This window comes from Rhodanobacter sp. Root179, from assembly GCF_001428465.1.
GTDB lineage: Bacteria > Pseudomonadota > Gammaproteobacteria > Xanthomonadales > Rhodanobacteraceae > Rhodanobacter.
In genome coordinates, this window is record NZ_LMHR01000054.1 from 1 (window position 1) to 41,727 (window position 41,727).

Genomic DNA, 41,727 nt, shown 5'->3' on the forward strand with positions numbered 1-41,727 from the left:
CCCTCGTGAAAGCTTTTTTCGAGGTCCCGGCGGTCCGTCTTGCGACGTTGGGCGACTGCGGGCTGCGAATAATACGATGTGTTTTCGGTTTGGCAAGCGCTTCTTCAGAGAAACCTTGCGGATGTTGCGCAAACCGCTGAGCTGACGCGAAATTTTATTTTCGCGCCCACCGAACGCAGCGCTGGAACGGCGTCCCGGTCAGCCCTGGACCAACCTCACGCGGGCGAAATTGCGCTTGCCAACCTGCAGTACGCCTTCGAAGCCTGCATGGAAGACCCGCTGCGCATCCTCGACCACCTCGGCATCGATGCGCACCGCACGCTCTTTCAGTTTCCGGTTCGCTTCGGAGTTGCTCGCCGTCAATCCGGCCGCAGTGAGCAAAGCCCCGAGGCGCAGGCCCTCGCCGGACACCGCGAGATCTGTCTGCGGCAACAGCGAGGTGTCGCCCTCGCCACGCACCACCGCATGCCACCCGGCGATCGCGAGTTCGGCGGTCGCCGCATCGTGGAAGCGCGTGGCCAGCTCGCGGGCCAGACGCAGCTTGGCGTCGCGTGGATTCAGTGCACCGCTGGCGATGTCCCGCTTCATCTGGGAAAGCTCGTCCAGCGACACCTCGAAGCTGAGCAACTCGAACCAGCGCCACATCAACTCGTCGCCGATCTTCATCGTCTTGGTGACGATGTCGATGGCCGGCTCGTTGATGCCGATGTAGTTGCCCAGCGACTTGGACATCTTGTTGACGCCGTCCAGCCCTTCCAGCAATGGCATGGTCAGCACGACCTGCGGCGGCTGGCCGTGGTGCTCCTGCAGCGCACGGCCCATCAGCAGATTGAACTTCTGGTCGGTGCCGCCGAGCTCGACGTCGCACTTCAGGGCCACCGAGTCGTAGCCCTGCACCAGCGGATACAGGAACTCGTGGATCGCGATCGGCTGCTGCGCCGCGTAGCGCTTGGTGAAGTCGTCGCGCTCGAGCATGCGCGCCACGGTGTGCTGCGCCGCGAGCCTGATCATGTCGGCCGCGCTCATCTTGCCGAACCACTCGGAGTTGAAACGCAACTCGGTCTTCTCGCGGTCCAGTACCTTGTAGACCTGTTCCGCGTAGGTCTCGGCGTTTGCCAGCACGTCTTCCCGGGTCAACGGCTTGCGGGTGACGTTCTTGCCGGTCGGATCGCCAATCATGCCGGTGAAGTCACCGATCAGGAAAATCACCTGGTGCCCCAGGTCCTGGAACTGGCGCATCTTGTTCAGCAATACGGTGTGCCCGAGATGCAGATCGGGCGCCGTCGGATCGAAACCCGCCTTGATCCGCAGTGGACGGCCGATCTTCAGGCGCTCGGCCAGGTCTTCCCGCTTGATGATTTCGTCGGCGCCACGGGCAATGGTGGCCAGCGCCTGCTCAAGCTCGCTCATGTGTTTTCTTTCTCTTCTGGTGAAAAGTGGGCCGCGGCAGACAATGTGACCGTGCCGTCAACGTTAATTGTGTGTTAACAAGGAATGTGTTGCAAACCCTTGATGGGAAAGGCATTGACGCCCTTTACACATGACCGTTATGGTACGCGCAGTTTGTACTTTGTAACGCGGGCGATACAGCATGGCAGAAGAAAAGCAGGGGGCGCGGCAAAACCGCAAGCAGGCGATCTGCCGCAAGGCACAGCGCCGACACTCCAACTTTTACGAACGCTGTGCACATTGGTCGTTCAATCGCTCCGGCGAAATCGAACCGATCCGCTGGCATCGCGAACGTTTGGTGTTGGCTGGTACCGCCCTGCTGATTACCGCCCTGTCCGGCTTCATCATGCCCGCATGGGCCAGCGCCATGCGGCCGGCGCCGACACCGGAAGTCCACGCCTTGCTTCCGCTCGCGCTGCCCAAGGCGGTGCCATCCAGCATCACCAGCCCGACCGTGGACGACTGGCAGGTAGTGCGGGTGCAGCCCGGCCAGACGCTCTCCGACATTTTCAACGCACGCGGCCTTGGCATGACGGACCTGCAACGCGTCATGGACGCTGCCGGTTCGGCGAAGTCCGCATTGCACAGCATCCGTCCGGGGCAGGAGTTCGACTTCCTGCTCGGCAGCGACGGCAGCCTGAAGGGTTTTCGTTTCGACCAGGACCAGGCCAGCCGCGCGATCGTTCGACTCGATGGCGCACAACCGACGCTGGCGATCCAGCAGCGTGACATGGACCTGCGCGAACAGGTCGCCCATGGCGTCATCCGCAGCAGCCTCTATGCCGCCGGCGACCAGGCGGGCATGGACGCGGCGATGGTGGGCAAGCTTGCCGACCTGTTCAAGTACGACATCGACTTCGTGCAGGACATCCGCGTCGGCGACAGCTTCACGGTGATCTACGACGACATCTACCGCGATGGCGTACGTTACGGCCAGGGCAACATCATCGCCGCCGAGTTCATCAACCAGGACAAGCGCTATACCGCGTACCGCTTCAAGAAGGCCGACGGCAGCTACGGCTGGTACAGCGAGGACGGCCGGCCGATCCAGAAGTCGTTCCTGCGCATTCCGGTCGACTTCACCCGGATCTCCTCGAAATTCACCACGGCGCGACTGCATCCGATCCTCGGTCGCATGCGCGCGCACAAGGGCGTCGATTACGCCGCTCCAAGCGGCACACCGATCCACGCAGCCGGCGATGGCGTCATCAAATATCACGGCTGGGAGCGCGGCTACGGCAACTTCGTGGTGATCCAGCACGACAAGACCATCAGCACTGCGTACGGCCACATGTCGCGTTTCGTGAAGGGCCAGCATGTGGGTGAACGCGTGCGTCAGGGCGAAGTGATCGGCTATGTGGGCATGACAGGGTTGGCCACCGGCCCGCACCTGCACTACGAGTTCCGCGTCAACGGCCAGCAGCGCAATCCGCAGACGGTCACCCTGCCGAAGCCCGAGCCGTTGCCCGCAGCGCAAATGGCGCGCTTCAAGGCTGACGTGGTCAAGCCGCAGCTGGCGCGCCTCACCGAACTGGACTCGCGCATCAAGCTGGCTCGCGCCAGCACCCCTGCCAACCACGACAACTGAGCATCCCCATCCGTGGATGACGATGCGTCGGCGACTTATCTCGGGCTGATTTCCGGCACCAGCGCAGACAGCATCGACAGCGTGCTGGTCAGCTTCCACCGCGGCATGCCGCAGTTGTTGGCCAGTCACTCGCACCCCTGGCCCGGCGCGTTGCGCGAGCGGATGCTCGCCCTGGCGCAAGGCGAGAGCGCGCCGGATCTGGACGCGCTGGGACGACTGGACGTGGAGATCGCCCACGGCTTCGCCGAAGCGGCGCTGGAGCTGCTCAAGCGCAGCGGCACGCCGGCGTCGGCTGTCCGCGCGATCGGCTCCCACGGCCAGACCTTGCGTCATCGGCCCGGCGGCGATTATCCGTTCACCCTGCAGCTGGGCGACCCCAGCGTCATCGCCGAGCGCTGCGGGATCGATGTGGTGGCGGATTTTCGTCGCGCCGACATCGCCGCCGGCGGGCAGGGCGCACCGCTGCTGCCTGCCGTGCACGCGATGCTGCTGGCCCGACCGGGATACGCGCGGGTCGTGCTGAATCTTGGCGGCATCGCCAACATCACCGTGCTCGGCGCCGATGGCAGCGTGCTCGGCTTCGACACCGGCCCGGCCAATGGCCTGCTCGACGCGTGGTGCCTGCGCCAGCGCGGCGAGTCGTTCGATCGGGATGGCAGGTATGCGGCCAGCGGCCAAGCCGACGAGGCCCTGCTCGCACAGCTGCTGGACGACCCCTACTTTGCGCTGGCGCCACCCAAGAGCACCGGCCGCGAATACTTCCACCTGGACTGGCTCGCAACCCATTTGCGGCTGGCGGCGCTGCAACCGGCCGACGTGCAGGCGACCTTGCTGGAGCTGACCGCGCGCAGTGTCGCCGCGGCGATCACGCAACACGCGTCGGATGCCCGCGAAGTCCTGGCCTGCGGCGGCGGCGTCCACAACGGCGCGCTGATGCGGCGGCTGACGGAGCTGCTGGCGCCCCGGGCGCTTCTCAGCACCTCGCGTTACGGCGTCGACCCCGACTTCCTGGAAGCGACCGCCTTCGCCTGGCTGGCGCGCCAGCGGCTGCTGGGATTGCCGGGCAACCTTCCGTCGGTCACCGGCGCACGCGGCCCTCGCGTGCTGGGCGCCATCTATTCCGCGCCAGCGGCCGGTTCGTCGTAACGAATCCGCTCCGGGGCCAACTGGGTCGGCCGGGTATGCGCCAGCGCGCGCAGGGCTTCCTGGAACACGCCCTGCTCGGCATCTTCCCAGTGCCCGTCGAGACTGCCGAAGGCGTCGGGATCGCGCTGGCTTTCGCTGAAGTGATGGGCCACCGAGATGCCCAGTCCGCTGCGCAATGCCTGCAGCATCACGTCGTTGATGGAGCAGTGGCGATGTTTGGCCAACGCCCTGATGCGCTCGGTGAGCAGGCTGTCGACGTGCTGCAAGATCATGTCCGGCACAAGCGTCACTCCATGTTACACATGCCCTGTACCACCGATGTTTGCATAGCCATCAGCGGGCAGGGCGCCGGAAGCAGGAATCCGTGGACTGCTTCGCAGTCCGCTTGTGCGCGTTGTCGCGTCCGGGCCCGTGGAACAGGCCTTGTCTTCAGTTGCCCGATTCGTTCGCCAGCCGTTCGCGCTCGGCGTCGCGGAAATACCGCCACAGCCACGCGAACAGCATCATCGACGGCAGCACGGCCAGCACGGTGATCACGAAGTAGCCGCCGTATCCGGTGGCGGTGGCGATGCCGCCGGCGAAGAATCCGAGCAGTTTGCCGGGCAGGTTCACCAACGAACTGAGCAGCGCGTACTGGGTCGCCGTGTGTTGCCGGTTGACCAGGGAGGAGAGGAACGCCACGGTCGGCGGACCCAGCATGCCCAGGGCGAGGTTCTCGCCGGAAATCACCAGGGTCAGCACCAGCAGGTTGCCGGGATGGGCGATCAACAGCAGGTACAACAGGTTGCTGCAGCCGCACAGCACGATGGTGACGCCCAAGGGACGCCAGGCGCCCCAGCGGGCTACCGCGGCGCCGCCGAGGAACACGCCGACAATGCCGATCCAGATGCCGTAGATCTTCGTGATCGTGCCGATCTCGGTCTTGGAGAAACCCATGTCGCGGTAGAACGGACTCATGATGCCGCCGATGGTCGCCTGCTCCGGCATCTTGAACAGCAGCAGGAACAGCAGCGTCACCAGGGCAAGCACCCAGCCGTAGCGGCGGAAGAAATCGGCGAACGGATCGATCACGCTTTCGCGCATGGCATCGCGCCAGCGCGCGGCACGCACCCGCAGCACCTCGGGTTCGCGCGCCATCAAGGTTGTCGCCACGGGCACCGCCATCGCCAGCGCCATCAGCGCATAGACCGTCCGCCATGGCAGATGGTCGGCCAGGATCAGCGCCACCGCACCGGCCAGCAGCAGACCGATCCGGTAACCCAGCGAGTAAGTCGCCACCAGCGCGCCCTGCGCCTCGATCGGAGCGATCTCGATCCGGTAGGCATCCACCGCGATGTCCTGGGTGGCGCCGAAGAAGGCCACCACCAGCGTGGCCACCACGAACAGGGGCAGTTGCGCCGGCGTCAACAGCGCCATGGCGAGCAGCCCGATCACCACGCCCAACTGCGCAAACAGCAACCAGCCGCGGCGCTGCCCGAGCCGGGCGAAACCGGGAATCCGGCCATGGTCGAGCAGGGGTGCCCAGACAAACTTGAACGCATAGGTCATGCCGGCGCTGGCGATCATCGTGATGTCCGCCAGCTTGATCCCGTTTTCCTTCAGCCAGTACGCCAGCGTGCCGGCCACCAGCAGGAAGGGCAGTCCCGAGGAGAAGCCGAGCAGGAACATCGTCCACGCCGCCGGCTGGGCGAACGCCCGCCAGACCGACGGCTTCGCCGGCTTGGGCGCGCCCGACTCAGTCGGCATAGTCGACGATGTAAGGCGCGTGATCGGAGAAGCGCTGGTCGCGGTAGATCGAGCACGCCTGCATGCGCTCGCGCAGCGACGGCGTGCAGACCTGGTAGTCGATCCGCCAGCCCACGTTGTTGGCGCGCGCCTGGCCACGGTTCGACCACCAGGTGTATTCGACCGCCTCGGGCTTGAGCGCGCGGAAACTGTCGACCCAGCCGCGCTGCTGGAACAGCAGGTCCAGCCACGCGCGCTCTTGCGGCAGGCAGCCGGAGTTCTTCTGGTTCGATGCCCAGTTCTTGATGTCGTTCTTCGTGTGCACGATGTTCCAGTCGCCGCAGATCACGTAGTCGCGGCCACTCTTCAGCCACTGGTCGAAGATCGGCGTGATCCACTCCATCGCCTTGAACTTGAACTGCTGGCGCTCGTCACCGGAGGAACCGGACGGGAAATACAGCGAGACCACGCTGAGGTTGCCGAAGCGCGCCTCGATGTAGCGACCCTCGTTGTCGAATTCGTCCCAGCCCAGTTCGGTCAGCACCTGGTCGGGCTCGCGCCTGGCGTAGATCGCCACGCCGCTGTAACCCTTCTTGCTGCTGGCGTCGCGGTAGAAGCAGTGATGGCCGTCGGGACGGAACATCGGGTCGCTCAGCTGGTTTTCCTGCGCCTTGGTTTCCTGCAGGCAGACCACGTCCGCGTCCTGCGTGCGCAGCCAGTCGAACACGCCCTTGGTGGCGGCCGAGCGGATGCCGTTGGCATTGAGGCTGATGATGCGCATGGATGCTCCCGAAGCGGATGGGCCATCATAACAAGCCTGTCTTCCGGGCTCGCCATCGGCATCACCGGGACACCGGCTGTACCATGGCGCCCGCCACGCGTTCCGCGGCCTGTGGAACGCGCCGCATCGAAACCGACCTGCGCGAGACGACCATGCACGATTACCAACGCGACTTCATCGAACTGGCCTTGCAGCGCGAAGTGCTGCGCTTTGGCGAGTTCACCCTGAAGTCCGGACGCCAGAGCCCGTACTTCTTCAACATGGGCCGGATCGATTCCGGGGCCGCGCTGGCCCAGCTCGGCCGCGCCTACGCTGCCACGCTGGTGAATGCCGACCTGCCGGTGGACATGCTGTTCGGCCCGGCCTACAAGGGCATCGCGCTGGCCGCCGCCACCGCCATCGCGCTGGCCGAGCAGCATCGGCGCGACCTGCCCTGGGCGTACAACCGCAAGGAGGTCAAGGAGCACGGCGAGGGCGGCGTGCTGGTTGGCGCCCCGCTCCAGGGTCGTGTGCTGATCGTCGATGACGTGATGACCGCCGGCACCGCGGTGCGCGAATCGCTGGCGCTGATCCGCGCCCACGGCGCCACGCCCGCCGGCGTGCTGATCGCGCTGGACCGGCAGGAACGCGGCCTGGGCCAGCGCTCGGCCGCCCAGGAAGTGGCTGCCGATCACGGCATTCCGGTCATCGCGATCACCAGCCTCGACGACGTGCTGGCCTACGCCGGCGAGCACCCGCAACTGACCGCCGAACACGCCCGACTGCTGGCCTATCGGCAGCAGTACGGGGTTCAGCCTTGAGTTCAGCCCTGGCCCATAGACTGCAACGACACCGGTCACAGTAGTCGCGATTGCCCGTGCATCCCGCCGGGCAGCAGCTAGCCAGTGTGACCGGCGCGGCTATACTGGCCGGCAAGAGGGAAATCCATGCGTAGACCATTGCTCATCATTGCTGCCATCGTGCTGTGCGCGAGCGCTTCGGCGCACGCGCAGAACACCGGCCTTCGCTACAAATGGCACGATGGCCAGGGCCTGGTGCATTTCAGCGACAGCCTCACCACCGAGGCGATGAAGTACGGCTACGAACTGGTCAACGATCGTGGCCTGGTGGTGCAACGGGTGTCGCGCCAGCTGAACGCGCAGGAGCGGGCGGCCGCCAACAAGCTGGCCGCCGAACAGGCAGCGAAGGACCGCGCCATCCAGGAGCGCGCGAACGCCGACGCGCAGATGCTGTCGGCTTATCCCGATGAAGAGTCCTATCAGATCTCGCTGCAGCAGGCGCTGGACACCTACGACCAGCAGATCAATACGTCGCGGATCAACCTGCGCAGCCAGGAGAAGGCGCTGACCGACCTGCTCGGCCGCGCCGCCGACATCGAGAACGGCAAGGAAACCGTGCCAAAAGCCCTGGTCGACAACATCGCCAGGCAGCGCAACGTGGTGGCCTCGCTGCGCGATACCCTGCAGCGCCAGCAGACGGCGCGTGCGCAGTCCGTACGGCAGCAGACCCAGCTGATGGCGCATTACCGCGAGGTCAAGGCCGCCCAGGACAAGGAGCGCTCGGGCGAATAGGAAGCTCCGGGCCACACGTTCCACTTCACGGCATTGCAGTGACCCGCCCTACGGGAAGGGCAGCTTCAACCCGGGGTCCACCGCGAGCAATTGCTTGCGGAACACCTGCTCGATGCGAGTCAACGCGGCTGCGTTGTCCGCCTCGAAGCGCAACACCAGCGCCGGCGTGGTGTTCGATGCACGCACCAGACCCCAGCCGTCGGGCCAATCGGCGCGCACGCCGTCGATCGTGATCAAGGTGGCGTCCTCGAACGTCGCCTGCTGGCGCAGCTTGTCCATGAACCGGTAGTGCTCGCCTTCGGCCAGCTCGACCTTCAGCTCCGGCGTGGAGACGCTCTTGGGCAAGGTCGCGAAGACCTCTGCGGGGCTGCGCCCCTGCAGGTCGCCGGCAAGGATCTCCAGCAGTCGCGCGGCGGCGTAGATGCCGTCGTCGAAGCCGTACCAGCGCTCCTTGAAGAAGAAGTGCCCGCTCATCTCGCCGGCCAGCTCCGCCCCGGTCTCGCGCATCTTTGCCTTGATCAGCGAATGACCGGTGCGCCACATCAGCGGACTGCCGCCGGCGTCGAGCACCTGGCCCTTCAGGTGGCTGGTGCATTTCACGTCGTAGATGACGGTGGCGCCGGGCTGACGCGACAGCACATCGCGCGCGAACAGCATCAACAGGCGATCCGGATAGATGATCTCGCCGGACTGGGAGACCACGCCGAGGCGGTCGCCGTCACCGTCGAACGCCACGCCAAGATCGGCGCCGGTCTGCCTGACGGCGAGTATGAGATCTTCCAGGTTGGCCGGGTCGGACGGGTCCGGATGATGGTTCGGGAAGCTGCCGTCGACATCGCAGTACAGCGGCACCACCTCGCAGCCGATACCTTCCAGCACCTGCGGCGCGATCGCCCCCGGAATGCCGTTGCCGCAATCGACGACGATCTTCAGACGGCGCTCGGCCAGCACGTCGGAGACGATCTTCTCGATGTAATCCGGCGCCACGTCGACCTGGCGCAGCCCGCCGGAGCCGCCACTGGCCAGCGCGCCGCTGGCGATGCGCTGGTACAGGTCCTGGATCGCACCCTCGGACAGGGTCTCGCCACCGACCACGATCTTGAAACCGTTGTAGTCCGGCGGGTTGTGGCTGCCGGTGACGGCTACGCCGCAGCCGGTATTGAAGCGATAGGCCGCGTAATACACCACCGGCGTGGGCACCGCGCCGATGTCGATCACGTCGATGCCGGCGTCGCGCAGGCCGTCAGCCAGCGCAGCGGCGAGCTGCGGACCGGACAGCCGGCCATCGCGGCCAACCACGATTTCGCGCAAGCCCTTCTCGCCCATCAGCGTGCCGATCGACTGGCCGAGCAGGCGCGCCACGTCCGCGTTCAAGGTCTTGCCGACCACGCCACGGATGTCATAGGCACGGAAGATGGCGGGGTCCACGCTGGTCGCCGCAGGCACCGGGGCGGCCGCTGGCGGCGACGGAGCTGCCGGCGAAGTGCGGGGCCGCCTCGCCGTTTCCGGGACGGCAGGCACGGGTGTCGCCAGCGGCAGCTCGTCCTCCTCCGGCTCTGCCAGCACCTGCTGGCGACGCAGACGCAGCCAGCTCAGGTAGCCGCCACCGCCAAGCCCGAGCAGGGCCAGCAGCGCGCTCAGGATCACCGAGCGTGGCAATACGATGAACGCCCGGGGAAGACCGACGCCCACGCTGAAGGCACTGCCGGCGACCGGCTTGCCGGTGGCCTCGATTTCGGCCGAGTTCGAACCGTTGGAAAACAGCTGGATGTAGCCACTGTCGTCGCCCTGGCGCAGCTCCAGCCGGCCACCCTCCGGCGAGATGGCGTCGAAGCGCTGCTTCATCGGCGCGAACGGCAGTTCGACCCAGGCCCACGCCTGGGTCTGTTGCGGCAGACCCAGCGGAATCACCAGGCTCAGCCGGCGATCCCCGCTGCCGTAGGAAACACTCTGTGCCGGCGGCACCCCGTCGGCACTCTGCGCCGCCATCAACTGGGCGGCCTTGGCATAACCGAATTCGCGGTAGTTCGCGCGCAACACCTCGGCCAGGTCACCGCTGTACAACTCGAGCTTCCTGGCTTGGGGCAACTGCTGGCGCAGCGCGGCGGCGGATTGCGCCGGATCGCTCATCAGCGTGGCCGGATCCACCCCGGCCAGTACCTTCTCGATCGAACGGCGCTGGTTGACGATCTCCTCGGACATCGCCCTGACCGCCTGGTCCTGGGCCTGGTGAACCCGATTGATCGCACCACCCTCGTCGGCGATCAGCCAGGTCTGCCAGGCGCAGAACAGGCCCACCAGCAGCAGCACGGTGGCGCCGACGAGCGGCAACAGTGTCGACCAGTCGACCCTGAGGTTGCTCAAGCGCTCTTTTGCGATGTTCAACGCCATTTCCGCCCCCGCGGCTGAAGCTGCAAGTCGGTTCGGTCCATCCCGAACCGACTCGTCGATCTATCGGATACCGGTCGAACCGAAACCGCCCTCGCCACGCTGGCTGGCTGCGAACTCGGTGACCACATGCAGTCGCGCCTGCGCCACCGGCACCAGCAGCAATTGCGCGATGCGATCGCCCACGGCGATGGTGTAGGACTCGCGCCCGCGATTCCAGCAGGAAATCATCAACGGCCCCTGGTAGTCGGCGTCGATCACCCCGACCAGGTTGCCCATCACCAGGCCATGCTTGTGACCCAGCCCCGAGCGCGGCACGATCAGCGCGCACCAGCCGGGGTCATCGATATGGATCGCGATGCCGCTGGGCACCAACGCGCTTTCGCCCGGCGCCAGGGTCAGAGGCTGTTCCAGCGCGGCGCGCAGGTCCATGCCCGCGCTGCCCGCGGTCGCCGCCTGCGGCAGCGGAATGCTGTCGCCCAGGCGCGGATCGAGGATCTTCATCGCCACATCGATGTTCATGCACGGGTGGCCCGGTAACGCTCCGCCACCCGGGCGACCAACTGGCGCGCCAGCTCCGTCTTCGCCGCTCGCGGCAGCTCGATCGAGCCGTCGGCCCAGTAGAGCGTCAACGCATTGTCGGCCGCCTCGAAACCGAGGCCACCGCCCACCTGATTCGCCGCAATCATGTCCAGCCCCTTGTGGCGCAGCTTGCCCTGCGCATACGTGGCCACATCATGCGTCTCCGCGGCAAATCCGACCAGGAACGGGTGCGCGGTTTGCGCCGAAAGGCTGGCCAGGATGTCCGGATTCTCATCGAGATGCAGGACCAGCTCGCCGCCGTCGCGCTTCTTGAGCTTCTGCGCCGACACTTCCTGCGGGCGGTAATCGCCCACCGCGGCCGCACCGATATAGATATCCGCACGGGTCGCCGCCTCGAGCACCGCCGCATGCATCTGCGTCGCGCTGCGCACATCCACTCGCCGATGCACGCCCGCCGGCGTGGCCAGGCTGACCGGCCCGGCCACCAGGGTCACCTCGGCGCCGGCCGCGACCGCGGCGGCAGCCACGGCGAAGCCCATCTGGCCCGAACTGCGATTGCCGATGAAACGCACCGGATCGATGTCTTCATAGGTCGGCCCGGCGCTCACCACCACCTTGAGGCCGGCCAGACAGCGATCGCCGAACGAGGCCAGCAGGGCATCGCGCAGCTCGTGCGGTTCCAGCATGCGCCCGCTGCCGACGTCGCCGCAGGCCTGGTCGCCCACCGCCGGCCCCAGCACGTGGGCGCCGTGCTGGCGCAAGGTCGCCATGTTCGCCTGCACCGCCGGGTGCGCCCACATCTGCTGGTTCATCGCCGGCGCCAGGTACAGCGGCGCGGCGCTGGCCAGGCACAGCGTGGTCAGCAGGTCGTCGGCCATGCCGTGGGCCAGACGGGCCAGCAGATCGGCGCTGGCCGGCGCCACCAGGATGCGTTCGGCCCAGCGCGCCAGCTCGATGTGGCCCATCGCGGCCTCGGCCTGGGCGTCCCACAGGCTCACCCGCACCGGCTGTCCGGACAGCGCCTGGAAGGTGGTCGGACTGACGAAATGCGTGGCGCCCTCGGTCATCACCACGCGCACCTCGGCGTCGAGGTCGCGCAGCCGGCGAACCAGCTCGCAGGACTTGTAGGCGGCGATGCCGCCGGACACTCCCAGCAGGATGCGGCGTTGGGCAAGACTCATATGTAAGGCGGGCCTGACAGTCGGGCAGTGGCCTAGCTTACCGGATTCATCCCCGCCCACCGCTGCCTGCTGCAGGCCGGCTCCGGCAACGTTTGTGCATGAGCATTCGCGACTGGCCCGAGGGCGAACGTCCCCGTGAAAAACTGCTGGCGCGCGGCAGCTCCGCGCTGTCCGATGCCGAGCTGCTGGCGGTGCTGCTGGGCAGCGGCAGTCGCGGCAAGGATGCGCTGGCGCTGGGCCGCGAGCTGCTTGCCAACGCGGGCAGCCTGGGCGCGCTGCTGGCACGCCCGGAACAGCAGATCCGGGTCGGCGGACTGGGCCCGGCCAAGCGTTCGCGCATCGCCGCGGCGCTGGAACTGGCCCGGCGCAGCCTGGCCGAACAACTGCAGGACAAGCCCAGCCTGGGCAACCCGCGCGACAGCGGCGACTTCCTGCGCGCGCGCCTGCGCCACCTGCCTTATGAGGTGTTCGGCTGCCTCTATCTGGACAACCGCCACCGCGTACTCGCTTTCGAGGAGTTGTTCCGGGGCACGGTCGACGGCGCCAGCGTGCACCCGCGCGAGGTCGTGCGCGCCTGCCTGCAGCACAATGCCTGCGCCGTGATCTTTGCGCACAACCATCCTTCCGGAGTGGCCGAACCCAGCGCCGCCGATCGGGCCATCACCCATGAATTGCGCAACGCGCTGCAACTCGTCGGCGTGCGGGTGCTCGATCACCTGGTCATCGGCAGCGGCGAACCGGTATCGATGGCCGCCCGCGGCCTGATCTGAACGGGCGCGTTTGCCGGGCATCGGTCCACAAAAAGACGGCGTGGCAAGAGCCACGCCGTGAGGCCGATTGGGGAGTGAGGAGAGAGCGGCATCTCCGTTTGCCAGGATCTGGAGGGGAGGTCATCTCATGGCCTGGCCAGTGTCGCAGCGCCGCATGACAGGTCGATGACGATTCCCCGCCGCAAAGATGCGGCCAAGTTGCCGAAACTTATGCACAAAACGGTGATACCAACCCTTGCCGGGCAAGCTCGCCGATTCACCTGAGTTTTATTCATCAAGCCAATGAAATAATTGAATAATTTCTTGCGACAGCGGAACCGGATGGCGTCAGGGGTCGGCCGCCGTTTGCGGGACGCAGCTTTCCCCACAGACTTATCCACAAGCCGGTTCGCGGCGCCGCAGCAAGACGGGATCAGCAGCCACCGGCTGTCATCGGTGCCCATACGGGCGCGTTTCGCCGCCGTGGCGGTCTGTTAGGATTGGCGGTTCCATCACGAAACCGACCCCACCCGTGAAAGAACAGCTGCGCGAACTGGTGCTGCAGGCGATCACGTCCCTGCAAGCCGATGCCATCCTGCCCAACGATCTCGAATTGCCGGGCTTCGTGATCGAACGTGCACGCAGTCGCGAACATGGCGATTTCGCCTGCAATGTGGCGATGCTGCTGGCCAGGGCCGCGCGCGCCAAGCCGCGCGAACTGGCCGAGAAACTCGTGGCCGCACTGCCGGCCAACACGCTGGTGGCGAAAGTCGAGATCGCCGGCCCGGGCTTCATCAATTTCTTCGTGGCTGCCGGCGCCTACCACGCCGAAGTGCGTCGGATCATGACCGAAGGCGACGCCTACGGCCGCAATACCAGCGGTGCCGGCAAGACCGTGGGCGTGGAGTTCGTCTCGGCCAACCCGACCGGCCCGCTGCACGTGGGCCACGGCCGCAATGCCGCGATCGGCGATTGCCTGAGCCGCCTGCTCGACGCCAGCGGCTGGGACGTGAAGCGCGAGTTCTACTACAACGACGCGGGCGTGCAGATCGCCAACCTGGCGATCTCGGTGCAGGCGCGCGCGCGCGGCATCACGCCGGAAGACAGCAACTGGCCCGAGAACGGCTATCGCGGCGACTACATCGCCGAGGTGGCGCGCGCCTATCTCGATCGCGAATCGGTGGTGGCCGACGGCGAAACCGTGGTCGGCGCGGGTGACGTGGACGACCTCGACGCGATCCGCCGCTTCGCGGTGGCCAGCCTGCGTCACGAGCAGGACCTGGACCTGCAGGCGTTCGCCGTGGGCTTCGATACGTACTACCTGGAGTCGTCGCTGTACAGCGACGGCAAGGTCGAGGAGACCGTGCGCGAACTGGTCGCCCACGGCCATACCTACGAGGAAGGTGGCGCATTGTGGCTGCGCACCACCGAGTTCGGTGACGACAAGGACCGCGTGATGCGCAAGTCCGACGGCACCTATACCTATTTCCTGCCCGACGTGGCCTACCACCTGTCGAAGTGGCAGCGCGGCTACGGCAAGGCCATCACCGTGCTGGGCGCGGACCACCACGGTTCGCTGGCGCGGGTGAAGGCCGGCCTGCAGGCGCTCGATTGCGGCATCCCGAAGGGCTACCCCGACTACATGCTGTACCAGATGGTGACGGTGATGAAGGGCGGCGAGGAGGTGAAGATCTCCAAGCGCGCCGGCAGCTACGTCACCCTGCGCGACCTGATCGACGAAGTCGGCCGCGACGCCACGCGCTATTTCCTGATCTCGCGCAAGGGCGACTCGCAGCTGGTGTTCGACGTCGACCTGGCCCGCTCGCAGTCCAACGACAATCCGGTGTACTACATCCAGTACGCGCACGCCCGCGTCTGCAGCGTGCTGCGCCAGGCACCGGAAAAGGGCTTCACGGTGGACGTCGCCGACGGCTTGGCACACCTCGACCGACTGGACAACGAACACGAACAGATCCTGCTGACCGAGCTGTCGAAGTATCCGGAAGTGGTCGAGGCCGCTGCGGCGAGCCTGGAGCCGCATCTGGTCGCCGCGTGGTTGCGTGAACTGGCCAACGCGTTCCACACCTACTACAACTCGTATCAGTTCCTGGTCGAGGACGCGGACCTGCGCAACGCGCGCCTGGCGCTGGTGGTGGCGACTCGGCAAGTGTTGAAGAATGGTCTGGATTTGCTGGGCCTCGGTGCCCCGGAGAAGATGTAATGGCAGCACGCAAGGGCAAGGGCCGACAGGCCGTGCGCAATGGCAGCAGTGGCTTCCCGGGATGGGGCTACGCCGTCATCGGCCTGCTGGCCGGGGTGATCCTGATGGCGGTGATGATGCGCGGCAGCCTGCTGACCAGCCTGCGCAAGGCCGACGGTCCGCAGGCGAACCCGCAGGCCACCGCCGAGCGCGGCAGCGCGCCGGGCTTGCTCGAATCCGGCGCCAGCGACACCGCGCCGAAGAAGCCGCAGTTCGACTTCTACTCGGTGCTGTCGGAAAAGGAAGTGCGCATCCCCGACGCCGAGATCAGCGCGCAGGCGCGCGTCGAGCAGCAGCAGAAGCAGGCGGCTCAGCTGCAGGCGCAACAGGCGGCGCAGGCCGCGGCGCAGGCAAATGCACCCCAGGCGGTCACCCAGAACGTCACCGCGGCGCCGGCCAGCGCCGTGGCGCAGCCCGGTGCCGGCAGCGGTTACCTGCTGCAGGTGGGCGCCTTCCCGAACGCCTCCGATGCGGAAACGCTGAAGGCGAAGCTGGCCTTGCAGGGCTTCGTGGCCAACGTGCAGTCGGTCAGCATCGGCGGGCAGACCTATCACCGGGTTCGGCTGGGGCCGTTCCGTTCGGCCACCGACCTGGAATCGACCAAGCAGCGCCTGGCCGGCGCCGGCATCAACGCGATCGCGCTGAAAGAAGGTCGCTGAGCACTCCCTGGAAACACTGCGCATGACAAGCAAGACCGCATGGATCACCGGCGCCAGCTCCGGCTTTGGCGCCGCCGCCGTGGAACGCTTCGTGGCCGGCGGCTGGCGGGTGATCGCCAGCGGCCGCCGCGCCGAGCGCCTGCAGCAGCTGGTGGATCGGCACGGCGCCGACAAGGTGCACGCGGCGGCCTTCGACATGCGCGACGAGAACGCCATGCGCGCGGCACATGCGGCGCTGCCGCCGGCCTTCGCGGTCATCGATCTGCTGCTCAACAACGCGGGACTGGCGCTGGGTACTTCCCCGGCGCAGCAGGCGGACCTGGCGCAGTGGAAGCAGATGATCGACACCAACGTCACCGCGCTGGTGACGATGACCCACCTGCTGCTGCCGCAGCTGATCGAACGCCGCGGCGCGATCGTCAACATCAGCTCGATCGCGGGCAGCTACGCCTACCGCGGCGGCAACGTGTACGGCGCCAGCAAGGCCTTCGTCACCCAGTTCTCGCAGAACCTGCGCTGCGACCTGCACGGCACCGGCGTACGGGTCAGCTCGATCGAGCCGGGCATGGCCGAAACCGAATTCACCGTGGTCCGCACCGGCGGCGACCAGGCCGCCTCCGACCAGCTCTACGCCGGCGCCCATCCGATCAGCGCCGGCGACATCGCCGACACCATCTGGTGGATCGCCAACCTGCCGCCGCACCTCAACATCAACCGCGTCGAGGTGATGCCGGTCAGCCAGTCGGCCGCGGGCTTGCAGGTCGCGCGCACCCCGTAGAAACCGCGCCGCCGAGTCTGGCGAGCGGTGCCCGCCTGGCGCTCTTGCGAATCAACAGACGAACGTCTGGTCATCCCGGCCCCAATAGACGAGCGTCTGTTCTTCGGCCGTTACTGCATGAACCAGCCGTGGCTGACCACGATCGACTGGCCGGTCAGTGCGGCGGACGGGAAGGTGGCCAGGTACAGCGCGGTCTGGGCGATGTCTTCGAGCGTGGTGAAGGTGGCATCGACGGTGTTCTTCAACATCACGTTCCTGATCACCTCGTCCTCGCTGATGCCCAACTCCTGCGCCTGCTCGGGAATCTGCCGCTCGACCAGCGGCGTGCGCACGAAACCCGGGCAGATCACGTGCGAGCGCACGTTGTGCGGCGCGCCTTCCTTCGCCAGCGTGCGGGCCAGGCCGAGCAGGCCGTGCTTGGCGGTGACGTAGGGCGCCTTCAGCATCGAGGCCTCGTGCGAATGCACCGAGCCCATGTAGATCACGATGCCGCCGCGATCATCCTTGTACATGTGCTTGAGCGCCGCCTTGGTGGTGAGGAAACCGCCGTCCAGATGGATCGCCAGCATCTTCTTCCAGTCGGCAAAGGCGAGCTGGTCGATCGGGTTGATGATCTGCACGCCGGCGTTGGAAATCAGGATGTCCAGACGGCCAAACGCGGCGACCACCTGGTCGGTGCCGGCGTTGACCGCCTCCTCGTTGCTGACATCCATCGCGATGCCGATCGCCTGGCCGCCGGCGGCGTTGATTTCCGCCGCCACCGCATCGGCGGCCTGCTGGTTGATGTCGGCGATCGCCACGCTGGCGCCGTGCTTCGCGTACAGCTCGGCGATCGCCTTGCCGAGGCCACTGGCCGCGCCGGTGATCAGGGCGACCTTGCCTTCAAGACTGCTCATGCCATTGCTCCTTCGGATGGGGAAGGCGCGGCCGCCGGCCGCGCGCATGCCGCAAATTGTAGGCGCCGCTGCGCACGGCGCCATCGGACCTTGGGACAGGACCTCAGCCGAGGTCCTCGGCCAGATAGGTATAGGCGGTGAGGCCGCCATCGAGCGCTTCGTATAGCTGCGCCGCTTCGGCGCCGCTCACGCCGGCGCTGGCGATGCGTTCACGGTAGCTCTGCCGCAGCGCTTCGAGGTCGTAGCCGACGTAGTCGAGCATCAGGTCGGTGGTGTCGCCGCTGCGCCTGTGCGCGAACACGTAGCCGTCGCCGTCCACTCGCACGTTGACCGCGTCGGTGTCGCCGAACAGGTTGTGGATGTCGCCCAGGGTCTCCTGGTAGGCGCCGACCATGAAGATGCCGAGCCGGTAGCTTTCGCCGTCCTTCAACGCATGCAGCTGCAGGCTCACGTCGACGCCGTCGGCGTCGACGTAGTGGTCGATGCGGCCGTCCGAATCGCAGGTGAGGTCGACGATCACGCCCCGGCGGGTCGGCTGCTCGTCGAGCCTTGCGATCGGCGCGATCGGGAAGATCTGGCCGATCGCCCACACGTCGGGGATCGACTCGAACACCGAGAAGTTGACGAAATACTTGTCGACCAGTTTCTCGTCCAGCTCGTCCAGCGCGGCGCGATGCGAGCGCTCGGCCGGCAGCAGGCGCGTGCGCACCGCGTTGGCGACGGCATAGAACATCTCGTCCAGCCGGGCGCGGTCGGCCAGCGCCAGCTGGCCCAGCGCGTACAGCGTCTGCCCTTCGCTGAGGTGGTGCTGGGCTTCGTGGAACAGCTCCAGCGCAGGGCGCCGATCCAGCTCCCCGTACGTTTCACGCAGGCGGCGCAGCACCGCCGGCTCGTCCGCGCACGGCAGCGGGATCGCGCCGGCAGGCACTTCCTCGACCTCGGTCACGTTGACCACCATCACCGCGTGGTGCGCGGTCATCGCGCGGCCGGCCTCGGTGAGGATGTGCGGCGCGGCCAGGCCTTCGGCGGCCACCGCCTCGGCCAGCGACTGCACGATGGTCGAGGCGTATTGTTCGATCGAATAGTTGATCGAGTTGTGGCTGCGCGAGCGCGAGCCCTCGTAGTCCACGCCGAGGCCGCCGCCGACGTCGACGATCTCCAGCGGCACACCCATCCGGCGCAGCTCGACGAAATAGCGCGTGGCTTCGCGCATGCCGTTGGCGATGTCGCGCACGTTGGAGATCTGCGAGCCCATGTGGAAGTGCTGCAGCTTCAGCGTGTGCTTGAGGCCGGCCGCGTCGAGCCGCTCGATCAGGGTCAGCACCTGGTTCGGCGACAGCCCGAACTTGCCCTTGTCGCCACCGGTGTTCTGCCACTTGCCCGCGCCGATCGAGGCGAGGCGCACGCGCACGCCGAGCAGCGGCTCCACGTCCAGTGCCTTCGCCTCGCTGAACACGTGCTCCAGCTCGGACAGCTTCTCGATCACGATGTGCACGCGCAGGCCGAGCTTCTTGCCGATCAGCGCCAGGCGGATGTATTCGCGATCCTTGTAGCCGTTGCAGATCACGATGGAGCCGGCCCGCGCCATCGCCAGCACCGCCATCAGCTCGGGTTTCGAACCCGCCTCCAGGCCGAAGCCGTGGGTGCCCGCCGCCACCAGCTCGCCGGCCACGCCGCGCTGCTGGTTGACCTTGATCGGGTAGATCGCGGTGTAGCCGCCGGCGTAGCCGTGTTCGGCGATCGCCCGGGCGAACGCGCCCTGCAAGCGCGCCAGGCGGTCGGCCAGGATGTCGGGGAAACGCACCAGCAGCGGCAGCCGCAGGCCCTCGGCACAGGCGCGCTCGACGATCTGCGGCAGTGACAGCGCCGGGCCGTTGACGCCACGCGGGCGCATCACGATGTCGCCCGCACTGTCCACGTCGACATAACCGTCGCCCCAGTGGGGTACGGCGTAGGTGTGGCGGGCAGCGTCGGTGTTCCAGGGGTTCGCCATGGTGAGAGATCTCCTCGATGGAAAAGGATGATGTCGTCGCAGCGGCGAGCCTTGACGTCTTGCTCAACGGTAGGAGCACGAGCCCGAGCGACCGGAAGCCTCGCACGCCGCGGGGCCGATCGGACTGGTCGGCCACCGGCAGGACGCCGGCAGGCCAGCCGCCATTGTAACGGGCGGGTGTGACGATATGCGCAAGACCCGGCCGCCGCTGGCGGGACGTTCACGGCGGTTGTCGCTACAATGGGCAGTCTTGCTATCCCACCACGGTTCGTCAGGAACACCCGCCATGTCGCAGCAGACCACGCCGAATGAAGCCAGCTGGTTCACCGAAGCCCACCAGGCTTCCGGTTCCTCCATCGGTTTCCGCACCGAGCAACTGCTGCACGCGGAGAAGACCCCGTTCCAGACCATCGAGATCCACAAGACCACCGACTGGGGCAACCTGATGGTGATCGATGGCTGCGTGATGCTGACCACCCGCGACAACTTCTTCTATCACGAGATGATGACCCACCCGGCGCTGTTCACCCATGCGCGGGCCAAGCGCGTGGTGATCATCGGCGGCGGCGACTGCGGCACGCTGCGCGAGGTGCTCAAGCACGAGGAAGTCGAGTCGGCCGTGCAGGTGGAGATCGACGAGCGCGTGACCCGCCTGGCCGAGCAGTATTTCCCCGAGCTGTGCGAGTCGAACAACGACCCGCGCGCCGAGCTGCTGTTCATCGACGGCATCAAGTACATGGCCGACGCCGAACCCGATTCGCTGGACCTGGTGATCGTCGACTCGACCGACCCGGTGGGTCCGGCCGAAGGTCTGTTCAACGCCGCGTTCTACGCCAGCTGCTTCAAGGCACTGCGTCACGGCGGCCTGCTGGTGCAGCAGAGCGAATCACCGCTGGCCCATCTGGAGCTGATCAAGTCGATGCGCTCGGCGATGCGCACCACCGGCTTCAGCGCGGTGAAGACCCTGCCGTTCCCGCAGCCGTGCTACCCCACCGGCTGGTGGAGCTGCACGATGGCGCGCAAGGGCGGCGACCTGTCCGGCTTCCGCGAGCGCGGCGCGCTGAGCAAGAACTTCCCCACCCGCTACTACAACGCCGAAATCCACAAGGGCGCACTGGCCCAGCCGGAATTCATGCGCGAAGCTTTTGGCGAATAAGCCAAAAGCTTCAAATAGACATGGTACGGATCTCCGAAGCGCGGCTTGGAACAAGCGCGCTCTGGTGGTGCCCAGGCCCACCTCGGGCCAGCAGCCCCGCCCTCAAAACATCTTCGAGCGCACCTTCGGCAGCAGCACGATCAGCAAGGTGGCGATCGGCCCCAGCAGCAGCGACAGCAGAAACCACAACAGGCCGCTGCGGTTCTTGCCCTGTGCCAGCGCGGCATTGATCAGGGCCAGCGTGCCCCAGCCGACAAACCAGGGTGCGCCGTCGGCGAATGTCGACAGATGATCCACTACGCGTCTCCCGAACGATAATCATGGGGGCGCGGCCTTGCGCCGGGGAATGCCCATCCTAGGGGGAATGCCCATCCTAGCAAGCTCGGTGAAAACCGCGCGTTTTGGCTGACCGCCGAATCAGCCACGCTTAATCTGCGGGCGGTATGCTGCACGCTTTGACTGCGGAAGCACGCCCATGCTGCACGGACTGCGTCACCTCGCCTTGGTTTGCTCGCTGTCGCTGCTGGCCGCACCGGCATTCGCCGCCAAGACCAAACCCGACGCCAAGGCGCACGGCCCCAGCGCCAGTGCCCAGGCCCGCGACAAGGCGCAGCTGGCCTTTCAGCGCGACCTGGTGAGCGTGCTGGCACCCGGTGGCGATCCGAACCGCCTGCTCGGGGCTGCGCTGCTGGCACGTCCGCTGTTCAACCAGCCGCCCGCCAACAGCTTCCATCGACTGATCGAACGGGCGGCGATGGCCGAAGGCGCCGGCGCCGCCATCAGCTGGGCCCAGCTGGCCGATTGCGACGCCGAGGCCGATGCGTGCCCGAACAGCGCCGCGCTGGACAAGCTGCTGACCCAAGCTCCCGACAATGCCGCCGTCTGGCTGGTCAAGCTGGGCGCCGACGCGCGGGGCATGAAGCAGGATGACGCGCGCGACGACCTGGCCAAGGCCGCGGCGGCGAAACTCTACGACGACTACAGCGGCGTCAGCTTGCAGGCGCTGGCTGGCTCGGTCGGCGTGCTGCCGCCACCGGCCGACACGCTGGACCCCGCCCATGCGGGTGGCGCGGTAGGCATGCAGACCATCCTGGTGTTCGGCCTGGCCAGCAGCCAGCCGCAGCCGAGCCTCCCGCTGATCGCCAAGCTTTGCGAAAACGCCGGCAAGGATGCCTCGATCAAGTCCGACTGCCTGGCGCTGGGCAAGACGCTGGAATGGGGCTCCAGCCCGCTGGCCCGATCGCTGGGCCTGCACCTGCGCGAGGTGCTTTCCGACGATCCGGCCGCGCAACAGGAAGCAAAGGACGCCCGCCGCACGCTGATCTGGCAGGTGCAGAACTTCACCCAGCTGCTGGCCCGTGCCCCGGACGATGCCGCACTGTCGCAGCGCCTGCTGGCGCTGGCCCGCAAGGGCGGCACCCAGATGAGCCTGCAACTGGCTGCGTTGCGCGAGAACAGCATCCCCACCGACCCGCCCGCCGACTGGCAGCCGCGAACCGCAGCGAATCAGGAATAGGGCACGGGGGAAGGGCGGAGCGGCGCGCTTTTCCGCTTCGCGATTGTCTCTGCCCGATTCCCTGCCCAGGCCCCATTCCCCTTTCGCGCCTCGCCCGTTAGGCTGGGATCACCTTACGTGGCAGGGGTGATCCGATGCTTACGACGCTGGTGGCAAGCAGCAAGGGTGGTTGCGGCAAGAGCACACTGGTGACGCAACTGGCGTCGCACTGGGCACAGGCGGGGCAGCACACGGCCATCGTCGACGGCGACCGGCAACATTCCAGCTTCCACTGGGCCGAACTGCGGCCGGACAACGTCCCCGGCGTGCTGGCGCTCGAAGGCGGTCGACGCGGCCTGCAGCGGGTGCCGCCGGACACGCAGCAGCTGTTGATCGACACCCCGGCCGGTTCCACCGAGCGTGACCTCGAGCCCTACCTCGAATCGGCCAACGTGCTGCTGGTGCCGGTGCTGCCGTCCTCGTTCGACCTCGACGCCACCCTGCATTTCCTCGACGAGCTGCGTTCGATCAACCGCATCCACCGGGGCAAGCTGCCGGTGGCGCTGGTGGCCAACCGGCTCAAGCCGTGGACCCACGCCAGCCAGGACGCGGTGGTCCGGCTCGCCGAGCAATCGCCCTTCCCGATCGCGGCGCAACTGCGCGACAGCCAGGCCTATGTGCTGCTGGCCGGCCTCGGCAAGGGCATCTTCGACTACCAGTCCGAACAGGTCCGCAGTCACCAGCAGGACTGGAAGGCCTTGCTGCGCTGGATCAAGCGCCAGCACTGAAGCACGCATCCCTGATGCATCCCGCGCGCCTCGCGCAACCACTGCCGGAGTTCCCCATGCACGAACTGATCTTGTTGCGCCACGCCGAAGCGGTGCCGATAGAAGCCGCCGGCGAGGATCGACAACGCCCGCTGAGCAGCCGCGGCGAGCAGGAAGCCCAGGCCGCCGGCCTGTGGCTGGCCTCGCACAAGCTGCGTCCGGACCGGGTGCTTTGCTCGCCCACCTTGCGCACCGACGAAACCACCCGACTGGCGCTGGCGGCGATCGACAACGCCCCGGTGCCGCAACAGGCCGCCGAGATCTACGACGCCTCGCCCGGCGAGCTGCTGGCCCTGCTCGACCAGCACGACGACGCCGGCACCGTGCTGCTGGTCGGCCACAATCCCGGCATCGAGCGCCTGGTCGCGCTGCTGGTCGAAGGCCGCTCCGACGAATTCCGCGGCATGCCTCCCGGGGCGCTGGCCGTGCTGCATCTGAACGGCTCGCTGGAGCCTGGCAACGCGCGACTGGATGCCTTCTGGTCGCCCTGACCCGCCGCTCCGACCCGCCCGGCGCTGCGCCGGCATCGACGCTTCCCGTACCGTGCTGGCGGCCGTGCAATCACGGCCGCACCGGGCGCAGCACGTATCATCTGCCCATGTCCGTTACCTGCCGATTCCTGCTACCACTGCTGCTGGCGCTGACGCTGCTGCAGGGCTGCACCGTGTCGCGGGCGCAGATCCGCCGCGCCGACGCGGTGGTGGCCGCCACCACCAACCGCAGCAGCAGCTGTGACCAGCCCGACCATTGCGCCACGCCGTCGCCGCTGCGGGCCGCCGCCGTGGCGGCCGTGGCCGCATCCACGCCGGCGCAGCCGGTGCACGTGGTCACCCTGCTCGACGACAGCGAGCCGGCGCTGGCCGCGCGCATCAACCTGGTGCGGGCGGCGCAGCAGTCCGTCGACGTGCAGACCTTCATCTGGGACCAGGACGACGCCGGCCAGCTGATGCTGGACGAACTGGTGCGCGCGGCCAGACGCGGCGTGCAGGTGCGCATCCTGGCCGACCAGCTGTTCTCGTTCGGCAACGTCGACCTGCTCGACCGGCTGGCCCGGATCAGCCCGAACCTCGAGGTGCGGCTGTACAACCCCACCTTCCACAAGGCGCGCACCCAGCCACTGGAGTTCGCCGCCGGCGTGCTGTGCTGCTTCATGCAGTTCAACCAGCGCATGCACAACAAGCTGCTGCTGGTCGACGGCCTGATCGGCATCACCGGCGGGCGCAACTACCAGGACCGCTACTTCAACTGGGACGATGCCTTCGACTACGTCGACCGCGACGTGATGGTGGGCGGCCCGGCCGCCCGCGCCATGGCGGACAGTTTCGACCTGTTCTGGGACCATCCCCGTGCGGCGCCGCTGACCCACCTGCGCGACGTCAACGCGCGCCTGCTGGGCGACACCACGCCACCGGACTGGCCGGCGCCGAAGTACCGACGCCCGCAGCGGGTGGCGCAGTTGCTGCAGGCCGCCGAGGACCCGGCGTGGTTGCAGGCCTGGCTGGTCGATCCCAGCCTGCAGGTGGGCAAGGTCGACTACTTCAGCGACCTGCCGGCCAAGACCGACGAGCCCGACAAGCGGCGCGCGCGGCAGTACACCGGCCACATCATGCGCATGGTCAGCGGCGCGAAGCGCGAGGTCCTGCTGCAGACGCCGTACCTGGTGATGAGCAAGCGCGCGCAGCACATCTTCCGCGTGCTGCATCGCCTTCCCGACCCGCCACGGGTGATCGTGTCGACCAACTCGCTGGCCTCCACCGATGCGTTCGCGGTGTACGCGATGTCGTACAAGCACCGCAAGCGCTACCTCACCAAGTTCGGCTTCGAGATCCACGAGTTCAAGCCGCACGCACCCAGCGCGGCGGTTGACAACGAACTGGCCAACCTGGACACCGACGCCGCCGCGCTGCCGCCGGACCTCGTCAGCCCGGACGGTCCGGCGCGCGCCCGCTTCCACCTGCTGGGCAGCCGCGGCAGCAACAACCGGCCGGCGCCGCTGCACAGCGAAGGCCGGCGCTACGGCCTGCACGCGAAGTCGATCGTGGTCGACGATGCCTTCGCCATGGTCGGCTCGCACAATTTCGACCCGCGCTCGGACCACTACAACACCGAGGCCGGGGTGATCGTCTACGACCACGCGTTCGCCGACCAGCTGCGCCACAGCATCATGCGCAGCGTGCAGCCGGAGAACGCCTGGGTGGTCGCCCCGCGACAGTCGAAGGTGCCGGTGCTGACCGACATCAACCGGGCCATCGGCACGGTGTCGGAAAGCCTCCCGCTGTTCGACCTGTGGCCGTTCCGCTACGCCACCAGCTACGACCTCAAGCCCGGCTGCCAGCCGATGCGCGCCACCGATCCGGACTTCTACGCCTGCTACCAGCCGGTCGGCGACTTCCCCGACGTGGCGCTGTCGCCGAAGCTGATCATCACCCGGCTGGTCACCGCGTTCGGGGTGGGCGCCAAGGGCGTGCTGTAGGGGCAGGCTTCGCCTGTCTTGCGCAACGGCAGCCGCCGTCGTTACGGGACGCGGGCGATGCGGTCGCCCTGCGAGGAGTAGCGCATCGGCAGTTCGCCGCTGAGGCCGTCCGGATGATCGGCCGGCACGGCGAAGCGCCAGCCGCGCACGCTGCGCAAGGCGTGCTCGTCGAGGACCGGGTCGCCGCTGGACTGGATCAGGCTGGCGGCGCTGACCTGGCCCTGGCCATCGATGTCGAGGTGGAGCAGGACGCGGCCATCGAGGTGGCCACGCAGCTGCTCCCATGACTGCGAGGTGTCGGCGGGTGTCGCCAGCGGCACCAGGGCCGGCGCGGGTGCCGGCACGAAGGCGGCCTGCACCTCGTCAGCGACGATCCGCGGCGGCTGGGCGCGACGCGTCGGCACCGCGCGCGGCCGAACGTGCGGGCGACGCGGCGCCGGGCGGGCACGCACGGCGGTGGGCGTGTCGACCGTGGCGGCATAGCGCGCCGGCGGGCCGGTCCACACGCCGGTCTGCGTGCTGAGCCAGCCGGTGCCGGCCGTGCCGACGAGCAGGGCCAGCAGGCTGAGTGTGGAGGTGGTGCGCAGGCGAAACATGGCGGCCTTTATGCACCCGCCCGGGCGAATCGCGGCTGAAGCCGCGACCCGCTCATCGTTCGAGGATGGCGGTGACGCCCATGCCGCCGGCGGTGCAGATCGAGATCAGGCCGCGGCCCGAGCCCTTCCGTTCGAGCATCTTCGCCAGGGTGGCCACGATGCGCGCGCCGGTGGCGGCGAACGGATGGCCCACCGCCAGGCTGGAGCCATGCACGTTGAGCCTGGCCGGGTCGATCGAACCCAACGGCGCATCCAGGCCCAGGCGCTGCTTGCAGTAATCCGCCGACTCCCACGCGCGCAGCGTGCACAGCACCTGCGCCGCGAACGCTTCGTGGATCTCGTAGAAATCGAAATCCTGCAGGCTCAGGCCGTTGCGGGCCAGCATCCGCGGCACGGCGATGGTCGGCGCCATCAGCAGGCCCTCGCCGTGGACGAAGTCGACCGCGGCCACTTCCGCGTCGCGCAGGTACGCCTGCACGGTCAGCCCGCGCTGCGCCGCCCAGGCGTCGCTGCCCAGCAGCACCGCGGCCGCACCGTCGGACAGGCCGGTGGAGTTGCCGGCGGTCAGCGTGCCGTGGCCGGAGCGCTTGTCGAACGCCGGCTTCAGCGAAGCCAGTTTCTCCATGCTCGAATCGGGCCGCAGGAAACCGTCGCGCTTGAGGCCACGGAACGGCACCAGCAGGTCGTCGAAGAAACCCTCGGCATAGGCGGCCGCCAGCTTGTGGTGGCTGTCCAGCGCCAGTTGGTCCTGCGCCTCGCGGCCGACATGCCACTCGCGCGCCATCTGCTCGCAGTGGTCGCCCATCGACTTGCCGGTGCGCGGCTCGGCCACGCCCGGGAACGAGGGCTTCAGTTCGCTGAAGGAGAACCCGCGCAGCGCGACCTTCAGCTTGTCCATCGGCGTCTTCGCGCGGTTCATCGCCAGCAGGCGCTTGCGCAGGCGGGTGCCGTAGACGATCGGCACGTCCGAGGTGGTGTCCGAGCCGCCGGCGATGCCGGCCTCGATCTGCCCGGCGGCGATCTTGTTGGCGATGATGATGGTGTTGTCCAGCGAGGTACCGCAGGCACGGGCGGTGGTGATGCCCGGCGTGGTCGGCGCCAGCCCGGAGCTGAGCAGCGACTCGCGCGCCAGGTTCCAGTCCGACGCGTGCTTGATCACCGCGCCCATCGCCACTTCGCCCAGTTCCACGCCATGCAGGCCGAAGCGTTCGACCAGTGCGCCCAGCACCTTCACCGACATGCCGAAGTTGCCGACGTCGGCATAGGCGGTGTTGTTGCGGCAGAACGGAATGCGTACCCCGCCGATGATGCCGACGCGCCTCTGCGTGTTTTCCATGCTCAAAACAGTCCACCACTCAAGTTGGGTCAAGGCTAACCCGCCATGCCGTGCGGCGGAAGCCCAAAACGCTGAATGGTAGAATTGTGCTCTTTGTCCGTGGATGCAAACCCCGTGGAAGCGCAAACGCTGATCGCCCTGCCCATCGTGCTGGCCCTGGAACCGGTCGCGGGCGAGCCGCCGGCGCGCCTGACGCTGAGCCGCGACGAAGCCGCCGAACTGGCCGCCCTGGTCGCCACCGACCTGCATGCGCTGGTGCCGCAGGTCGACGCGGCCCGGCTCGCACTGGCCGGTGCGCTGTTCGATCAGGTCGAATTGCTGCGTCCCGGCTTCCCGGTGTGGAGCACGCTGGACGAGCTGGCCCGGCGCGTGCCGCGCGGGCACCTGGAGAACGTGGTGGCCTTCGGCAGCCACGAGGGCCACATGCCGGCGCAGCCGCTGGAACCCTCGATCCTCTACGCCGAAGGCCCGATGCGGCTGCTGCCGATGAGCCTGCTGGCCCCGGCGGAACTCGCCGAAGAACTTTCCGACCAGCTGGAGATCCAGCTGGTCGGCCGCGGCGAGACGGGCGCGCTGACCGCCGACTGGCTGATGCGCACGCTGGGCATCCGGCTGGAACACGTGCGTTACCTCAGCCGCAACGACCTGCTGGCGCTGACCTGCGTGCAGTACGAACACGTCAACCTGGCGCCGCTGTGGTCGCTGCTGGAAACCGCGCTGCTGACGCCGTATCGCGAGGAATCCACGATGAGCGCGCGCGGCCTGGCGCTGCGCTACGCGGACAGCAAGGTGCTGGCGCAGTCGCCGTCGCAGTGGCTGGCCGGGCAGGGCGGCGACACGGCCGAGCGGGCGCACGCGCTGGCCGGCATCGTGTTCGAGCTGCGCCAGTACGCGGCCCTGCTCGACGCCCACCAGCTGCCGTTGCAGTTGCAGCCGGCGCCGACGCTGGTGGTCGAGGCCGGTGACGGCTACCTGCTGGAAACCCTGGCCGCGGCGGACGCCCGTTACGACCCGCCCACCCTGTTTGCGCACGAGGCTCCCGGCCTGGGCGTGGTGGCGATCACCGTCAGCCAGCGTGGCGAGCAGGGCCAGTCGCTGGTGCTGGCGCACGCCTGGCCGCTGAAGCCGCAGGCACTGGGCAGCCTGCTGGCCCTGCTGACCGATCGCCACGGCAGCGCCGGCGAGCTGCATGCGCTGGGCCGGATCATGCTGGACGAGCACGGCCAACTGGCGGCGCCGGCCACGATCCTCCACTAGCGGGCGGATCGTTCGCCCCCCGTCTGTGCAAACGCCGGAACTCGGCGCATGATGATCCGGCGCCACAGGGGGCGCCACGCTGACGGAAGCACCATGCGGCCGCACAAGTCTGCCGAGGTATTGCCTTCGCTCGCAAGCCGGCCGGACTGGTCGGAAAAGATGCTGCGCGGCACCCCGGTGCTGCTGGCTTATCTCGACCACGAGCAGCGTTTCCGCTATGCCAACGAAACCCATCGGCACTGGCTGGGTCTCGATCCCGAGCGGCTGATCGGCCGGCACCTGATCGAGGTGATCGGCGAGCGCAACCACCGGCTGGCCGGCACGGCGCTGGCCCAGGCCTACGCGGGCACCGCGGCCAGCTACGAGGGCGAGCTGTTCAACGGCAACGAGCGCCGCTACGCCCACGGCAATTTCCAGCCCGACTTCGACCCGGACGGCCAAGTCTGCGGCATCTTCACCGCGCTGATCGACATCACCGAACGACGCACCCTGGAACTGCAGCTGCACGAAAGCGAGCAGCGCTTCTTCAGCGCGTTCCAGCACGCGGCGATCGGCATGGCGCTGACCAAGCCGGACGGCCAGTTCCTGCGGGTCAACGCGGCGGTCTGCCAGATGCTCGGCTATTCGGAGCAGGAGCTGCTGCAGCAGGACATCGGCCGGCTGAGCCATCCCGAGGACGTCGCCGCCGACCAGGCACTGATGGCTCAGTTGCTGGCCGGCGAGCGCGATTCCTACCAGCTGGAGAAACGCAACTTCCACAAGCTCGGCCACGTGGTGCACATCCTGCTCAGCGTGTCGCTGGTGCGCGATGCGGCCGGGGCGCCGCTGTATTTCGTTTCCCAGGTGCAGAACATCAGCCAGCGCAAGGCCTTCGAGGACGCGCTGCACCGCGAGCGCGAGCTGGCCGAGGTGACCCTGCGCTCGATCGGCGACGCGGTTATCACCACCGACCCGCAGGTCCGCGTCACCTCGCTCAACCCGATCGCCGAGGCGATGACCGGCTGGAGCAGCGCCGAGGCGAACGGTCGGCCGATCGAGGAGATCTTCCAGCTGTTCGACGCCCAGGGCGGCCTCGCCGTGGCCAACCCGCTGCGCTCGGCGATCGAGCAGAACCTCATCGTCGACCTGGCCGGCAAGACCCTGCTGCGCCATCGCCACGGCTTCGACACGCCGGTGGAGGATTCCTCCGCGCCGATCCATGACCACGCCGGCAACGTGATCGGCGGCGTGCTGGTGTTCCATGACGTCAGCGAGAACCGGGCGCTGGCGCTGAAGATGATCCACCTGACCCAGCACGACACGCTGACCGGCCTGCCCAACCGCAGCCAGCTGCCCGGCCACATCAACCGGGCGATCGACAGCGCCAGCCGGCGCCGGCAACGCGCCGCGGTGCTGTACATCGACATCGACAACTTCAAGCAGGTCAACGAGCTGGTCGGCCACACCGCGGGCGACCAGGTGCTGCGCTCGTTCATCAGCCAGCTGCAGCGCTGCCTGCCCGGCGACGAATTGCTCAGCCGCTACGGCGGCGACGAATTCGTGGTGGTGCTGCCGCACGTGGACAGCGCGGGCGAGGCGGCAAGCCTGTGCCGGGACCTGATCACCCACGGCGAACAGACCCGCATCGCGGGCCAGCCGGAGCTGTCGCTGCACCTGAGCATCGGCATCAGCATCTATCCGGACGACGCCACCAGCGCCGACGAGCTGGTGCAGCATGCCGAGACCGCGCTGGTGGCGGCGAAGGCCCAGGGCCAGCACGGCTATCGCTTCTTCACCGCGTCGATGAACGAGCGCGCGCGGGCGCAGCGACGGATCGAGACGGGCCTGCGCCAGGCCTTGCCGGGCAATCAGCTGAAGCTGCACTACCAGCCGAAGGTCGACGCGCACAGCGGCCGCATCGTCGGGGCCGAGGCCTTGCTGCGCTGGCAGCTCAACGGGCGCGATCTGTACAAGCCGGACCAGTTCATCCCGGTGGCCGAGGATTCCGGGCTGATCCTGCCGATCGGAGCCTGGGTGCTGCGCCAGGCCTGCCGCCAGGCGCGGATGTGGCAGCAGGCCGGGCACGAGATCCCGATTTCGGTGAACGTGTCGCCGCTGCAGTTCCAGCACGCGGATTTCTACACCTGGCTGGACGACGTGCTGGAGGAGGCCGGGCTGGAATCGCGCCTGCTGGAGCTGGAACTGACCGAACGCATGGTGATGTCCGGCGGCGAGGCCACCACGGGCCTGCTGCAGCGGATCAAGCGCCGCGGCGTGCGGTTGTCACTGGACGATTTCGGCACCGGCTATTGCAGCCTGTCCTACCTGAAGCATTTCCCCATCGACGCACTGAAGATCGACCGCGTGTTCGTGCGCGACATCACCAGCGATCACGACACCGCCACCATCACCAGCGCGATCATCGCGATGGCGCGCAGCCTCAACAAGGACGTGATCGCCGAAGGCGTGGAAACGCGCGAGCAGGGCAGTTTCCTGCGCCACGCCGGCTGCTCGCAGCTGCAGGGTTTCCTGTACGGCATGCCGATGCCGGCAAGCGAACTGCAGAAGCTGCTCGCCGAACCGGTGACTGCGCCATAGGGCAGGCGGCCTCCGCCTACGAATCAGCGGTCAGCGGCATCTCGTACATGAAATAGTGGCAGCGCTGCATGCCCAGGCCTTCGTAGGTGGCCTGGGCGTGGCGGTTTTCGGTTTCCACGTACAGCCGCAGGCCCACCGCGCCGGCCGCCGCCGCGAGCCGTTCCACTTCCGCGTACAAGGCGCGGAAGACCCCGCCGCGGCGCGCGGCGGGAATCACGTAGACGCTCTGGATCCACCAGAAATCGCCGTTGCGCCAGTCGCTCCATTCGCGCGTCACCAGCAGGCTGGCGACCGCCGTGCCGTCGCGTTCGGCGACCAGGTAGAAGCCGCGCTGCCGCTGCTCGAACACGCCGGCCACGCCGCGCGCCAGGATCGCCGGGTCGAGCTGCTTCTGCTCGGTTTCCCAGGCCATCGCCGCGTTCCACTGGACCAGGCTGGCGAGATCGGCGGGTTCGGCGGCACGAATCTGCAGTGGCACGGCATGACTCCCATCGGTGGTGAGGCCACATCCTAGCCTGCGTGGCCTTCACATGCCGCCGCGTAGTTTCTGCGCCGGGGCCGCGCCCGGCGAATGGCCCTTCGCCTGCACGCCGCGCCACGGCCGCCGGGTCCCCCGCGTTGTCCGTCATCCCCCACCGGCAAGCCACAAGGATGCCCCGTTTGAACATCGGCACTCTCCTCGACCTGCTGAAGCTGCGCCGGTTGAACGCGTTCCGGCGCCGGCGCGCCGCCGCCCGCACCCGGCCCGAGCAGGAGCCCGCGCTGCGCGCCGAACTGTTCAGCGCCGAACAGATGGAGCGGCACGGGCGGGCGCTGGCGAGCCAGCACCGGCTCAGCGCGCGGCGCAACGCCGACCTGCTGCTGGCGCGGCTGGCCGACAACGAGGCGGTGCTGACCCACACCTGCGAACGGCTGACCCACGCCACCCGCAAGCGCCTGCGCATCACCCCGGCCGGCGAATGGCTGCTGGACAACTTCTATCTGGTCGAGGAACAGATCCGCATCGCCCGGCGGCACCTGCCCAAGGGTTACAGCCGCGAACTGTCGCGCCTGGCCCAGGGCCCGTCCGCCGGCCTGCCGCGCGTCTACGACATCGCGCTGGAGATCATTTCGCACGGCGACGGCCGCGTCGATGCGAACAGCCTGCAGCGTTTCATCCGGGCCTATCAGGAGGTGTCGCCGCTGAAGCTGGGCGAGTTGTGGGCGATCCCGATCATGCTGCGGCTGGCCCTGATCGAGAACCTGCGCCGGGTCGCCGCCCGGGTGATGGCCGACTGGCGCTACCGCGGCCGCGCCGCGCGCTGGGCCGACAACCTGATCGCCACCACCGAAACCGACCCGAACTCGGTGGTGCTGGTGGTGGCCGACATGGCCCGCTCGGACCCGCCGATGAATGGCCCGTTCGTGGCCGAGATGGCGCGCCGGCTGCAGGGCCAGAGCCCGGCGCTGGCGCTGCCGTTGAGCTGGATCGAGCAGCGCCTGGCCGCATCGGGGCAGAGCGTCGAACACCTGGTGCAGGTCGAGGCGCAGCAGCAGGCCACCAACCAGGTCACCATCAGCAACAGCATCGGCAGCCTGCGCACGCTGGCGGCGATCGACTGGCGCGATTTCACCGAGCACTGCAGCCTGGTCGAGCGCTGCCTGCGCGACGATCCGGCCGGCATCTACGCCGCCATGGATTTCGCCACCCGCGACCGCTACCGCCACGTGGTGGAATCGATCGCCCGCCAGCACAAGCTGACCGAACTGGCGGTGGCCGACGCCGCGATCGAGCTGAGCGCCGCCGCGGTCGCCGCCGGCGGCGACACGCTGGCGCAACACGTGGGCTATTACCTGGTCGACCGGGGCCGCGTCGCGCTGGAGCGCCACCTGGGCATCCACCCGCGGCTGGCCGTGGTGCTGCGCCGGGCGTTCGACCGGGCGCCGTTGCCGATCTACCTGGGCACGCTGGCCGTGCTCACGTTCGCCTTCGCCCAACCGCTGGTGGCGGCCGCGGCCCATGACGGCTTGCCGCCGTGGGCGCTGATCGCGATCGCGGTGCCCGCCGTGATCCTGGCCAGCCAGCTCGGACTGAGCCTGCTCAACTGGCTGGCCACGCTGTCCATCGCGCCGCAGCAGTTGCCGCGGATGGACTATTCGCGCGGCATCCCCGCGCACGCGCGCACGCTGGTGGCGATCCCCAGCCTGTTCGCTAGCGAACAGGACGTCGAGGACCTGGTCGAGGCGCTGGAGGTGCGCTTCCTCGGCAATCGCGACGAGCACCTGCACTTCGCCCTGCTCACCGACTTCGCCGACGCCGACCGCGAAACCCTGCCCGGCGACGAGCACCTGCTGCGGCTGGCGCAGCGGCGCATCGAGGCGCTCAATGACCGCTACGCCAGTGCCGTAGCCGACCGCTTCTTCCTGTTCCATCGCCCGCGTCGCTGGAATGCCGCCGAGCAGTGCTGGATGGGCCACGAGCGCAAGCGCGGCAAGCTGGCCGACTTGAACGCGCTGCTGCGCGGCGGCGGCGGCGCGGCCTTCATGCGCGTGGTGGGCGACATCGCGTCGCTGCCGCCGGTGCAGTACGTGATCACGCTGGACACCGACACCGAGCTGCCGCGCGATGCGGCGCAGGCGTTCGTCGGCGCCATCGATCATCCGCTGAACCGCGCGGTGTACGACCCCGAACGGCGCCGCGTGGTCAGCGGCTACGCGATCCTGCAACCGCGCGTGGGGATCAGCCTGCCCAGCACGGCGCGCTCGCGCTACGCCCAGCTGTACGGCAGCGACGCCGGCATCGATCCATACACGCAGATGGTTTCGGACGTCTATCAGGACGTGTTCGGCGAAGGCTCGTTCATCGGCAAGGGCATCTACGCGGTCGACGCCTTCGAACGCACCCTGGATGGCCGCTTCCCGGAAAACCGCATCCTCAGCCATGACCTGGTCGAGGGCTGCCATGCGCGCTCGGGCCTGCTCAGCGACACGCAGCTGTTCGAAGCCTGGCCCGCCCGTTACGGCGCCGATGTCAGGCGCCGCCATCGCTGGATTCGCGGCGACTGGCAGCTGCTGCCGTGGCTGCTGCCGTGGGCGCCGACCGCGCACGACGGCTGGCGGCGCAACGCGCTGACCGCGTTGTCGCGCTGGAAGATCCTCGACAACCTGCGCCGCTCAATGGTGCCTGCCGCGCTGCTGGCGCTGCTGCTGGTCGGCTGGCTGGTGATCTCGCCGGTGCTGTCATGGACCCTGGCGGTGCTGGCGATGGTGCTGGTGCCGCCGCTGCTGTCGGCCCTGCTGGACCTGGTGCAGAAACCGCGCGACGTGGAACTCGACCAGCACCTGCGCGCCGGCCTGCACGACGGCGTGCAGCACTTCGTGCGGATGGGGTTGGGGCTGGCCTGGCTGCCGCACGAGGCGCACTACCATCTCGACGCGATCGTGCGCACGCTGTGGCGGATGGCGGTCAGCCGCCGGCACCTGCTGCAATGGCAGACCTCCAGCGAGGTCGAGCGGCGCAGCAGCAACGCGGCCTCGGCGATGTGGCGGCTGATGTGGATCGGCCCCGCGCTGGCGCTGCTGATGATCGTGCTGCTGGCGCTGCAACGGCCGCTGGCGTTGTGGCTGGCCGCACCGCTGCTGCTGTTGTGGCTGGCCTCTCCGCTGCTGGCATGGTGGATCAGCCAGCCGCGCACGCAGGACAGCTTCGTGCCGGATGCGCGGCAGCAGCGCTTCCTGCGCACGCTGGCGCGCCAGACCTGGGCGTTCTTCGACGTGCACGTCAACGCCGCCGAGCACTGGCTGCCCCCGGACAACCTGCAGGAGCAGCCCGGCCCGGTGGTCGCCCATCGCACCTCGCCCACCAACATCGGCATGGCCTTGCTGGCGGGCCTGGCCGCGCACGACTTCGGCTTCCTCGGCACGGCGCGCCTGCTCGAACGCACCCGGCTGACCCTGGACACCATGCAGCGCCTGCCGCGCCACCGCGGCCACTTCTACAACTGGTACGACACCCAGACCCTACAGCCGCTGGCGCCGATGTACGTGTCGGCGGTGGACAGCGGCAACCTGGCCGGCCACCTGCTGACCCTGTGCCCCGGCCTGCTCGAGCTGATCGACGCGCCGGTGTTCGGCCCGCACCTGCTGCAAGGCCTGCTCGACACGCTGGAACTGCTGCACGACGCACTCGAGCGCGACGCCACGGCGCAGCTGGTGCCGCTGCGACGCCTGCTGCACGAGGCCATCGCCACGCCGCCGGCATCCACCGGCGCCACGGTGCTGCTGCTCACCGAGCTGCGCCGGCACGTCCATGCGCTGGCCGCCGCGGCGGACGCGCCGGCCGCCGGCGACGCGCGCTTCTGGCTGGATGCCCTGCGCGGGCAGATCGACGAACTGCATGCCGACGCCGTGCTGCTCGAACTCGATGCGCCGCCGGACGAAGCCGTGGGCTTCAGCGGCATTCCCACCCTGCATCAGCTGGCGCGCATCGAACCGCTGTGCTGGCCGGACGCCGCCGACGCCGAAGGCGTGCGCGAGCGCGCGTCCGCCCGGATCGCCCTGATCGAACAGCTGGCCCATCTCGCCGAGCAACTGGCGCAGATGGACTACCGCTTCCTCTACGACAGCACGCGCGACCTGCTGGCGATCGGCTACAACGTCGACCAGCACCGGCTGGACGCCAGCTACTACGACCTGCTGGCGTCCGAAGCGCGGCTGGCCAGCTTCGTGGCGATCGCCCAAGGCCAGCTGCCCAAGGACAACTGGTTCGCGCTGGGCCGGCTGCTGACCACGGTGGGCGGCGAACCGGTGTTGCTGTCGTGGACCGGCTCGATGTTCGAATACCTGATGCCGACCCTGGTGATGCCCGGCTTCGAGGGCACCCTGCTGGAGCAGACCTGTCGCGCCGCGGTGGCCCGGCAGATCGAATACGGCAACCAGCTGGGCATCCCGTGGGGCGTTTCCGAATCGGGCTACAACACGCTCGATGCGCACTTCACCTACCAGTACCGCGCGTTCGGCGTGCCCGGGCTGGGCCTGAAGCGCGGCCTGGGCGACGACGTGGTGATCGCGCCGTACGCCAGCGCGCTGGCGATGATGGTGGCGCCCGCGGCGGCCACCCGGAACCTGCAGCGCCTGGCCGGCATCGGGGCGCGCGGCCTGTACGGCCTGTACGAAGCGATCGACTACACGCCGGCGCGCCTGCCGCTGGGCCAGGACGCGGCGATCGTGCGGCAGTTCATGGCGCATCACCAGGGCATGACCCTGCTGGCGCTGGACTACGCCCTGCTGGAGCGACCGATGCAGCGCCGCTTCGAATCGCACCCGCAGTTCCAGGCCAGCAGCCTGCTGCTGCAGGAGCGCGTGCCGAAGACCGCCGCCGAATACCTGCACGCCACCGGCTTCCCCGAACGCGCCGGCGGCGTGCGCCCGGAGGCGCGGCTGCGCGTGTTCGCCGATCCCGACCGGGCGCTGCCGGCGGTGCAGCTGCTTTCCAACGGGCGCTACCACGTCATGCTCAGCAGCGGCGGCGGCGGCTACAGCCGGCGCGGCGAACTGGCGCTGACCCGCTGGCACGAAGACATCACCCGCGATCACTGGGGCAGCTTCTGCTACGTGCGCGAGGTCGCCAGCAACGCCTGCTGGTCCACCGCCTACCAGCCCACCTGCCGCAAAACCGAGCAGTTCGAGGCGATCTTCTCCGAGGCGCGCGCCGAGTTCCGCGTGCGCGAACGCGAGTTCGACGCGCATACCGAGATCGTGGTGTCGCCGGAAGACGACATCGAGCTGCGCCGCACCCACCTCACCAACCGCGGCCGCACGCGGCGCACGATCGAACTGACCAGCTACGCCGAAGTGGTGCTGGCGCCGCCGATCGCCGACGCGCTGCACCCGGCCTTCAGCAAGCTGTTCGTGCAGACCGAGCTGGTGCCCGAGCTGCAGGCGATCGTCTGCACCCGCCGCCCCCGCGCGGCGGGCGAGCACATGCCGTGGATGTTCCACCTGCTGGCCGTGCACGACGCCGACATCGTGGAGATCTCCTACGAAACCGATCGCGCGCGCTTCATCGGCCGCGGCCGCAGCACGGCCGATCCGCAAGTGTTTGATCGCGGGCAGGCGCAGTTGTCCAACAGCGACGGCTCGGTGCTCGACCCGATCATGGCGATCCGCTGCCGGATCACGCTGGAACCGGACCAGACCGCCACCATCGACTTCGTCAGCGGCATCGCCGAGCAGCGCGATGGCTGTATCCAGCTGATCGGCAAGTACCGCGACCGCCACCTCGCCGACCGCGTGTTCGACCTGGCCTGGACGCACAGCCAGGTGCTGCTGCGCCAGCTCAACGCCAGCCTCGCCGACGCCCAGCTGTACGAGCACATGGCCACCAGCATCTTGTATCCCAACGCCAGCCTGCGCGCCCAGCCCGCCGTGCTGCGGGCCAACCGGCGCGGCCAGTCCGGCCTGTGGGGACAATCCATTTCCGGCGACCTGCCGATCGTGCTGCTGACGATCACCAGCCCCGCGCGGATCGAGCTGGTGCGCCAGCTGGTGCAGGCGCACGCGTACTGGCGCCTGAAGGGACTGGCGGTGGACCTGGTGATCTGGAACGAGGACCGCGCCGGCTATCGGCAGGAACTGCAGGACCAGATCATGGGCCTGATCGCCTCGGGCAGCGAGGCGAGCCTGCTCGACCGGCCCGGCGGCATCTTCGTGCGCCCGTCGCAGCAGTTGTCCGGCGAGGATCGCGTGGTGATGCTGGCCAGCGCGCGACTGATCCTCGGCGATGCGCGGGGCAGCCTGGCCGAACAGATCGGACGACGGCAACCGGCCGTGCATGCGCCGCGCTTCGAGTCCAGCCGTCCGCTGCGCAGCGACGGCGACCCGGGCGCGGCGGAAGTATTGGCGCCGGCGTCGCTGCAACTGGCCAACCCGCACGGCGGCTTCAGCGCCGATGGCCGCGAGTACGTCATCGTGCAGCAGGGCGGGCAGGGCACGCCGGCGCCGTGGTGCAACGTGCTGGCCAATCCGCACTTCGGTACGGTGATCTCCGACTGCGGCAGCGCCTACACCTGGGCCGAGAACGCCCACGAGTTCCGCCTCACGCCCTGGCACAACGACCCGGTCAGCGACGGCGGCGGCGAGGCGCTGTACCTGCGCGACGAGGACACCGGCCAGGTGTGGTCACCGACCCCGCTGCCGTGTCGCGGCCGCGGCAGCTACACCACCCGCCACGGTTTCGGCTACAGCGTGTTCGAGCACGTGGAGGACGGCATCCGCTCCGAGCTGTGGATCTACGTGGCACTGGATGCCTCGGTGAAGTTCTCGGTGCTGAAACTGCGCAACAACTCGGGCCGCACGCGCCGAATCAGCGTCACCGCCTACGTCGAGTGGCTGCTCGGCGACCTGCGCGCGAAGACCGCGATGCACGTGGTGACCGAATCCGACCCGGCCAGCGGCGCACTGTTCGCCCGCAACGCGTACAACACCGAATTCCCCGATCGGGTGGCCTTCCTCGACGTGGACGACCCGGCCCGCGGCATCGATGGCGACCGCAGCGAATTCCTGGGCCGCAACGGCAGCATGCACGCGCCGGCCGCCCTGACCCGCGCCCACCTGTCCGGGCGAGTGGGCGCGGGGCTGGACCCCTGCGCCGCGCTGCAGTCGCAACTCACGCTCGACGACGGCGCCGAACGCCAGCTGATCTTCCGGCTCGGCCTGGGTCGCAACGGCGCCGACGCCGCCGCGCTGGTGCAGCGTTTCCGCGGCAACGGCAGCGCCGCCGACGCGCTGGACAAGGTGCGTGCGCACTGGGCGCGCACGCTGGGCGCGGTGCAGGTGCGCACGCCCGAGCCCGCGCTGGACGTGCTCGCCAACGGCTGGCTGCTGTACCAGACCATCGCCTGCCGGATTTGGGCGCGCAGCGGCTACTACCAGTCCGGCGGCGCGTTCGGCTTCCGCGACCAGCTGCAGGATTCGATGGCCACCCTGCACGCGGCCCCCGCGATCGCGCGGGCGCAGCTGCTGCTGTGCGCCGCGCACCAGTTCGTCGAGGGTGACGTGCAGCACTGGTGGCATCCACCGCTGGACCGCGGCGTGCGTACCACCTGTTCGGACGACTACCTGTGGCTGCCGCTGGCCACCGCCCGCTACGTGCTGGCCAGCGGTGATCGCGGCGTGCTCGACGAGACCGCCGGCTACCTCGACGGCCGCCCGCTGCATCCGGGCGAGGAGTCGTACTACGACCTGCCGCAACCCGCCGGCCTGCGCGAGACGCTGTACCGGCACTGCGTGCGCGCGATCGAGCACGGCCTGGGCCAGCGCGGCGTGCATGGCTTGCCGCTGATCGGCGGCGGCGACTGGAACGACGGCATGAACCGCGTCGGCGAAGCCGGCCGCGGCGAAAGCGTGTGGCTGGGCTTCTTCTCCGGCGAGGTGCTGACCCGCTTCGCCGAGGTGGCGCGGCTGCATGGCGACGAAGTCTTCGCCCAGCGCTGCGAAAGCGAGGTCACGCGCCTGCACCTGGCGCTGGAGCAACACGGCTGGGACGGCGCCTGGTATCGCCGCGCCTACTTCGACGACGGCACGCCGCTGGGCTCGGCCGGGAACGACGAATGCCGCATCGACTCGATCGCACAAAGCTGGTCGGTGCTGTCCGGCATGGCGCCCGCCCAGCGGCAGCAGCAGGCGATGGAGTCGCTGAACCGGCACCTGGTGCGACGCGACGCCGGCCTGATCCAGCTGCTCGATCCGCCATTCGACCAGTCGCCGCTGGACCCCGGCTACATCAAGGGCTACTTGCCCGGCGTGCGCGAGAACGGCGGCCAGTACACGCACGCGGCGATCTGGGCCACGATGGCCTTCGCCGAGCTGGGCGACCACGAGCGCGCATGGGAACTGCTGCGCATGATCAACCCGGTCAGCCACGGCAGCGACGCGAATCAAATGGACGTCTACAAGGTCGAACCCTACGTGGTCAGCGCCGACGTCTACGCCGTCGCCCCGCACGTCGGCCGCGGCGGCTGGAGCTGGTACACCGGTTCGGCCGGCTGGATGTACCGGCTGATCGTCGAATCCCTGCTCGGCCTGCGCCTGGAAGCCGGCAGGCTGCGCTTCGCGCCCGTGCTGCCGGCAAAGTGGGACGGCTTCCGCCTGGACTACCGCCACCACGACACGCTGTACCGGATCGACCTGCGGCAAAGCGAACCCGGCACCATGCCCGCACTGTGGCTGGATGGCGAACCGCAGCCCGACGGACAAATCACGCTGGTCGACGACGGCGTGCAGCACGAAGTGGAACTCAACTGGCCCAGGGCAGGCTGATCGCGCGCCGAAGCGCTCCTCAAGCGATCAACGATCCAGCGGACTCAGCACGCCATGCCCGCCCCGATTGAGCACATGCGTATAGATCTGCGTCGTCGCCACGTCCTTGTGGCCGAGCAGTTCCTGCACCGTGCGAATGTCGTAGCCGGATTCCAGCAGATGCGTGGCGAACGAATGACGCAGCGTATGTGCGCTCACCGGTTTGGCAATGCCCACAGCGCGACACGCTGCCTTCAATGCGCGCGACAGCACCGCATCACCGAAATGATGTCGGCGCTCGATGCCGTCCATCGGATCAATCGAGCGCTCCGCCGCCGGGAATACATACTGCCAGCCGATTTCGCGCGGTGCGCCCGGATACTTCCGGGCCAGCGCCTGCGGCAACCACACCGCGCCGAACCCCGACGCCAAATCGGCCTCATGCAACAGGCGGGCGCGTTCCATTTCACGCAGCAAGGGCTCAGCCAGTGACCGCGGCAACATGGTGTGCCGATCCTTGCCGCCCTTGCCATCACGCACGGCGATTTCATTACGGGCAAAATCCACGTCCTTGATCCGCAGCCGCAACACTTCCATCAGGCGCATGCCCGTACCGTACAACAGGCTGGCCAACAGCCAGGGACGTCCATCCATCCTTGCCAGCACGCGGGTGACCTCATCACGAGAAAGTACGACCGGCACACGCTGTGGCCGCTTCGCACGCACGACACCCTCCATCCATGGCAGCTCGATATTCAGCACCTGCTTGTACAAAAACAGCAACGCCGCCAGTGCCTGATTCTGGGTGGCCGCAGCGACCTTGCCCTGCACCGCCAACGCCGACAGAAACGCTTCGACCTCGGCTTCGCCCATTTCACGCGGATGCCGCTTGCCATTGGCCAGTATGAAGCGGCGAATCCATCCGACATACGCCTCCTCGGTGCGAATGCTGTAGTGCTTCAGCCGCAACACGCGCCGCACCTCATCCATCAAACGCGGCGCCGAAGGGCCGCTGACCATACGGTTT

The 41,727-nt window shown here is 68.2% G+C and carries 30 protein-coding genes; 16 read left to right on the forward strand and 14 right to left on the reverse strand.

Annotation, left to right across the window (positions count from 1 at the left end):
* Positions 1-198 precede the first annotated feature (198 nt).
* A complete protein-coding gene (tyrS, locus tag ASD82_RS04015; RefSeq protein ID WP_056715777.1) occupies positions 199-1,410 on the reverse strand; it encodes a tyrosine--tRNA ligase in 1,212 nt (403 codons plus the stop codon).
* A 181-nt stretch (positions 1,411-1,591) separates the two neighbouring features.
* Between tyrS and ASD82_RS04020 the strand changes: the two genes are divergently transcribed.
* Positions 1,592-3,037 carry a peptidoglycan DD-metalloendopeptidase family protein gene (locus ASD82_RS04020; RefSeq protein WP_056715780.1) on the forward strand — a complete coding sequence of 482 codons (1,446 nt, stop codon included), beginning with the start codon at positions 1,592-1,594 and terminating at the stop codon, positions 3,035-3,037.
* Positions 3,038-3,049: 12 nt separating this feature from the next.
* A complete protein-coding gene (locus ASD82_RS04025) occupies positions 3,050-4,183 on the forward strand; it encodes an anhydro-N-acetylmuramic acid kinase (protein ID WP_056715781.1) in 1,134 nt (377 codons plus the stop codon).
* On the opposite strand, the gene ASD82_RS04030 is transcribed toward ASD82_RS04025, so the two are convergent.
* The 3 genes from ASD82_RS04030 to ASD82_RS04040 form a co-directional block, all read right to left on the reverse strand.
* Positions 4,153-4,455 carry a hypothetical protein gene (locus tag ASD82_RS04030; protein WP_235577737.1) on the reverse strand — a complete coding sequence of 101 codons (303 nt, stop codon included), beginning with the start codon at positions 4,453-4,455 and terminating at the stop codon, positions 4,153-4,155. The two genes, ASD82_RS04025 and ASD82_RS04030, sit on opposite strands and share 31 nt — an antisense overlap.
* Positions 4,456-4,612: 157 nt before the next feature.
* Positions 4,613-5,851 carry an MFS transporter gene (locus tag ASD82_RS04035; RefSeq protein WP_056715860.1) on the reverse strand — a complete coding sequence of 413 codons (1,239 nt, stop codon included), beginning with the start codon at positions 5,849-5,851 and terminating at the stop codon, positions 4,613-4,615.
* Positions 5,852-5,918: 67 nt separating this feature from the next.
* Positions 5,919-6,689, reverse strand: coding sequence for an exodeoxyribonuclease III (locus ASD82_RS04040; RefSeq protein WP_056715787.1), 771 nt, complete (start codon positions 6,687-6,689; stop codon positions 5,919-5,921).
* Between the two features lie 152 nt (positions 6,690-6,841).
* Here ASD82_RS04040 and pyrE point away from each other — a divergent pair, with 152 nt between their 5' ends.
* Both pyrE and ASD82_RS04050 read left to right on the forward strand, forming a co-directional pair.
* Positions 6,842-7,489, forward strand: a complete 648-nt coding sequence (pyrE, locus tag ASD82_RS04045) for an orotate phosphoribosyltransferase (protein ID WP_056715864.1) — start codon at positions 6,842-6,844, stop codon at positions 7,487-7,489.
* Positions 7,490-7,615: 126 nt separating this feature from the next.
* The gene (locus ASD82_RS04050; RefSeq protein WP_056715790.1) at positions 7,616-8,260 is read left to right on the forward strand and encodes a DUF4124 domain-containing protein; all 645 of its coding nucleotides are present in this window, start codon (positions 7,616-7,618) and stop codon (positions 8,258-8,260) included.
* 48 nt (positions 8,261-8,308) lie between these two features.
* Here the strand turns inward: ASD82_RS04050 and ASD82_RS18035 are convergent, their stop codons facing one another.
* From ASD82_RS18035 to coaBC, 3 genes are read right to left on the reverse strand one after another with little or no spacing between them, the layout of a single operon-like run.
* Positions 8,309-10,651, reverse strand: a complete 2,343-nt coding sequence (locus ASD82_RS18035; RefSeq protein ID WP_056715793.1) for a phosphomannomutase/phosphoglucomutase — start codon at positions 10,649-10,651, stop codon at positions 8,309-8,311.
* A gap of 60 nt (positions 10,652-10,711) precedes the next feature.
* Complete coding sequence (gene dut, locus ASD82_RS04060; RefSeq protein WP_056715797.1) at positions 10,712-11,170, reverse strand: dUTP diphosphatase; 459 nt, start codon at positions 11,168-11,170, stop codon at positions 10,712-10,714.
* Positions 11,167-12,372: a bifunctional phosphopantothenoylcysteine decarboxylase/phosphopantothenate--cysteine ligase CoaBC gene (gene coaBC / locus ASD82_RS04065; RefSeq protein ID WP_056715800.1), complete on the reverse strand. Its 1,206-nt coding sequence runs from the start codon at positions 12,370-12,372 to the stop codon at positions 11,167-11,169. Before coaBC ends, dut begins: the two co-directional genes overlap by 4 nt.
* Positions 12,373-12,470: 98 nt before the next feature.
* Here coaBC and radC point away from each other — a divergent pair, with 98 nt between their 5' ends.
* The 4 genes from radC to ASD82_RS04085 all read left to right on the forward strand — a co-directional run bounded on the left by radC (position 12,471) and on the right by ASD82_RS04085 (position 16,818).
* Positions 12,471-13,142, forward strand: coding sequence for a DNA repair protein RadC (gene radC, locus ASD82_RS04070; RefSeq protein WP_056715803.1), 672 nt, complete (start codon positions 12,471-12,473; stop codon positions 13,140-13,142).
* 511 nt (positions 13,143-13,653) lie between these two features.
* A complete protein-coding gene (gene argS / locus ASD82_RS04075; protein ID WP_056715807.1) occupies positions 13,654-15,342 on the forward strand; it encodes an arginine--tRNA ligase in 1,689 nt (562 codons plus the stop codon).
* On the forward strand, positions 15,342-16,040 hold the full coding sequence (locus tag ASD82_RS04080) for an SPOR domain-containing protein (RefSeq protein ID WP_056715810.1): 699 nt from the start codon (positions 15,342-15,344) through the stop codon (positions 16,038-16,040). Before argS ends, ASD82_RS04080 begins: the two co-directional genes overlap by 1 nt.
* A gap of 22 nt (positions 16,041-16,062) precedes the next feature.
* Positions 16,063-16,818 carry an SDR family NAD(P)-dependent oxidoreductase gene (locus tag ASD82_RS04085; RefSeq protein WP_056715812.1) on the forward strand — a complete coding sequence of 252 codons (756 nt, stop codon included), beginning with the start codon at positions 16,063-16,065 and terminating at the stop codon, positions 16,816-16,818.
* A 110-nt stretch (positions 16,819-16,928) separates the two neighbouring features.
* On the opposite strand, the gene ASD82_RS04090 is transcribed toward ASD82_RS04085, so the two are convergent.
* Positions 16,929-17,714, reverse strand: coding sequence for a 3-hydroxybutyrate dehydrogenase (locus ASD82_RS04090; RefSeq protein WP_056715815.1), 786 nt, complete (start codon positions 17,712-17,714; stop codon positions 16,929-16,931).
* A gap of 103 nt (positions 17,715-17,817) precedes the next feature.
* Complete coding sequence (speA, locus tag ASD82_RS04095; RefSeq protein WP_056715818.1) at positions 17,818-19,707, reverse strand: arginine decarboxylase; 1,890 nt, start codon at positions 19,705-19,707, stop codon at positions 17,818-17,820.
* A 286-nt stretch (positions 19,708-19,993) separates the two neighbouring features.
* Between speA and speE the strand changes: the two genes are divergently transcribed.
* Positions 19,994-20,863: a polyamine aminopropyltransferase gene (gene speE / locus ASD82_RS04100; RefSeq protein WP_056715821.1), complete on the forward strand. Its 870-nt coding sequence runs from the start codon at positions 19,994-19,996 to the stop codon at positions 20,861-20,863.
* A 102-nt stretch (positions 20,864-20,965) separates the two neighbouring features.
* Here speE and ASD82_RS04105 read toward each other — a convergent pair whose 3' ends face one another.
* Positions 20,966-21,160 (reverse strand): hypothetical protein, encoded by a 195-nt coding sequence (locus ASD82_RS04105; protein ID WP_056715824.1) that lies wholly within the window; start codon positions 21,158-21,160, stop codon positions 20,966-20,968.
* 178 nt (positions 21,161-21,338) lie between these two features.
* Here ASD82_RS04105 and ASD82_RS04110 point away from each other — a divergent pair, with 178 nt between their 5' ends.
* From ASD82_RS04110 to ASD82_RS04125, 4 genes are all read left to right on the forward strand, one after another.
* Positions 21,339-22,379 carry a hypothetical protein gene (locus tag ASD82_RS04110; protein WP_056715829.1) on the forward strand — a complete coding sequence of 347 codons (1,041 nt, stop codon included), beginning with the start codon at positions 21,339-21,341 and terminating at the stop codon, positions 22,377-22,379.
* Between the two features lie 134 nt (positions 22,380-22,513).
* Positions 22,514-23,146 carry a ParA family protein gene (locus tag ASD82_RS04115; protein WP_056715832.1) on the forward strand — a complete coding sequence of 211 codons (633 nt, stop codon included), beginning with the start codon at positions 22,514-22,516 and terminating at the stop codon, positions 23,144-23,146.
* 56 nt (positions 23,147-23,202) lie between these two features.
* Positions 23,203-23,676 (forward strand): histidine phosphatase family protein, encoded by a 474-nt coding sequence (locus ASD82_RS04120; protein ID WP_056715867.1) that lies wholly within the window; start codon positions 23,203-23,205, stop codon positions 23,674-23,676.
* 107 nt (positions 23,677-23,783) lie between these two features.
* On the forward strand, positions 23,784-25,658 hold the full coding sequence (locus tag ASD82_RS04125; RefSeq protein WP_056715835.1) for a phospholipase D family protein: 1,875 nt from the start codon (positions 23,784-23,786) through the stop codon (positions 25,656-25,658).
* Positions 25,659-25,699: 41 nt separating this feature from the next.
* Here ASD82_RS04125 and ASD82_RS04130 read toward each other — a convergent pair whose 3' ends face one another.
* Positions 25,700-26,254, reverse strand: coding sequence for an energy transducer TonB (locus tag ASD82_RS04130; RefSeq protein WP_056715838.1), 555 nt, complete (start codon positions 26,252-26,254; stop codon positions 25,700-25,702).
* Positions 26,255-26,306: 52 nt separating this feature from the next.
* Complete coding sequence (locus ASD82_RS04135; RefSeq protein WP_056715841.1) at positions 26,307-27,590, reverse strand: acetyl-CoA C-acetyltransferase; 1,284 nt, start codon at positions 27,588-27,590, stop codon at positions 26,307-26,309.
* A 114-nt stretch (positions 27,591-27,704) separates the two neighbouring features.
* Here ASD82_RS04135 and ASD82_RS04140 point away from each other — a divergent pair, with 114 nt between their 5' ends.
* Together ASD82_RS04140 and ASD82_RS04145 are read left to right on the forward strand one after the other, a co-directional pair.
* A complete protein-coding gene (locus tag ASD82_RS04140; protein WP_056715844.1) occupies positions 27,705-28,847 on the forward strand; it encodes a hypothetical protein in 1,143 nt (380 codons plus the stop codon).
* 93 nt (positions 28,848-28,940) lie between these two features.
* Complete coding sequence (locus ASD82_RS04145) at positions 28,941-31,424, forward strand: GGDEF and EAL domain-containing protein (RefSeq protein WP_056715846.1); 2,484 nt, start codon at positions 28,941-28,943, stop codon at positions 31,422-31,424.
* 16 nt (positions 31,425-31,440) lie between these two features.
* On the opposite strand, the gene ASD82_RS04150 is transcribed toward ASD82_RS04145, so the two are convergent.
* The gene (locus ASD82_RS04150) at positions 31,441-31,902 is read right to left on the reverse strand and encodes a GNAT family N-acetyltransferase (protein WP_056715849.1); all 462 of its coding nucleotides are present in this window, start codon (positions 31,900-31,902) and stop codon (positions 31,441-31,443) included.
* A gap of 182 nt (positions 31,903-32,084) precedes the next feature.
* On the opposite strand from ASD82_RS04150, the gene ASD82_RS04155 reads away from it, so the two are divergent.
* Positions 32,085-40,721, forward strand: a complete 8,637-nt coding sequence (locus ASD82_RS04155) for a glucoamylase family protein (RefSeq protein WP_056715853.1) — start codon at positions 32,085-32,087, stop codon at positions 40,719-40,721.
* A gap of 27 nt (positions 40,722-40,748) precedes the next feature.
* Here ASD82_RS04155 and ASD82_RS04160 read toward each other — a convergent pair whose 3' ends face one another.
* Complete coding sequence (locus ASD82_RS04160; RefSeq protein WP_056715857.1) at positions 40,749-41,720, reverse strand: integron integrase; 972 nt, start codon at positions 41,718-41,720, stop codon at positions 40,749-40,751.
* Between the last annotated feature and the right edge of the window lie 7 nt (positions 41,721-41,727).

Coding starts and splice junctions, on each gene's coding strand:
- tyrS (WP_056715777.1), bottom strand. CDS start 1,410: ATGAGCGAGCTTGAGCAGGCGCTGGCCACCATTGCCCGTGGCGCCGAC.
- ASD82_RS04020 (WP_056715780.1), top strand. CDS start 1,592: ATGGCAGAAGAAAAGCAGGGGGCGCGGCAAAACCGCAAGCAGGCGATC.
- ASD82_RS04030 (WP_235577737.1), bottom strand. CDS start 4,455: ATGATCTTGCAGCACGTCGACAGCCTGCTCACCGAGCGCATCAGGGCG.
- ASD82_RS04035 (WP_056715860.1), bottom strand. CDS start 5,851: ATGTTCCTGCTCGGCTTCTCCTCGGGACTGCCCTTCCTGCTGGTGGCC.
- ASD82_RS04040 (WP_056715787.1), bottom strand. CDS start 6,689: ATGCGCATCATCAGCCTCAATGCCAACGGCATCCGCTCGGCCGCCACC.
- pyrE (WP_056715864.1), top strand. CDS start 6,842: ATGCACGATTACCAACGCGACTTCATCGAACTGGCCTTGCAGCGCGAA.
- ASD82_RS04050 (WP_056715790.1), top strand. CDS start 7,616: ATGCGTAGACCATTGCTCATCATTGCTGCCATCGTGCTGTGCGCGAGC.
- ASD82_RS18035 (WP_056715793.1), bottom strand. CDS start 10,651: ATGGCGTTGAACATCGCAAAAGAGCGCTTGAGCAACCTCAGGGTCGAC.
- dut (WP_056715797.1), bottom strand. CDS start 11,170: ATGAACATCGATGTGGCGATGAAGATCCTCGATCCGCGCCTGGGCGAC.
- coaBC (WP_056715800.1), bottom strand. CDS start 12,372: ATGAGTCTTGCCCAACGCCGCATCCTGCTGGGAGTGTCCGGCGGCATC.
- radC (WP_056715803.1), top strand. CDS start 12,471: ATGAGCATTCGCGACTGGCCCGAGGGCGAACGTCCCCGTGAAAAACTG.
- ASD82_RS04080 (WP_056715810.1), top strand. CDS start 15,342: ATGGCAGCACGCAAGGGCAAGGGCCGACAGGCCGTGCGCAATGGCAGC.
- ASD82_RS04085 (WP_056715812.1), top strand. CDS start 16,063: ATGACAAGCAAGACCGCATGGATCACCGGCGCCAGCTCCGGCTTTGGC.
- ASD82_RS04090 (WP_056715815.1), bottom strand. CDS start 17,714: ATGAGCAGTCTTGAAGGCAAGGTCGCCCTGATCACCGGCGCGGCCAGT.
- speA (WP_056715818.1), bottom strand. CDS start 19,707: ATGGCGAACCCCTGGAACACCGACGCTGCCCGCCACACCTACGCCGTA.
- speE (WP_056715821.1), top strand. CDS start 19,994: ATGTCGCAGCAGACCACGCCGAATGAAGCCAGCTGGTTCACCGAAGCC.
- ASD82_RS04110 (WP_056715829.1), top strand. CDS start 21,339: ATGCTGCACGGACTGCGTCACCTCGCCTTGGTTTGCTCGCTGTCGCTG.
- ASD82_RS04115 (WP_056715832.1), top strand. CDS start 22,514: ATGCTTACGACGCTGGTGGCAAGCAGCAAGGGTGGTTGCGGCAAGAGC.
- ASD82_RS04120 (WP_056715867.1), top strand. CDS start 23,203: ATGCACGAACTGATCTTGTTGCGCCACGCCGAAGCGGTGCCGATAGAA.
- ASD82_RS04125 (WP_056715835.1), top strand. CDS start 23,784: ATGTCCGTTACCTGCCGATTCCTGCTACCACTGCTGCTGGCGCTGACG.
- ASD82_RS04130 (WP_056715838.1), bottom strand. CDS start 26,254: ATGTTTCGCCTGCGCACCACCTCCACACTCAGCCTGCTGGCCCTGCTC.
- ASD82_RS04135 (WP_056715841.1), bottom strand. CDS start 27,590: ATGGAAAACACGCAGAGGCGCGTCGGCATCATCGGCGGGGTACGCATT.
- ASD82_RS04145 (WP_056715846.1), top strand. CDS start 28,941: ATGCGGCCGCACAAGTCTGCCGAGGTATTGCCTTCGCTCGCAAGCCGG.
- ASD82_RS04160 (WP_056715857.1), bottom strand. CDS start 41,720: ATGGTCAGCGGCCCTTCGGCGCCGCGTTTGATGGATGAGGTGCGGCGC.